We start from the raw sequence: 57,671 nt of genomic DNA, 5'->3' as shown, positions 1-57,671 counted from the left end.
TTTTACCTGCAGTTAGCTCTTGTAGAGCTACACTATAGAATTTGGCTTGTGCTTGTTCAAAACAATTGAATGTCATTCAGGTAAACCTCGAATTACGAACGAAAATCACTAGATCTATAACGAAAACTTCGTTTAGGCTTATTCCGGCTAGAAGGCATGTAATAGTTGCATCTTGGGGTACACATATTAATCAATATCTCGTGCCACTCGAAAATTAAGCAATCCACCCATAATAGGAGATAAATACAATCTATCCATAACTGTGATTCCTTTATATTCTGATTCAAACCCACACTCAATAGCAGCGTCAAAGTCAGACATAAGGAAATTTGCTCCCACGCCGCTCAAATAAGGTTTACCGCAAAACTTGGAATACTCAGGAGTAAGACTTAAATGATCAATGACGGAATCAAATGATACAGAAGAGTCCTGCGACCATTGTTCAATTAAGCATTTAGCTTTCACTGTCCGATCATGGTGTTTTTGGCAAACCCGAGTATCAAACTTTGTCAGCTTCGCAAATTCACCTGTCGTTAAAAGCCTATAAGAATAACCTGTGTTTTTACTTAACCAATTTATATAGATTTCAGCCTCAGAGAACGCAACATTAACTGGAGTAGCGAAATCTGTACGGTTTTTAAATAATGAACTTAGTTTCTCAGCACTAGAGCGAAAGTGTTCATGTTGAAACATTTGATTCATTTGAGTAGAACTAACTTTGGGAGAACAAACTCCGCCATCAACACATAATTGCCAATCATCAATTGTAATCTCCGTTTTTGAAACTTCGATCATTTTAATAGATTTATCATTAAAATCGCATGCCTTTCCTGAATAACATTCAGGGTGAGCTATAGGAGATGGTAATTTAACAACATCCATAAATGAACTTCGTGAAAATTCAGATTGCACAAGACGAAAGCCAAAACTAAAGTGAGCACCTTTCATACCACCACGAGAAGCTGAACGCAGATGTTCAGCTTGATAATTCCATGCACCACCACGATAAACACGACGATTACAATCTCCAGTTATCCAAGAGCTACCATCACCTACAGGAGTGTTGCGGTAAGAATCATTCCAGCAATCTTGAGTCCATTCCCATACATTGCCATGCATATCATATAAACCAAATGAATTTGGACTATAACTTTTTACAGGCAAGGTACCTTTGAATTCACCATTCTGGTTTTTATCATCGCAATTAGAGTCTTTTCCACCATCATACCTAGCTTTACTACACTCGATGCTATTACCCCAACTGTACTTTGAATCTGTGCCAGCTCTAGCTGCGTATTCCCATTCGGCTTCACTCGGCAGTCTAAATTTTTGACCTGTTTGTTTATTTAACCAAGGTATAAAACTTTCAGTGATGTCCTCCCAACTAATGTTAATGACTGGACGCTCCCCTTTGCCCCAGCCCCTATCCCCTCTAAATTTAATTTTACCATTGTCTGCACACATATTGGCATTAATGCACTGCTGATATAAATTCCAAGTAACTTCATTTTCCATCATATAGAACGCTTTTAACTTCACTTTATGAACTGGAAGCTCATTATCTTTGCACCCCTTACCGCTTACACATCCCATCATAAATGTACCTGCGTGAATGTATTTCATAGTAAAACTAGTATTTCCGACGGGGTAGGTTTTATCTTGAGGAGTAGAGCGTGAATTAGTAAGGAGATTAGTTAGTTCAATTCTTGGCGGCTCATTGTCTATCGCTTCCAGCTGAATGGTTAAGGCTGAATTAGGCCAGTTGATTGTCTGAGTTTTTGTGTGATAACCCTCTGCTTTAATCGTTAACTCATAGCGCCCTTCTGCTAGCGGTTGGTCTTTGGAAATTGTTACAACTCTCTTTTCAACTTGATAGGTGACTTTTGAAGACTCAGGAAAGACTTTCACATTAAAGTCATAATATCTTGGCGTAATATATAGCTCATCGTCTTTGAGTATTTCGTTGGCTGGACTGTATAACTGATAAGCTTGCTCTTTAGCTGTTTCTGCTGTGCACCTAAAGTGTAAATTTCCTTGAGCTTGCTGTTGTTGATTTTTTTTAAAATCACATGACGCATCGGTTAACACTAATCGGTAATCGCCAGGCTCAAACGCCTCTTTTTGCCTAAACCAAACACTACCTTCAATGTTACGAGTAAGAGAGGCTTTTACCTCAGGGCCGTTATTAGAAAACGGAGACCAATAGGTTACCCCTGTGATGATGGCGATGAGCAAGACTAACATCAGAGTGGTTGATAGCAGTTTCGATTCTGATGCGTCTTTCCACTGTTTTTGCCAGTAAGGTTGTGTCGACTTTTGATTGTTGTTTAACAGCCTTAATTGCTCAGTGGTTTGCTTTGCGGTTTGATTAAACGTTTTGCATTGCTCAATAAATTGCTGATATTCAGTAATAAGCGCTTTGATGCGCTGCTCTGATTCTAATCGTTCGGTGATACTGGCAATTAAGTGCGCTTTATTAGTGATTAAGCCAGTTTCTGGGCTCAGTTGCTTTTGTGCATCTGTTACTTGTTGTTTGAGTCGGGTAACAAACTGATGAAGTTCAGTCAGTATCTTATTTTGTTTTTCATTGACGTTTTTAGCTTCTGAGAACTTTTCCGTGAGTATCTCAACGCCTTTACTTAGCAAGTTAATAATGTCTTCCGACTGAGTTATTTCAACACTAAGTTCTTCATCTGGCCATTGGCTATGTTGCTCAATTTGACCAATCATCTGCTCGCCTATACCAGCCAATAAGTCATTAAATGCTTCTACTTCGTCGTCAACCTGTGATTTGAGTTTGAGATAGTCCGACTGTTTAACCTTCGGTGGGGTTGTCAGGCTAGGGATGGACGTACTTTCACCTTGTTTAAGCTGGTTAAGCGTGTGCCTAAGCCCTCTAATGTGTGACTCTGCTGTGCTGTCTTGCCCTTGAAGCGTCTTAATGTGCTTTGTAATGTTGGCTTCTATGCTGTCATAGCTGAGCAAGGTGTTAAGTTTATCTTGCCCAATCAGCCCGGCTGTTTTTAATACCTGGAGTTGTGTGTTCGGTGCCAGTAGTGATTGCTGTAATTGCTGATAGTCTTTAATCGTTTGTTGTATACCTGTTTGATATTCAAACCAGCCATCAATGTTTTGTTGTAGTGGTCTTAATTCATCTCGCGCTTGAATGTCTTGTATAAACGCTTGCTTAAGTGCACTGAAAAAAATGGTGAAGTCGTTATGGCGTGCGTTTTTATCGTCGCTAATCGCTTTAGTCAGCACTTGTGATAACGTTGAGGGTAAATTCTCGTTAAATTCTTCAATAAGCTCAGCCGAAGGACCATGACTTGGCGAGCGACCCGTCAGTAAAAAGTAAAATACACAGGCTAAGGAGAATTGGTCAGTACGCGTGTCCGCTTCAGATTCCTCTATAATCTCTGGGGCGCGATATTTTACAGTACCTTCGCCCAAGCGGCTTGGCGTTTCAGCCTTTAAATCCGAGGCAAAACCAAAGTCGATAATATGCACGCCTCCGCGCAGGTCTTGCATTAAGTTATTCGGGGAGATATCTCGGTGAACTATGTCTGTAAGGGTTAATTCATCAAAGGCCTGAGCAATGGCCGGTAATAACGCATGGGTTTTATCAAAGCGGTCTGATTGTGCCCACGCTTTACTTAGATGCGTAAAGCTGTCTCCTGTTATATACGGCAGTACAATAAACGCTTTGTTGGGGATGGTTTCCTGTAATTTTTTACCCGTTCGTTCATCAACACCAGGAATAAAACAGGTGTCTGCCGGCACCGCACAATGTACTGACGGTAAGCTTTTACTGAGGGGATAGCGGTGCTGAATCGTTTCTAATATCTGAAACTCATTGTCATGATAGGTTAATAAATGTGGGCGGTTTCGGGTAAACTTCATCACAAAGCGATGATGCTGCAATAAGTCTTCTTTATTTTTTTGACTGTTCTTTAAGCGTGCCTGCAATAGCCCTTCATCAATCGCTAACCACACCTCACTGCCATCATCACTTTTTGACAGCGCTCGCTCCAAAATAAAGTAATAGTCATCGGTGATTAACTTTATATCTTTATCATTCCCTTTAAATGAGCTACCGACCACGATATATCCCTTTATTTTTATTATTTATTAAGCACCGCTTTAACGACTGGTTTAGCTAACGCTTTGAACAACTTATTACAAAATGTAACAGCAAATCAGATTAGCAAAGCCAATAACCCCGCGCAAGCTGATATTAATGAAAAACACACGACTATTTTGTTTTCCGCCCAACCTCGTTTTTCAAAATGATGATGAATGGGTGCTCGTAAGAAAACACGTCGCCCTTTGCACTTAAAAACCGATACTTGAATAATAACGGATAGTGCCTCTATCACGAACACTATACCTATTAAAGCTAGTATGAATGGTGAACTAGACATTAAGCTCAACATTGCAATAAAGCCGCCAAGCGCCAAACTCCCAGTGTCACCCATAAATAATATTGCTGGGTGACGATTAAATATTAAAAACCCTAAGCAACTCCCTAATACACAGGCTGTTATAACTATTAAACTCGAAAGCTCACTTTTAGCTAAATGATCAAACCAATGGCTATTGCTCACGCCTAGCATAGACATTAGAAATATAATTAACACAATGATGCAGATGCTTGTTGCTAGACCATCAATACCGTCTGTTAAGTTAACCGAATTACTGGTTCCCACAAGAATTAAAAGAGCAAATAAAGCGGAAAACAAAGTATTTACTTGGTACATAGGAACAATCAACATTGTTATTACACTGGCCAAAAAAAGTAGCCCCATTTTTGTTGATTTTCTTAACCCATATCCTTTACGTATTTTAAGGGCGTCGTCTATCAAACCTACGAAACTAAATAAAACAACGCTAATCACTAAATCAACAATTATAGAAGAGTGCTCATAACCAATAATCAGGCTCATTATTGACACAACACTAACAATTAATACACCACCTGATGTATAAGTACCCGCTTTATGAGCATGTAAATCAGCATTGTCCGTTTTTAACGTTTCACGCCAGCTTAACTTGGCAAGTAACTTGATAAATAACGGGCAAAGCACTACATAAATTACAAAGCTAATGAGTATTATCAATAGCGCTAAAAGAAAACTACTTTGCTCAGCCAACATAAATCAACCCTTTATTACAAATATGAGTATGTTTTATGCTGGGAAAAGTAAAAGGTTAAACCACTTAAGAATAATACTGCCTTAACGTGTGATCATATAGTACATATTCAGCTCACCACCTTTTAGCCAAAATTTTAGCTGCTGTGCATTAAAAGGGAGGTCGATTACTTGATGAATGTTTTTTTCACCTTTAACGTGAATGCCAAGTTGGTTAGTAGTTAATTCAGACAAAACTACAGATAATCTTTTGCTTTTCCCTAAGTTTGAAAGTGGTAATTGCTGTCCTACATCTTTGATAGCTAGACTTGTTACCCCTTCTTCATTTCGAATAAACTGAATAGAGACAATATGTTTTTTTTCATGATCTGAAAGTATGATGGAAAAACGTGGCTGTTTGCTTTCAGATTTCTTTCCAAAGTCAAACAGCATGCTAACCTCGTTAGTATTACTATTTAATGGCTGAGTTATTGAAGATATGTCGTCATTATTAGCTTCTGCAATAAAAAATGAAGATGTAGTTTCTTCGCCATAAGCCAAGTTAATAAACAAAGCAAAAATAAAGGGGATGGCTCTTAATATATTGATTATATTACTCATATATATTCCGTATTAATGTTAGTTAAATGCTATAACGTATGTCGGTATCAATACCCAAAGCCAGCACTTCCAATTGACTGTCTCTAAAGATTAGCTTGTAATGACAATATCGATCTTCAGGGTTAATAACATCCTGACTTACGTGTTCTTGAAGCCAGTTTGAATTTAAAACTTGATAACACTCACCTACTTTCTCGTGCTCTGTTAATGTTTTGGCCATTTGCCACTTATAAGCAACATAATCACCTAACAAAATTTGTAGGAAAGGGTATAAGTTTTCATCTCTAAATATGACACGTATATCTGCACCATCAAGCTCTATATTAGGTTCACCTGCACTCTCAAAATTACATGGCAATTGAAATTGGATTAATTGTTCCATTTTTGATCTCTAGTTTTTATTAAGTTCGTTACAGTGTCGTGGTAGCGCTTAAGCACATTCAGCTAAATTAAAGTATCGCTTTATAACACCAATTCTCATATAGCCACACATTACATCGCTACTACCATCATCATGATGAGAATATCGACATAAAGCTGCCATAGACCGGTTTTACTTTTTAGGTACTGTTTTGAGTTAGCCATTTTTTACCTCCGATGCAGGCATCCAATGTAGATAGATAGTGGCCATCGCGTACGCGGTCATCCCCAAAAAACTTGGTCCGCACATAACCCATCGCACATATTCATCGTCTCCGCCTTTATTCATCAATGCCCATAAACTCGACATAATGCCAAAAACCGGTGCAATATCAGCCGCAAAGGCAACCCCTCTCAACCTAAATTCTGGTGTGACATAATTCACCTTAGCGCAATAGCCACCAAACCTATGCAGGCTAGTCACTAACCATTGATAGATTAAGTAGGACAAAATAATGACCAACGGATAACTTAAATAAAAGGTGAGTAACTTTGCCGTGACATAGCGACCATCACTTTTGGATTTAAGAAATCTCGGTACGAGTTCGTGTTCAATACCAAACTGTAACGAAAACATTTCTTTTTGAAAGATATACTCCTGAGAGACCCAGGAAAACAATGCAAATAACAAATATGCAGTTAGTGCAAATGCTATAATGATTGCCAACCAAGGGTTACCCTTACTTGCTCGACTTGAACTAGCGATATTCGCCACATTGATACTTTGCTTACCTTGTAACGGACTTTCTTTTCCAAACAACCTCATAGGTACTCCTAAATTTTGATTACCACCCACTGCTGGTTTTGGCCCCGCCGAGCTATTTCCGATACCTTTTGAAAAAGCAGATTGATTACTTTGATTATTTCTTAGCTTGTTTCCAGTCTGCGGATTTAGCCACGCAAATAACGTTAAAATCATTTCAACTCCACTAAATTAGTTTCCAGTGAGATATGTACTGGGATTTTCGTAATAACAACGAAAATAAGTTTAGGACTCTATCTTCTCGATATGACCCACTAACTTATAGCCTGCTTTATTTAACCCCTTTTCAAAACCATCATTAAATGCCTTTTCAAACGCATTATTCGCAGTGTCCTTGATTGCACCCTCCATAAGTGATGATACGTATTCGTTTGACTCTCGAACCATCAGCTCAAATGCAGCTTGATTTTTTTCTATTGTTGTTCCTGTTGTTTTAAGCTCTTCTAATTGAGGTTTATTCATACTGTTTACTTTTGCTAAAGCTGCTTTCATTGCTGCAAATTCACGATTGCCTTCCTTTAAAGTATTAAGAAGTTTTTGAGAAAACATATTTTGTTATTCCTTAAATTTAATTGATTGGGTTCAGAATTATTTATGCTGGGAAAATTACACTTCCGAATTTATGATGTATAAAAAATTATACCTTTTCGATATGGCCCACTAATTTATAACCAGCTTTACTTAGCGCTTCTTCGAATGCAGAATTTGCTGTTTCTTCAACCATATCCCGCATTTGTTTTTTTATGTTTTCTCGAAATCCAATAAGATTATGCTCGGCTTGGGCAAGTCTCTTCTCATTATCATTTCCGACTAAAATCAGGTTTTCTAATTGTTCACTATTCAAACGTTTCACTTTTTTCAAAAGTAAAACAAAGGTCTCATTATGTTGTTGAGCAACTTCTTTTAGTTTTGCACGTAAATTCATAATTTTTCCCTTTGCGTTTCATTATTTATATTCAACAAGGTTTATGCTGGGATTTTCAAGAAATGAACTAACAGAGGTAATAAGCGAAAAAATAAAATAATGATAAGACGAATGGTTAACTGCACATTTGAAAAACACCGAAACAAGGAATATAAAAATCCCAGCATGTTACTGGCTGTGAAATTTATTTTAATCTTTTGGAGAAAAACACAATGGGTATTTTATCATTTTATAAACAGAAAGCATCTATAGATATAGATGTAATAAGCACACAGTCTACTTGCCTACTTACAACTTACTATGGCCCATATTTTGCCAATCTTGAAATAGCATCCAAATACCATGAAGCTTTTGCAGATGTGATATTCGACAAAATGTTCATCACAAAAGAAGACCATGATGCCAAAGACAGTCATTTAATCGTTGACCAAAAAAACACTTACATAAGAGAATCTATCGTTGATGGCGTTTTCCACCTAGAATTAATGATGCCCACATCATGTAACAGCAAAAATAGAGAAAGAATAGAGAAAGAATACTTACCAAACTTCAAGGATGTATTGCTAAAACAACTAAACAAAGCACAAGAAGAAATACAAGATGTTAAATTCTCTATCGCAGATGATGATTTTATTGAAGATGGCAATATCGCGATAAAGTTTGGAAGTAATTCACGTTCAGGCACCAAAACAATAATGAGAGTTCTTAGTGCTGAGGTTGAAATTGCAGATATTACTATCGCAGATTCTGATAAAGAAAGACCTGATATTTATATTGATAGATTTGTTCTAGAAAAAGCAAACATTCCTGTCGCTAGTGCCGAAATTGGTAGTGATTATATATTAATATCACCACCAAACATTCAATTTAACGGTGAAGAAAATTATTGTCCTATTGTTACAGTACCAAGCGGATGGAGTTTCACTTGGGATAAAGATCGTATAACTGTATATTTTAATAATTCTGGCATTAAAGAAGAGTTCAGCTTGACTATAGAAGTTGACCTAAAATTACTAGTCGAGAACAGTAAGCATGACATCAAAAACTCTTACTCTAGTGACGATAAAGTGATTCACAGTGAACAACCAATAGATCACATTCAAGAAGCTACACAACAAGCACACTACCAGAGTGAGTTCTCACCTCTTAAGACTATTTCCAATCAAGTTGATGAAAAGCATACTTGTTTTGATGATGAATTTGCTCCTCTTATGACTAAACGTATTCAAGAACCTTCAACTTGTAATATTAAATTATCATCTTTGGTCATTTTTGGTGACTATTTGAATCTATATGGTTTAGATGAGACGTGTGCAAAAGACTTACAAAAAGTTGATTGCAATCATGATGGTTTAAATCGGCTAGGTGTAAGTAAATTGGCTTTAATTAAAGAAGGGCCAGAAGTATGTGTCAAATCTAACAAAACTGTAAGTTTTGGACGTAATAACAAAGAGTTAAATAAAATTGAAAGCTATAAAGGGTTCGATCTCACTGGAAAACATGAACCGATTGCTCCGTACGGCTTTAGTCGAGAGCATTTACAGGTATTATTATCCAAAGATGGTGTTGTCGAAGTAACTCCAATTCCGGATAAGCCCTCATGTTATTTAATTGAGAAGACTGCTGTTACAGAGATCACAGAAAAAGTCAAAACAAAGTCAGGGACATTGATCTTGATAGGCTGCTTTATTTTCAAACTAACCGTTAAAAATGATTAAGAGTGAGGGAAATAAATGCCAAATCCCAATTTAACGTCCCAAGTTTCTATTAACTTTTACGAATTGTTTTCAGATAAATCGTCTGACGCCTTAACAAGTTTATTAATGGAAAAACTTAAAATCCTAAAGCCCTATACGAAAGTGATCGTTATACTTCCAAGAGGCATCTGGCATAAATACGTTTTGCGAAAAAATAACAGTATTAATATTAAAGAAAAATTTAATTACTTGGTAATACCAAGACTGAGGCTTTTCTTTGGCCAGGCTAATATTGAGTTAATGTTTAGTCATTATAATCAAGATGATGATGCAAACATTATCTGGGGAGAAGGGTATAGCTGCTCAGGAAAGTATAGTCTTTTCATTCAAAACCAAAAAGTTGCTAGCTTTGATAATTATTGTATTGTCGATTCACAACTTATTAGTGGTTTTGGAATTTGTCATTCGACAAAATTTGAACTCCTTGTTAAAGATGGTGAAATTGAATTGCTAAAAGGTCATGACGACTACTCAGTAAATGGCTTATCATTAATTGCAAGCGAATCAACTAACTCTTTACACTTTAGTTTACGAAAGGACACATAATGCAGTTAACTGTTCAAATACCAAACGGCAACATAGCGCTTGATAAAGCGGTAGACTTTCCGATTAAGTGCCTATTAACTTGCTCTGAAGCTATTAACGATATTTCTGTGCAATTAAAAAATGAGTTAGGTGAAGTTAATCAACTTACGCCGCCAAGTTTTCCAAGTAATGAACTGACCTTTTTAGGCCAAATACATAAGCCTAGTGGAAAAAGCGCTTTAATTAATGAAATTGTAATAAAAACCCCTAATATTATTTATACATCATACCTAACACTTAATTGGCAAGAAAATTCTTTAATTATTGAAGCTGATACTATAGTCGGTGGTTCAATTAAAGGGACTGCCCACATAAAGGCCAGGACATATGTTTACGATAAAATAGAGTTAACCGAAGAAAACCAGCACACTTTTTATCAAACAGAGCCTTTACCATTAAAAGAGCACACGCCCGAAATATTGGTTGATAAACCATTGTATCTGCGAATGAAAGCCGGTGAAAACGAACAAACCATTCAAGCATTTAGAAGCAAAGTTTCTTTTGGACGAGGTGATAAAAACCCTATACGAGACCCCGACGTTAGATTGTTTCAATCACTCTTTGAACGCTACAGTGAAGGAGAGATAATTGATCGTGACTTTACTACATTAGTCGAATCTAAGGTCGTCTCTCGCAGTATTTTTGAATTAAGGTTTAACAATAAAAACCAGTTGGTATACAACCATCTTGCACAAACTACGGTACCTGTATTACCAAAAGTTAACGAACAACTTTTTAACAGCATAGATAGTTATCAATATACAAATGATTTTGGCTATGAATCTCACTCCATAACATTAGATTATGTCGCTGAACTGAAAGATGGAACGAAGATCGCCAAATTATTTTTTGAAGACACCAAATTGGGCTTTTCTATAAAATATATAGAAGGCGCTTATGCATTAGTCTACAGTGAACAATTACCGCACATCGGCCATGTTTATTTATTTAACCCAAACTATGCCCATATAGATAGGGCAAAAGTGCCACTAGAGCACAATACCAACATTCGATTACAAAGTAACAATAAACAATGGTTTATTGGGCCTCAAAAAGACATGCAACTGATAAACGCAAAACCAGGCAGCTTAATAAGTCTATAGTAAGAACTATTGAAGCGTATTTGTTCGACTAGATCTGAGCAGCTGACTAACCATGCCAGAAATTAGAAAACGGCCTTGAATCGATTTATGATTGAATTCGAAGACCATATATCAGGCTATATTTAATAGTGGTACTTACACAGATATTGTTACAGGGTCATTTAACTCCATTCTAATCTAGCAAGGTTATCATCAAAATGTGAACCACTAGAACACGTTTAGATTGCTACCGGTTTATACCCCCATAAACTAATCGTTGTGTCTTTTTCATGCTTTTTATTTTGAACAGGTAAATTTACTTGCTTAATACTAGCGACAAGATCTGGTGTAATATCTCTATGTTCTATAGGTGTTTGTAACTTTTCAAGCAGCTCGCTTGGCAATAAATTTTTATCAAAAAGCCAAAAACCCAAACCAAAACTTAGTTTAATTCTTACGTGAGCTCCATTGTTGAATACTAAGCCTATTTCTCTGTCATGTATTTTATTTTTTATTGAAACTGAACAGTGCCCATTTGGCTTTGACAATTGCTCTAATAACTTATTTCTTCCAAATGGTTGTGCCATATTCGCCATTGTTTGTTTTTTAAAACCAAAGATGAGGTGAGTCTCAGAATATGCTTTATTGAAGCAACTAAACTGTTTAAGCCTTTTTAATGTTTGATGCAATAAAATAATTTCATCAATAGAATAACAATAATTCTCTTCGTAGCGCACATAATGCAATGTTTCATTATTCAATAAATATTCTAATTCACTAGAAGTACTCGTTAATTTTTCCCAAAAATATTCACCAAATTCATCGCTCTGACAAATAACATCATTTGTATTTTCAATTGTAATAATCTCAGAGAAACGTTGAAGTATTTCAGAAGATTTAAACTCAGCTTGTTCTTCTTTCTCTGATGACTTGTCAGAATTATCTGTATCTTGATTTTCATTTTGTTGTTTCAGTGATGCAAAGTGTGCTGTAGATTTTTTATGAAGTGCAAGTGCATGGTCAATATTTATTACGGCTCTTTTATTTGTAACCCCATCTAGTTTGGTACCTTCTTCTTCTAATTCAACTGCCCCTTTTATTTCAACCACGGCGACTTCGGTCTTTCCCTGAATTTGAGCAACCTCAGCTTTAGTTCCTATTTTGATTTCCCCTTCTTTAACCAACCATTCCTCTTCTAGTGCTTCTAGTTCTGCTTTAGCCTCTTCTTTTCGAATGACTGTTCTCTTTTTGATCTCTTTTAACTCAAGCTTTAAACTATTATCAGATTTTACCAACGCTGTTTCAGTGGTTTTATTGTCTACATGCTGCTCAGTTAAGTTTTCTTCGGTTGATTGGTACGTGAGTATGTCTCGCTGGTGAGTCGCTTTCATTTTATCCTCTCTGAGGCGTTTAAGCACTAAGTCGACTTCTACCTCTGCGCTCATTGTCACTGATATGATATCAATGCCTTTATCGCCCAGAATATTTTGGCATCTTGCATGAATGTCGGTTTGGCACCGCGCAAAGTCGATAGATTCAGCATTGAGTGCAGCAAGGACATTTTTCAGTCGCTCCTTTGCTGAACCCTCAATGCTATCTGCCACTTCATCAAGTAATATGCTTTCTCTGCCTTGATTTTGCGTAATAAAGAACTCAGGTTGCAAAACCTTAATTTCTACTGTTGTTTTAACTCGGTATTTTTCACCATTAAAAGGTACAAACCATTCAAATTTAATTGGCAGCGACAGCGTATTCAAATAGTAAACAAAACCGTTTTCTTCTTTACCAAAAAACCACTTTCGCCAATTATTTTTAGCCGCAATTTCTTCAAGCTCTTCTACTATTTCCCAGCCATTACCATCATTTTTATTACTATACAGGTTAAAGCCAGGGAAAGGAGTAATTCTCTTGCGTTCGGATATTTTGTAGCGCTTTAATAAAACCAAATTTTTATCCCCTGGAGAAGCGATGCTTTCAAGCTGTTCTTCACTTTTAATGTTAGGTGACATACCGCACATGCGACAACTATCTCCACTGAAATAATTTTCGCAATCTTCACAAAAACTCGACTGGCTCATCTACTTTCCTTGAATGTTAAAATTAACAATAAAATCTGGCTTAAAGTTAGGGTTAAGTCTTGCTGGCTCTTCTACTATATTCCCGTTTGAATTTTTACGTTTATGGGCAATATAACCACGTGGATTACACAGAATTCGCGTATCGACAACGGTTTTATCTATTGATTGATGAATATGCCCATGAACCCATGCTAAAGGTTTCAATTTTGAGATAACTGAGCTTAAGTCACTTTGATATGCACTTGGTAAATCCAGAGACAGCTCATGATGTTCAACTGGCGCATGGTGGGTAATAACTACGCAGTTCTTAGCACTTGAATTTTCGAGCTGTTCAGTAATATAAAGTAAATCACTGTAGTGTTCATCGTAGACATTTTGGGGTGTTATTTTGTAATGTTTTTCATCTGGTGGTGGCTTGGGTGGCGCAATAACATCATAATCTGACATTTTGATTTTTGCTTTTGCCATCTCGTCTTTATTTTTATTATCAAAGTCGGTCCACAAAGTAGCACCAATAAAGGTGATTCCTTGATATTCAAAAGCACTTCTATCTAAAAGATGAATATTACTATAAGCAGGCGCCTCTAATCTTTGAGATAAGCTCTCTTTAAGGTTTCCAAAATTAGATGAATAATAATATTCATGGTTACCATTCACAAATAATATAGGTTTATTATAGCTATTTAGCTCTTCTAAGTAGTCTAATAAACGACAATAAAGCTCAGGAACAAACTTATTCGTTTCATGATGTCTATCGCCTGCTGTAGAAATATCTCCTGCTAATATAATTAAATCAAAACTAGTTGCTGGTGGTCTCAAAGGCAGTGACCCCCCTGGCTTTCTAACTCCGGCCCATGGCTCATACTCCAAATGCAAATCAGACATAATTAGCGCTCTAACACCGCCTTTAGAAACTATATTATTGTTCACAACTCATTCCTTGTAGTTTTATTATTCGCTCGCAAACATCTTGCGCATTCAGTCGTATGGAATCATCTAAGATTAACATATCTTTAATCAGTTGAAATATTGAAATCAAAGCAGCTTTTTCAATAGGCAAAAACGAGCGAGAAAGTATGCCAGCTAATAAGTTATCTAACTCAGCAAAACTTAATACAAACGGCGAAGACCAATTTTCAGGTGGAAGCTGCTCTCGCTGATATGTCAGAATATATTTCTCCTCATTATTACCCAACCTAATACCATTAAAAAGCAATAAATTACAATAAAACATTTGATAAAAACAAATACCGAGTGCCAACACTTCTGTTTTAAAATTAATTTTATTCTCGATCATTTCGGGGCTTCGATAAGTAACATATTCAATGTTTTCTGTGGGAGTAATTTGTTTATTAAGCAAGCCAAAGTCAATAAAAGATAATCCGTTACTGGTGAATAACAAATTATCTAACTTAATATCACCATGATACAAACTTTGATCATGAAGCCAAGACAGCGCTTGTGTTAGATTTAACATACTGACCAATAATAAGTTTACCGGTAACATTGACGTTAAATGACTTTTATTTGTCCCTCTTGGGTAAACTATTATCCATTTGTCTTGAAATGTTCCAAAATCTATCGGCAAACAAATACCTTGGGGTGGCTTAAGTGCTTTTAATTCTTTTGTATTGTTTAACTCTTGTAGCCAATCTTTTTCAGAGTCAAAAACCTTTAATGCCACTAGTTGATTATCTAATGAAATAGCAGAGTAAACATCGCCAAAGCTTCCTCCCCCTAACCTTTCCCAATTATTTATCTGAGGTGAAAGCCAATATTCAAATGTATTGAGTCGCACTTTACTATTATTAACAGAGCCTTTGTCACCTAATGCGCTAAAGGCAACTATGCTATAACTTCGCTGCGAAAAAAATATGCTGTCTAATGCGTTTTCAGTGCTGCCATCAACACATTGCAATAGCTTTCCTTGCTCCTTACCGGTAAGTTGCATAACCAACCTCGCACCTTCATTATTTTTGGATTTCATTACCTTGTAATCATTGTTTCGACCTTTAATAATCATTTTTCGCGCTCCAGGTAAATACTTGATACAAAACCAGACTGACCATCAACTGTTGCGTTCAACCAATTATTGTCGTTTGAATTTAAATCAACCATCACAGTCTTACCAATAGGCAATAAAACAATCGAGTCACAGTACGTGGTTTTGCACGTTCTAAGGTTTAGGGCTTTGACTTTAACTTGCATCGCAACCCAATTTTCAGGCTTAGATATTGATATTTCGTTAGGAGCCTTTTCTGCTGGCACGATATCATGATGCTTTAATAAATAGTGTCCACCTAGGTATATTAAGTAAGCTATAACAAGCAATGCGATAATTTGTATAACACCTATTTGCTTGCGCCACTTAAATGGTAAGAGTTGAAAGCCAACAAATACCAACATTAACGATGCAAACAAACCACCCCACTGCAAAACGGTTGTTGGTAATAAAAATGATTGAAATAAACTCATGACATAACCCTTACTTGTTGTTTTTGCAGCATTGTAAATGTGACTATGGTTGGTATAACAAACGTTAATAAATGGCTGTTAGCAATGCTAAGAAACGCCAAGGGTTGCCCCATCAACGGTATAACACCTAAATTTGAGCCAATATTTATAATGATATGAGCTAATAATGCTGCACTCATTAAGGTACAAAAAATGGCAAGTTGAATAACTTCTTGCTTCACAATTAATAAACCTGTGAATTTAATTGATAGTAAAATCACTTGGCAGGATGTTAAAAATAAATAACTTGCCAACCCAACAAACATACCAACAAAAAATGTACTAAATAACCAGCCTGTACGCACAATCAGGTGGGTTAATGATAAATCATCTTGAATGGCTGGCACTGCAACTCGTTTATTCCAATTAGAGATCCCTGACAATTGCTCTGTTACTTGAACACGCTTTGCTTCGTTGATTTGGTAGGCGTTAATATAGTTTTGCTCTGGATACTTTAATGACTTCCAGCGATCGACCGCTGGCAACAAAGACAGCTGATAAGTATCCATCGACAACTCATCAATTTGTTTGGCAACCCAATAATGGGTTGTGAATATGGCGGCACATGCAATAACAATTATAAAATAGCCGAATTGTCGCGATTGGGCCTTTTCTCTCGTCAGAAAAATAATGACTAAAACAACTGTAATAGCCAGTAACATGGCAGATAATATAATCACTGGTGAAAAGTCTTTAATGCTCGCTAAAAATAGCAACGCAAAGATAATAAATACCAATCCTGCTACAAATAATTTTATCAACTGAGGAAGTAACCCTTTACCATGGTATAAAGATAAACTGCCGATAAAAATTGCTGCCACTAACGCCATTACCAGTTTAATCATCTCTGTAGGGTTAACAAAATTAGGGATGCCCGTTTCACTGCCAGAGAAAAATTGGTTAAGCAACAACAGGCAGTAAACTAAAACTAAGCCATATTTAACCACTAGCCAAAACCAATGATTATTTTTTATCACCGCTAATATCTGTTGAAAACAGTCTATGTTCAGCCCTTTGACCAGCCCAACAACAAAACAAAATACACTTAAAATTACAATTTGCTGTTGCGCTTTAATCAGTAGGGTATCTATCGGGGCATTGACCCCTAAAAGTAATTGACTAAAAACACCAACCAAAACAACAAATGCCAAAGCATAATGCCACCATCGCTCTAGCAACAAACTCATTGCAACCACAAGTAGACCAACCTGCCACTCAAGAGGAAGAGCCATCATGTCAAGTTGATGTAATGAGATAATACAGAGACCTAAAATACTGAAAAAATATAGGTTTAAGCCGGTTGGCTGATAACGATTAAAGCGGAACACCTTTTTCCAATACAACGCAGCTATAAGCATACAAGCAGAAAAGAGCAAGAGTGCTTGGGAAATACCGTTAAATTTTGGAGATTGCCCTAATACAGCGGTCCATTTTTCTGTCGTTAATTCTGGCGAAGTTAGGCGTTGTGGCTTTTTGCTTTCAACCTCAACTAAATACTGCGCTTCATTATCAACATTTCGTGTTATTTTATATTCCGTTCGCCCCGCAATAAACTCGCCTGAAGTATTAATTGCGTATGACGACAAACTCTTCCACTCACCACCTAGTTCTTTTATAAACAAAGATTCAGGGGTAGATGAGTGTAAAACAAAGTGTTGTTTTATTAAGCTAATGGTTCCATTGATGTATGGTGATTCAGATATAGCTAAGCGCGTTTTACACAGAACATCGCCACCAATAGCCAGTTGAGACAAGGCATTAGGTTTTAATTTCAATAACCAGGTAATTAATGATTGCTCCAAGCTGCCTGACAAATAAGGTAAATCTCGACAATATTCAAACGAAAGGGCTTCAGGCTCTACTTGAGCTAAACCATTAATATTGTAAACAAATGATTTTTCGCCGTAAGCTATTTCAAGACCATTCATCACAGGTTTCAATTTAAGAAGTGAATCACCAAAGAGCAACTCCGTGGCATTGTTAATCACTATGCCGCTCGCATTAACTGTTTTACCTTGAAATTTTACCAACAACTTCCGAGTAGAGGATACGTCCTTTAATTTAATTTCTTCGCCTTTGTCTTCTATTCTAATATGTTTAGTAGACATTTGAGGGGAGTGAAGCTCTTTTTCTCCAACTACTTGCGCCTTTGCACCAAGCACTACTTGCTCTAATTGATATACCTGCGGTAGCTGATAAAAAACAAAGCCAAACGCTACTATAGCCAATAAAAAAAAGGCAATTCGATAAGGTAAAAAATTATTTTGCATTTTTATTTCCAAATATAACTAACTGTCTAGTCTTAATGCTGGGAAAATACTTCGCTCTTTAGTAGCTCAGCGATTAATCGGCCACATAAATCCCCCCCAGTGCCTGTTACTTGGCCTATTTGACAGGTGATCACCACAGGATTTTGTCTATTTACATAGGCTGTCATCCATGCATTATTATGTTTTCTACTTATCTCGCCCGTGCCTGATTTTGCATAGATATCAAAAGGCAGTTCCTTCAGTGCTTTATAGTTTTTGCCTGCTAATAACATGGCTTCTTGTACAAGCTCAAATGATTTTTGTTTAACGTTGATCGGATTGGTTGACACTTTTGCCTGCCTACCATCAACTGACTTAAGTAGCGACAGCGGCACTAGACGTTGCTTTGCTATAGCTAAAGTAAATTGTGCAACTTGCAAAGCCGTAACGCGGTTTTGCTCACCAACGGCAGCCCGCCAGAATTGTGATTCCACGTTATAGTGCCTTAACTTACTCGCAGGAACATTTAGTACTGAATTGAGAGCAGCATCACCTAATAATCCTGCATCAAGCCTTAACGGCTTATAAAAGCCGAATTGACTGATAAATTGTCTTAATGGTGAGGTATTAGCATATCCGTCATTGCCAAAGGCGCTTTGCCAATAAAAAGGCTCTTTAGCAACTTTATTAACCATAAAAGCAAAATACGTATTTAAGGAGTCTCTAATCGCTTCTTTTAAGCCATAAGCGCTACTTGAATGCTTTAAATTGCCTTCTCTATCATAGGTACGATTATAAATTGTTTGTTTTTCTCCATTAAAAATAAAATTGCTAAGCCCGTTAGCCACACAAGACTCCTGTTGAGTAGGAAAACAACCGAGCTCAGGGTTCATCAACGTTTCACCTTGAGCTTTTTTCCACCCCTCAAAGGTTAGCCCCTTTACCATGGGATGATTACCTCCTAGTTTTTCAGCAATAAGCAAAGCAGATAAGAGTTTAAATACACTACCTGAGACGAACCTTTGTGAGTCATCATGATAAGCCGCTAAAAACGTTAAGGGAGAATGAATCGGCTTTGTGGCCTGAATATAACCGGCACGTTGATAATTCGTTTCATTGCTTGCTTGAGGGGTTTGAGCAAGTACTAGTAGCTCGCCATTAGCATTTGCCACAGAAACTGTCGCAAATGATGGTTTCTCATCCATTGCATTGATATATTCATTCAACTTTTGGCTGACTACATTTTGCATCGCCTTATCTATGGTCAACATAATATTGTTACCCATAGACCGATTAATACGACCAGCATAAGGAGCAAGTAGGTGGGGGATATCTTTAGTCTCGAGCTTTTTACCATTACGATCTACCACGCTAAACTTTTCTTCACCGCCATTATCAGTAGTATCGTTAAACGCATGTAAACTTGGCTTCTCACCAAGCTTTATGGTCCTTTTTTTCAATATAGGCGAAAGAGCTTGTCGCACGCCATTAGCTTTAATGCTAACTTTCGAGCTTGTAGGTTTTAAATAATAAAGGGTTACATCACCTGCTTGCTGACAAAGGCCTTTAATACACTGGTCGCTAGTTTCTAAAAAAGTAGCGCCGGTAATAGTGACATCTCGCCCTAACACGTAGAGATAAAAGGCCTTACCTGGCGCATTAAAAGAAAAGCTCACTTGCTCTTTAAGCACTTTATGCCAAATCAAAGATTGATGGTTACTATCACGGTAAAACAAATCTTGATAATTAGAGATGTCACCTAACGACAGTTTGACGGGTTGAACACCTGAAAACGCTTTAACATTAACATCAGCAGGTAACGCTACCGCAGCGATTGACTTAGCAATCTCTTCAGTCGCCAAAGCTCTATTTCGCAACACCTCACCGGCAGGTGTATGATAAAAAGCTGCTAAAACCTTTTGGCAATGCGCTGACTTTTCAGCGTTAAATTGGCCCGATGTTAGTTTTTCAGTATAAAAATAGCGAGAGGCGAATTGCCAACGGTCCCCATCAAGTTTCATTAATCCGCATTGCTGCATATATTGATTTAGGCTTTGAATACCATATTTCATTTGATTTTGGGCCGGATAAAGACCTTCTTTTACATTACCTTTTATCCAGTTATTGTTATCGTTGAGCCAGTAATGCATGATATTGGCATGGAGTGAGTGTTTATAAACGCGAATGCTCAGAATGCCAAGAGTGCAACCCAGTTTATTTGTTTTTTTGTCAATTTGTTGTAGCACTAACGTGAATTTGTCATTTGAAACAAAGGCAAATTCAGTAAAGTCATCACGCTGTGTATCTGTGATTACCTTTACTTGCTCTATGGCTTTTATAGAGAATCCATATTCACTGCTAATAATAACGCCAGGAAGGTCTTCGTCACTGCCACTTTTATCAAGAATAGGGCCATGCAGATAGTCATGTATTTGGCTTTTAAATTTTTTCTCATTATGAAGTAAAGATTGAATCTGTGAAAAGTCTAGACCGACAAAAAGCGGCTTAGGTGCAATATTAGGAGGCAACAAAAAGCGACGCTGCTCGCATATATCTATTTTATACTCTTGCTGAAATTGCCCACCCAGCGTAATCAGCCGTGCATCATCAAACCAAAGCTCGTTATGCCCTGATTGATATTGAAGGGGTAAAGTATGATTTTGATTAATTTTTTGAAGGCTTGCGGGCAGCTCAATATGTGTCAGTAACGTGGTATTAGCTGTTGGTTTTCCTGCCCAAAACCAAGTCGCTGCCGTAAGTGTGATCACTAACGTAAAAAGGGGAACAAATAAGCGCAACATAGAACTTCCTCATGTTTTATTTTATGAGGGGTATGATGCTGGGATTTTAAGTTAGGTGGTTGTTTGTATCACCCATAAAAAGACCTATATTGATTGCTCATGAGGTCAATCTTTCATAAAACAAATTTAATAGAGTTTACTCAAAATAAATGACTGAGAATTACGAACTTTTTCAGGGATATTTTTTTCTATATATGTTTTAGCTTTATTTTTCCAAAATTTAGCTTTATCAGGGTCCCTAACCCTTTCATTATCACTATATTCTAATAACTTAGCTAAATTTATCTGGCATTTACTTACCCCTGCTTCAGCGCCTATCTCAAACACTCTTCTTGCTAACGCTTCATTTGCAGACGTCAAGCCAATTCCAGTGGCATGATATATTCCAAGAAGATTACAATATTTCACAGGATCAATCCCATTTACTTTTTGGGCAGCAATGAAACCTTTACGCAATCCCCCAACCTTGGCCCATTTAGATCCAGACAATCCTTCAAATAAATAATGTCTAGCGAGATCAGCCATAGCAGGTACATTTTCTTTATCAGAGGCCTTTTCTAACCAATTTATAGCTAACTCTTTATTTATAGCTGTTCCATCGCCATAGCCATAAGCTTGGCTTAGACTATACATGGCCCCTTTATCACCTTGTTTAGCTGCTTTCTCAAATAATTCAAAGGCCATTTCTAAGTTTTTATTCACCCCTCGTCCTGAGCGATACATTAATGCTAAATTATTCTGCGCGCCTTTGTTATTTTTTTCTGTTGCTTTTGTATACCATTCAGCAGCCAATTTTTCATTTTTTACTACGCCTTTGCCTTTATCGTATATCCAACCTAAATTAAATTGTGCAGTACCATCACCTTGTAATGCAGATTTTCTAAACCATTCATACGATTTACTTAGGTTTTTTTCTACACCTTGTCCATTCCTATATTTATAACCAAGTTTACGTTGAGCTACCGCGTCATCATTATCGGCTGATTTTTGAAGCCAATTAAACGCAACAGATTCGTCTTTTTCTACTCCAAATCCTTTTTCATACATGGTGGCTAGGTTGGTTTGTGCAGAAGTGTTGCCTTGTTCAGCAGATTTTAGATACCATTCAATAGCTAATTTATAATCCTGATTGACCCCTTGACCGTATTGATATTTGTAACCTAAAGTATTTTGAGAGCGAGCGTTTCCTTGCTCTGCAGATTTTCTGTACCAGTCAATAGCTAAATTATCATTCTGCAATACACCTCGACCTTTTAGATACATGTACCCTAAATTATTTTGTGCAGAAGCATTACCTTGTTCTGCTGATTTACGAAACCATTCAGCGGCTAACACATCATCTTGCTTTACTCCACGGACTTGTTCATACATTATACCTAAATTGTTTTGCGCGATGGCATTCCCTTGATTGGCTGCTTTACGAAACCATTCAACGGCTAACACATCATCTTGATTTACTCCAAGACCAGTTTTATACATGAAACCTAAACTATTTTGAGCATCTGCAACACCTTGTTCAGCAGCCTTTCGATACAATTTTGCAGCTACTTTATAATCTTGCTTGACTCCATAACCATCTCGATACATGTTGGCTAAATGGTACTGCGCAGAAATATCCCCTTGACCACTAGATTTTTTAAACCATGCTAACGCTTTAGCAAAATCCTGCTTAACTCCTTGACCATTCTTATACATGAAACCTAAAAAATTTTGCGCTGTAGCATTTCCCTTTTCAGAGGCCAGATTGAGATAATTAAGCGCTTTTTCGTAATCTTTTTTAACATCTTTACCATAGTAAAACGTGAAACCTATCATGTAAAAGTCGACAACAAATGTATTTAAAGTCGTCTCTGACCGCCCATTGATATCTATTACCTTAAACGTAGCACTGTATCTCCCTTCTTCTATACCAGCAAGGTCGTATGACCAATCAACTGACGCATCAATTTGACTTTCTAGCTGCCAAGTTTTTGCAGAGCTTTCAACCTCCTTATCGCCCCGCATCACTTTAACATTTAACTGTTTAAGGCCTTTATTATCTTTAGCTTTAATCGTTAAGGATAAAGTATCACCTGCTTGCTTGATATCCGTTAGCTCAATCGTCGGCGGCTCATTGTCAATAGCCTCTAACTCAATCGATAATACTTGGCCTCGCCATTCAATTACCTCAACTTTATCGTGATAGTCTTTAGCCGTTATTTTAAGCTGGTATTTACCTTCAGGAACATCTTCTCCAACCTTAAATTCCTCCTGGGACTTACTCTCTTTATCGCTTGTCGATAAGGTGGTTTTAGCGTCTGCCGGTTTTGTTGTAATAGCAAATTTATGCACAGGCGGGGTAACGGTAATAAAGCCTGTTTTTACTGTTTGGTGATTGGACGCTATTAAGGTATAGGCATGCTTACCTTGCTTAGTTCCCTTACAGATAAAGTACGTAGTCGTCGCACTAGAGCGGTAAGCATTGTAATTACACTTGACTGCATCATCTTGAATGTAGAGGCTATATGCCCCTTTCGGTGCTTCTTCGGTCAATGGTAACTGGATAACACCCGACCTGTTTTGCGTTAAGAATATCTCACTTTCACCCTTTTGCTTAAAAGGCGACCAATACACCACCCCGGCAATAATGCTGATAAGCACCAATAACATAACGCTGGTTGATAGCAGTTTTGATTCAGATGCTTCACGCCATGCTTTTTGCCAATAGCCTTGAGTCGATTGTTGATTATTGTTTATTAAGGTTAATTGCTCAGTCGCTTGCTTGGCTTTTTGGTTAAACGCTTGGCACTGTGAGAGGAAATGTTGGTATTCGCTGATAAGTGTTTTAATACGAGATTCAGACTGTAAGCGCTCGGTGATACTGGCAATTAAATGGGCTTTATTGGTCAGTAGGCCATCGTTGCTTGGTTTAAGCTTAGCTTTTGCCTGTAAGTCTGCTTGATTAAGTTCACTGATAAACTGGTTTAACTGGGTCAGCACCTTGTTTTGTTGCTCATTGGCTTTTTTGGCTTTTGAGAATTGCTCGGTAAAGGTGTTTTTTTGCTGGGTGAGCTCTGCTGAAATTTGCTCAAGGCTTTCTACTTCAGTATTAAGCGCTTCATCTGGCCATTTGCTGTGTTGCTCTATTTGCCCAATCATCTGCTCGCTAACATCAATCAACAAGTCATTGAAAACGCTTAACTCATCATCAACCTGTGATTTAAGCTTAAGGTAGTCTGACTGTTTAACTGGGGCTGGCTCATTAATGGAGGGGGCTGTCGTGCTTTCACCTAGCTTGAGTTGCTTGAGCGTTTGCTTAAACTGTTTAATGTGTTTATCTGCTGCTGCGTCTTGCTCGGTTAAGTGGGTTATTTGTGCGGTGATTTTTGCTTCAATGTGGTCATAACTGAGCAAAGTATTGAGTTTGTCTTGGCCTATCAGCCCTGCGCTTTTTAAACTATTAAGTTGTGTGCCTGGTGCTTGCAGTGACGCTTGCAGTGCTTGATAGTCTGCGATGGTTTGTTTTATACCCGTTTGGTATTCAAACCAGTTATCAATGTTTTGTTGTAGTGGTCTTAATTCATCTCGCGCTTGAATGTCTTGTATAAACGCTTGCTTAAGTGCACTGAAAAAAATGGTGAAGTCGTTATGGCGTGCGTTTTTATCGTCGCTAATCGCTTTAGTCAGCACTTGTGATAACGTTGAGGGTAAATTCTCGTTAAATTCTTCAATAAGCTCAGCCGAAGGACCATGACTTGGCGAGCGACCCGTCAGTAAAAAGTAAAATACACAGGCTAAGGAGAATTGGTCAGTACGCGTGTCCGCTTCAGATTCCTCTATAATCTCTGGGGCGCGATATTTTACAGTACCTTCGCCCAAGCGGCTTGGCGTTTCAGCCTTTAAATCCGAGGCAAAACCAAAGTCGATAATATGCACGCCTCCGCGCAGGTCTTGCATTAAGTTATTCGGGGAGATATCTCGGTGAACTATGTCTGTAAGGGTTAATTCATCAAAGGCCTGAGCAATGGCCGGTAATAACGCATGGGTTTTATCAAAGCGGTCTGATTGTGCCCACGCTTTACTTAGATGCGTAAAGCTGTCTCCTGTTATATACGGCAGTACAATAAACGCTTTGTTGGGGATGGTTTCCTGTAATTTTTTACCCGTTCGTTCATCAACACCAGGAATAAAACAGGTGTCTGCCGGCACCGCACAATGTACTGACGGTAAGCTTTTACTGAGGGGATAGCGGTGCTGAATCGTTTCTAATATCTGAAACTCATTGTCATGATAGGTTAATAAATGTGGGCGGTTTCGGGTAAACTTCATCACAAAGCGATGATGCTGCAATAAGTCTTCTTTATTTTTTTGACTGTTCTTTAAGCGTGCCTGCAATAGCCCTTCATCAATCGCTAACCACACCTCACTGCCATCATCACTTTTTGACAGCGCTCGCTCCAAAATAAAGTAATAGTCATCGGTGATTAACTTTATATCTTTATCATTCCCTTTAAATGAGCTACCGACCACGATATATCCCTTTATTTTTATTATTTATTAAGCACCGCTTTAACGACTGGTTTAGCTAACGCTTTGAACAACTTATTACAAAATGTAACAGCAAATCAGATTAGCAAAGCCAATAACCCCGCGCAAGCTGATATTAATGAAAAACACACGACTATTTTATTTTCTAATAAGTTACCTTACCAATTTAACCTTAAACTTAAGCTATTTATGGGGTCAGAAAATACTTTACTCTTTTAAAATCCCAGCATTATTAAAACTAAAGCCAAATATAAAAAACAGGTAAATATGATGTATAAATCAGCAATCAACATAGAATTTCACAACTTAATTGAAACAGCTCTCGTAGACTTTTTAAAAATGTTAAAAGCGTCATTATCACTAAATATTAAAGAAAAATTTCGTGTTCTGTCTGTTCTACATAAGCTCTCTCAAAAAGAAGTAACCGAACTAATCGATATCTTGGAAATAGAAGCTCAGAGATACAAAAACTTATCACATGGACACCTTAAAGATATTCAATTATTACAACAAAACGCTCATTTAACTTGGGAGCAGCTTTGCCTCAAATTACCACTTCCACAAATAGTGATTACGCATTAAATAACTAAAATTTTAAACTAAAGGAATTCAAAATGAATAGTCATGAATTTAAATATGCCCCCCAGATTACCTATTTCTATGATGGGTACATCTACCCATTTATTGGAAACGCAACACTGAAAGACTTAATAGAAATGAAAGATAAAATGAAAGACTCACCTAATTTCAGTTATTACAATAAAGATGCCAGAAATACTCACTTTGCACATCAAGAATGTGTTTTTGAATGTATTAGAATTTTATTCTCTAACCCGGATCCATCCTATGCGATTGCAAAACTTGAAGAAAAATATAAACAATTTACTACTTAATCTTTAGTAACTAAGATCTACGCTGACAGGCTCTCACTTTCTAATACTGCTGTTAGTTTCAAATAAAACTATTGCTGTTTAAAGCTTTGTATAACGTTAATTATTTCGAGTGTTTTTTCATCAGTTATTCCTAATAAATAACTGTCGTAATCTTGTCGTTGAGCTTTACGTTTTTCTTTCATTAATTTCAGGGCTCTGTCGGGAAACGGTTCAGAAAATAAGATTCGAATACATTGCTCTATACTAGCCAGTTGTTGCTTATATATTTGCATGTCTTTTCTCCTCAATAAAATAGGATTTTGATAGTTCAACCACCTTATTCGCATATTAATAAGTTCTTTAAGCTTTTGCTTTTTTATTACAGGAGAAATAGACCCTTGATAGTAATATTCGATTTGAGGTAAATAGGACTCTACGGCCCCTTTTTTAACATTTTTCATTAGAGGGATAACAACTCTTCAAAATGCCAAAATTCGATAGGGAACACTTCAATTTGTTCCGACGAATAAAGTTTTTGGTCCGTGTAGTAGTTTTCTTCGGGCAAATAAAACAACCAAAGGGTATTTATATCTTTTACTGGCTGGTTAAGGCTCGTTAGTAAACTTGTACTTGATGACACGCTTTCTTTTAATGACTTGATGAGATTGTATTTTTTATCAGTATCACCGACTGGATGTAACTTTCTTGCCTGCTTTATCGGCTGAATTAAGATTTGTTGTTCTTTACTGTCTACACATGTTTTAGGAGTAACTTGTCCAGTACAAATAACTGGGCGTTCTACGCGAGGTAATAAACCTAAAGCCATTTGTAAAGCCGTTACTAATGCAAACTCCCAGCTTTTGTGTTTTTTAGCAGGTCTCTCTCCGCATTCAATAAAAATCTGTCCACTAAGGAGCATTCGAAGATCAGTATTTTGATTAATCAGTTTTCGTATTTCATTCGAGAAATTTGGCGTTAACCCAAAAATAGACAATTGACTTTTTGCTGCCGGCACATGTGATACTTTAATAAAACTGAGTTGTTCTGCTTTTCCACTTGCATTGTCGACTAAAGGAAAATAAACGCATGATTCATACCTTTCTTGCGGTATAAAAGCTTGTACTTGCTTTAGTGGTTGGTCAGAAAAAATGGCTTGATAATGACTGATTTGATTCGCATTATCTAACCGATAAACAAGGCTAGAACGTGTTACGTTACCATTGTCAGCTTGTTTATTTGATGGTGCAACTTGTGTAGGTGTAAGCTCGACAAGCCCTTTAGAGAAATTAAAGCCCGCTTCTAATGCACTATGTTCTTCTAATTCTATGTGGTTAGAAAAGTGCAAATCAGCTAGCAATAAAGCCAAGTTAAAAGCGTAAATATTTGGTAACAACACTTCTGGCTGATCAGTACAATGCCCAAAAGGCGCTAAGAGTAGTTGAAACTCACAACGGTGAGCATGAAATACTGATCTTAACTTAGCTACGGTTGCTTTAGTATATTGTGCTAACTGCTTTGCTAAAGGATAGGATATGGTTTCTTCCAAAACGATTGGCGCATGTTCAGCTGCTATATTGAAGTTTGATGAAAAAGTTAATGTTAACCAATCATTTCCTTCACAGTTTGGCACCTCAATACTAATATGTTCAACCATTTCTAATATTCACTCCATGTTCTTTTTTTTATCGCCTCAAACTGAACAAGCCACTGAGGTAAACGATTAGCTTCATTATCAAAACCTACCAGTAATCGATTATAAAGTTTGATTTCTTCTTCAAGAAGATTTTCAACCTTAACTTCTGATATTGCACGTCTTAATCGCCCCAGCAAAACAAGGAATTCAGCACTTTGTCGAATATCTTCTTGTTTTTCATAAGCCGTAATACGACTAATGAGTTTAGGTATTATGTTGCTAATAGGTTTCGAGTTACTTTTTCGGTTGAGTATATATATATCGCATTCACCTTCATTTAATTGTACATTTCCTTTTTCTAACACACTAATCAACCACGCTTTATAGTCAGATTTCGTCATAAATGGGTACAATAACACTTGCTTAACACCGGTGGTAAATGCTCTGTCTATATCTTTTTTAACGGTATGCCCTGCCCAAGTAAGCTTTATCACTAATGATTCACAATAAGGAATAACTAAATCAATCGCTTGTTCTTTGTTTGTATCGATAGGCTTACTAAAAAAACCTCGAAACCAAGGTTTTATTTTACTAATCATGATTGATCTCAATATAAAATCTGCATTTTTCATCAACTTCATTAGGTGCAGGGCAATATTTTTCCCATGGGCTTTCATGTTGATATTCTGACTCTTCTTTCATCATTATAATAGAAGCTAATTCTGTAACCTCTGCTTGAGTATTTGTATCCGATGTTAAATATAATTTAATTTTCGGACTTTCTTTTTGTTCAAAAAGATCATCCATAAAGGCAGAAGATTCTTCGCTTTCATCGAATTTCCATCTAACAAGGTAGTAACCTGCTTTATTCTTTTCCTGATGAATGTCTATCTTAAAGGCATCCTTTTTTACTAATGTTTGCGTTCCATCTTTATCAATATTGTAATGGTCAACACGGTACTCTTTAACGCTCAGACCTCCAGTACTTGCTGCTAAATGGGTCAGTTGAAACTGATAGCTTTCGTTATGAGCCTTGTTGTCTTGCTCATTTTGCAATTTATCTGCTTCGTATATAGTAGCGATCATTCTGGCACTTTCAGACTCCCTGATAATTTTTTTATATTCATTTGATTGTTCATCGTTTTTTTGCTCAAACAATAAATCATGCTTATAAGCAAACAAAGCCTTTGCCGTTTTGGATACTTTAATTGTATTCATTATTTTAAGTCCTGTAATTTATGTATTTCATCAAACAGTGCTGGGATTTTATTTAGGCGTGTGAATACATCATTTTTTAAGCTTGAAAAACCCTGTAACGGATATTCTTTTTCCAAAGTTTTTAATGCTATATCGACATCGTTAAGAGTAATATCTGCGACGGGTAACTCGTGATCATTCGCATAGGTATCAATTGCCAGTTCACATATTAACTTTACTCCCTCAATTATTTCAGCAGAACAATTAATACTGAGTAAATAATGTTCATAAGAATGAAAAGCGAAAATGCAAGCCAAATTGTTTTTATAATTGGCAAGCATTCTCTTGTCGCTTGAAAAAGAAAAAAGTAATTCTTTGACCTTATTAACAATAGGATAATCTTGCGTTAGTATCTCTAATGTCGAACTTGTTTTTTGACCCGATTCAGCAGATGAGTATTCTATTTTTTCATTCATTTGATTTGTTGCTCTATCTTTTTCTTGTTGATCAACAAACCAATGGTGGTAACGGGCCTTCATATCACAGAAGAAAAAAATAAAAGGTAATACTCTTTTACTTATTGACCTACTCTTTCCAACGCGGGTATATAGCTTCCTAGCTTGTTTACTATTTTCTTCCTCCTTGACCAATCTTGCTTTAGCCCTTTTAATAGCATCAAGCGTGAGCTCCGAACGATTAAGTACTTCAATATTTACTATCTGACTAAAGTATTTTTCATATTCACTTCGCGAGTTTCCCGCATTAGCAGCTTCTTGTTCAATAATCACGTAATTAGCTTCAACATAAGCAGAAGTATTTTGCGAGGCTTTATCTAAGATATGTTGAAACTCCTCGGATTGAATCACACCAAGTTTTTTTAGATGAAGCTGAATAGATTGCCCTTTTTTACATGACTCAATTAGTGAGTAAAATAAATCCTCTAACTTACCCTGATAAACTAATTTTAGTGCATCAAACCAATTGCATTGACAAACTTCTTTTACCCAGTTAGTTCCCAACCAAAGCATTGCAGCTTGACTGTAAATCCTAAAGCGATCTCCTTGTTGAAATGACTTTTCTATCCTTTTAGAAAGCAATTCATTTTGGAATATCCATGTTTTAAACTCTGCAAAATTTTTAGGTTCAATAGATAGGTTATTAAACATTTCATCTAAACTTTCTTCCTTCACATTACTCATTAAGAATACAAATTCAAATTTAGGCATAATAGTTAAAATGATATTTAACAATCCGTCTAGTTCATGAATTAATTCTAATGCCCCCCTATTAACACCAGGTTTATGAGAACCGGGCTTCGGCGGTCGAATAACTTTCTCTGGCATGTTTTCAAAATACTTAATGTAGTGATACCAATACTGATGGCTGTCATAATCATTTCGTAAATGCGCTAAATTTTTGGGGCTAAACTCACCGTTTTTTTGTCGCAAGCTTGTTAAGTTTTTTATTGTTTTTTCATACGGGTACCCCTCAAGCATCTCGGGTGAATTTAAATTTCCCGAAAGCCATGTAATAATATTTTTTGCCAGCTCAACCTGCTCTGATTGTATTGATATTTCACTTACACTTTGGGAGCTATTTAAAAAACGTACGTTGGTTCCAATATTATTGAAAACTTCTTCTAGCCAAGTATAAAAAGGAATACTAGGGTCTTGAGTTGCGCGATTAAATGCAAAATTCAACAAGCTGCGAATAGCAACCCAATCAGGCCTAATAGTTGTGTGTTCAACAATAAGAAATGCTCTATTCAGATAGCTGTTTTGAAACTCAATTGAACGCCCTAGATTAGTATCTGTCATACTTAATTCCTTTTCTTACTAAATTTTTTATATTTCCAATAGCCACACTTGACCGTAATGATGGAAAAAACCCGCTTGTTGTTGATTTTCTCCCATATAAACATCTATATGTCCAGCGCCTTTTATTGCACTACCACTATCACTGGCTATTAAAAGACGAAATTCGCGACTTCCTACCTTTCCATTCTTGTTTATTATGGGAAATTCCACCAATAGAACAGAGCCATGAGGAATAACGTCAGGATCAACGGCAGCAGTTATATTATTAATAACTGGTACACCTGAGCTAGTAATTGGTGGTGACTTTACTTCGCGAAAAAAAACGTAGCTGGGGTTTATATTTAGAACGCTAGATAACAGCTCTGGATGTTGTTCAAAAAAATTACGTATCGCCTGCAAACTTATATCTTTTTTACTAACATGGCCGCTTGAGACTAAATATTTTCCAAGTGATTCATATTTTTTCCCATTTTTACCCGAGAATGCCAAAGTCATATATTCATTAGTATCTATAAAATGCGCAAACGTCGAGCCTTGTACTTGGGCAAAATAGTTATTAAGCAATGAGTCGCTGTAGCCTATTTCTAACCCTAACCCTTGCAAGCCTTTAAAATCATCAATTTCTGAACGTGTTAATGCTTGATCATTAGGCCACTTACTAGGTTTAGTGTATAGCGGATACTTGTATGTGCTGTCTGGCTTTCTTTTTAACTGGAGCATTGGCGTAAAATAACCTGTTAATAGTACATTTCCACACCCATCTTCTCCTCTTAGTCGTTTAAATTTCAGACCGGACAAAAATATAGCTTTCTCATCTGTGCCAGTTTGCTCAGACATTTTTTCCAAGACAGCTTTTTGCTTTCTTATAAACTCTTTCTGTTCTTCAGTTATTATAGGGGTTAATAGTTTACGTTCAGTTGCAGATAATTGGTTGTATAACGCTTTATCCATTTCTTTTTCAGGTATTAAACTAATACTTGGTAATTCTTCTTGTTTAAAAGTGCCGTCAAAACACTCTAGATTTTTTTGCCAACCATTCCCTTCAAAATCATATCCTTTGATGATTTCTTTGGTATTATTATTAGCGCTTGCCAAGCAGGTGATAGAAAATATCCCCGCTACAAAAGTACTTGTTGATAATAATTTCTTCATTTACTTTTCCTTAAACTTATTTGTTTTTAGTCAAACAAACCTATGCTGGGATAACGAATTACGTTAGCTGTTAGACTCACTTACCAAGTCTGTTTTATGATAGGACTCACGCTTAATGTGCGAGACACAGAGCGCTTTTGAAACAAATAGAAAAAGACAACTAGCAATTATTGATACAATTAGTACATCATGAATGCTGCCCCATGTACTAAGAGTAATCGCGACTATAATTCCGGTATATTTCCCAAACATAAGCAACCTTACGACTGCAGCTTGCTCTTTTTGTGGTGCAATGACTTTAGGTAGCAACATGGTCACTGGTATTAGCATTGCTGATGACAATCCTAAAAAAAATGCTGAAAGTACTAATATTATCCAGTGCAAACTAAAGATAAGTAGGATAAAACCTAATAACGATGTAATCGCCCCCGCAAATAAAAGCTTCGAAGTACCATAACGATCAACAAGTGTTCCACAAGGTTTAGAACAAAAAGCCTGAGCCATAAAAAACACCAATGATACTACCGCTACATACAATGTGTTTTCATACGTTTGACTGGTAATAAAGGGAATAAAAGAAATGGCCAAGCCGTACAAAAAGTAACTCTTTGCACTTACAATAGCGGCAATTATATAACGCCTTTGCTTGACAATATCACTCAGTTTATCAACCTTCTTTGAAGGCAAGAAACTATCTGTTATTTTAATGAAGTATAGAAGCGATATTGAAGCAAGGCATGTAAACACAAACACGACATATTCAAAAGAATAAGCTTTTAATGCTAGGCCAAAAAGAACTATACCAGCAAAACAGCCACTCCAAAGATACATGTTAAATGTACCTGCATTTTTCCCTAAAGATTCACTAGCAGAGTTATCAAGAAACACTGAGTTTTGTGCATTCCAAATTAACGCACAACCAAACCCCATGATACCGAATGAAGTATACAATAAAAATTCTGCTTGCTGACAACTGGCAAAGCCCGCACAAAGATAACAAATTGACGACAATACTATTGATCTTTTTTCTCCTATTGTGCCAATAATTTTATGCACAAAAATATTTGTAATAAATACTGATAAATAGAGTGTAAGTAGCAATTTAAAGCCCAGCTCTGGCTTCCCTATCATGCCAAAATGAACCGTTATAAATTGTTGTAAGCTACCAGCTAAAAGAAATAAAAAGGCAAAGCCCATATTGAGCTGTTTTAAATTCTTTTCTTTGGTTAAATTATTATTAATCTTGTTCATCATAAAATTCCTGCCTGCCATCATTTGTTTTCCTTAACATGACATATGCTGGGATTTTCAATATGCTCTTCCTAACGTCCCCTAATTGATCTCAACATTTTCCACTGAGAACTATTAAAAATCCCAGCATAAACCTTTTTGATATTTCACAAAGAGGAAAAACAATGGAATTAAGTAAACATGCCGAGGTAAGAATGAGTCAAAGAGGTATCACCAATGAAATGGTCAACTTGATAATCAGATTTGGCAATGCACAATTTCATGAGGGTTGTAAAATAGTATCGCTGAACAAAAAAGCACTAAAAAATTTACAAGTACAGAATATTTCGCAAAAGATAATAGACAAAATAAAAGCACTCTACGTTGTTTACCGCTCAAAAAAACAACTCATTGTAACAACAGCCTTTCGTAAGAAAAGATTGAAAAAAGACCGAAAGAGCTTTCAACAATTGATGCGTAAAAAAGAAAAATGGCGAAGATCTTTAATGCAAGAAAGAAAACTGTAAACCGAGCCTTTGTACCTCAAGCAAATTATTATAGGGAATAAGTATGCCTTCAATAAAGGTTAAAGCTATTAACTTATAAATAATAGCATCATCAACACTTACAGTTTTGGTGTTCAGTTTACTTTCATCTTACCTGGCATTTGTTATATTTATATTCTTTTCTATGGCCTTAAGTGATTCTTCTTTAGTCATGAACACTCGTATTTTTATAATTTCACCGTCTTTTCTTGAGCATTCACAAACCATCAGACCTAGGGTATCCATTGAAGTGGTTTCCCCGTTCATAAAACTGCCATGGGATTTTTTCTTTCGAGTTAATCGTTTGTCATCTGCTCTTAGCTTTATCATTTGCAGAGCTAAATCAAAACTCACATCACAGGTTTTGGCAAGCGGCGTTTTTCAAGGCGGTAAATCCGAGTGTAATAAACTTTATTTTTCCTGAGTATTTTTTTTCATATTCGCTATTCTTTTATTTTATTCATGTCGTAACAGTTAACTATTCATCGCCCTGAAAACTGACTAATTTTTCATCCAATACATTATCTTCAATATGAAAAAGTTCAGGGCAGGGCTGCTGAAGACTTATGGCGTTTATTAATAACTGCCCCAACCTTAATTCAGGGTACTTAAGTAGTACATTGGTAATACTTTCTAGCAAGTGTTGTTTAGTCTCATCAAGGTGGTTATCAACCAATACTGAATCTCTTGATGACTCATCATCAACTTCAGTATTGATAGGTATGTTTGATAACATACCACTCGCTGTTTTTTCTTCATCAAAAGTAAATTTAGATTTAAAATTTAACCTATGAGGCATAAAATCATCATCGGCTAATGGCACCTCTTCAAAATAACTGTCCCAATCTTTTTTTCTCATAAGAGCAAATAAGATCGGCAAGTTGATGAAGTTCATTGCCCTCAGCTGAGTGGTATTGAGCATCCCAAAGTTGTTCTACACGTTTCAAAGAAGCTTGAAGTTCTTTTTGATTAGATATTTTATTGGAGGATAAAATCTCACGAGAAATAATTCTAATATCACTATTTTTCTTTAGTTCATGAGCTTCTTATTTTGATTTCGTGATAGCTTGAAAAATATTTTGATATGCTAACGTATTTTCATTAGAGCTAGAGATTCTATCATCTAAAGGGTCACCTATTTTTAAAGTGTTACCACACATATCAGCAAAACAATGTTGGCATAAATCAGTTTCAACTTGCTTTCCATCACCATGAATCGAGCTATAGCCGCAATGATGGACTATTGAAATAAATTCATGAAACTCATAGTCACCGTCAGCACTTGTTTGTAAGCCACAACCATCACAAATCAGTATCGTCACCTCTTGCGTAGTGACCGTTTTAAATTTTTGCATCACAGCTCCAATTGACTACTATTTTCAAATAGTAGTTGTTCTAATCAGTATTAACAGAAATAAAGCCACTACTAGTAATACATTGAATTAAAATAACTAACCCCGCCATTTGAAATAGGCCAATTTCTGGCAATGAAAAAATATCGGGTATGATCCAATTCCAGATAAAATACGCAGGAATAACGGAAATCACTAAATTCAAAAACTTAACTGGTAGAGTGAGTAAAATCACTTCATATAATTTCATTTCAAATCTCTAACTTTGATTGTGAACTTCGAAAATAATAGCATTTGTCGGCCACCTTCAACTCATAACACCGCATCAAAATAATCACCTCAATTCACTCAACCTCAAAGCGATTGACTCTTGCTGAAATCGACCAAAAATATTCACCACTTTTTCATAAGAACTCGTTAAAAAGTGTTCTTCAACAGCGCTGCTAGCTCCATCATAGTCAGGTTGTTCAATAACAGCATCAAATTTACTCAGTTTTAATGTTGCTTTAGCGCTAACGTTTGATCCCTTGTCGAATATAACAGAGCCTAATGCCTCACTACCAACATCGTCTTCAACACTAGCCTTAATCTTTTCAAACTTAACTACATCAGCCTCAAATGGCACATCCTGCTTAACTCGATCAGCATACTCAAGCAGCTTAGGCTCAGCTGGCATATACAGAACCGCTTCTTGATTCTTTGAATCAGTCATTCTGAGTATTCGACCCAATATCTGTCTAAAATGCATTTCTGTTTTAATATTGGTGAGGTGGCAACAAACCTGCAGTCTTGGGATATTAGTTCCTTCACTGATCATTCCTACGGAAATTATCCATTTAGTTTGTGCATGTCTAAATTGTTGGATAATACTAGTTGGCTCATTCTCTCTATAAGTAACCACAACGGTATCTTCGTTAAAATAGGTTTTCATTAATGTTGAAATCTGTCTTGCATGATCCACTGATGAGGCAACAATTAACCCTGCGGCGTCAATGTTTTTAACTCTAATTGAACTTAGTTTTTTCTGTGCCGACGAAATTATGTATTTAATGACCTTTTCATTCTCAATAATTTCCTGATAGGGAATGATTGATTGCGATAATAAACACTTAAAGCTAGTAAATGTTTTCGTTTCATCGTCATCAAACACTGAAATGTTATTATTATCCACCGCAATTATCTGCGGTACACGGCAAACATCATCTTGAATTGCTTGTGCAAGCCCATAAACGTAATCACATGATATTTTATTACTAGGGTGCATATAGTTTGAAAGAACAATAGGTGCAGAATCTGAGCGCCAAGGTGTTCCTGTTAACGCCAATGTATATTTCGCTTTATCTTGAATGTTTAGTATTATCTGCTCTCCCCATGCATTCGCATTATCAACATTTGAACCCGCACAGTGATGTATTTCATCAAAAATCACAAACACTCGGAACCTTTCAAATAGCTGCCAAAAATGTTCATCTAGATACTGCAAACTTTGGTAGGTAAGAGAATGTCCTTTTGCCCCCAGTAAACCATCGAATCGTTCATTAATTCTCAACTGCAAACTTTGACTGAAATCTTGAGAAACAATCGAAGAGGGTGAAAAACAAATGATTAGATCAACTAAGTTGTTTTTTAATAACTGATCGGCCAATTCAGAGGCCATTAAAGTTTTACCTGCGCCTGGTGTTGCTAGGGCTAAGAAGTGACTATTGCCATTTAAGTATTGTTTTATAGCTGTATTGATACAGTTATCTTGCCATTGTCTTAATTTCATATTTACTCTGTTGGTTTACCTTGATTAAGCAAGCCTTCAATGGCTCTGATCTTCCCTAATATTTTCGTAGTATTGTCTCTAGCTTTATTGTATTTCGGCTGTAGCTCATCAACTAACTGAGGGAACTCTGAATAAAGCTCTTTGTAAGCTTCAGATTCCCCTATATTTAAGAGGAATTCAGCTTTATAGTGGTTCAACTTACCAAGTAATTGCTCTTGTTTTTCATCGACGCACTTAGTTGAAATAGTCACTTCTGGTTTAATCTTCGAGTTTATTTCTTCTACATTAAAGAGTTCTGTCTTACTGAAGCTAGTTAATCCTTTTTTATTAGATACTAATTTCTTTAACCAACCTTTTTTAACAAGTTTTAATAGTTCAGCATATATCTTTCGTCGAACGGAAGATGAGTTCAAAGAAGGGTCATTTTTTAGGGCCAAATAAGCTGACCGGACATCGCTCGTTGTGAAATGATCAAAGTTTTTCGCGACAATAATTTGAGCGACAAAGGGGTCAAATTTCAAAATTAATCCTGATCAAATAAAAACAACAATGGGTATTATAGGGCGTGGTGCTTTAGTGCTCAACATGAAAATCTAATCATTTTACTTAAAGGAATAATAAGTGAGTGATTTAGTCAAAGAGTTTGGTGAAATGTTACGCTTGAAACGCAAGGCTAAGGGATATTCTCAAGAGGCTTTTGCCGCGTATGTTGGTATAGAAAGAGGTAATTACGGTAAAATTGAAAGAGGTACTGTTAATATTAAATTAGAAACACTATACAAATTAGCTAATGCGTTAAATTGTGAATTTGAAGATTTAATGCCTTCAAGACTTAAATACAAAATAAATATTGATTAGATTCATATCCCACTAAAATCAAAACAGATTCTTAACGAAAAGCGATATTGAATTAAATAATAGTAAACCCTATCTCCTCAAGTTTAACTTTATCCATAGGTTTTAACTTTTTTACTGCCCAAATTAGGTATTCTTTTGGTCTTGATGATGCAACATAAGCAAACCTGGCATCCTCACTATTGGGATTTTTTATCCAATTTGACCAATGAGAGTCATTTCCAGCACGTGCTGATGAAATCAAAATAGTAACATCATGAGTCTCGCCTTTAGCTCCATGAATAGTTGATTTTTTGAATGATAGTGTGGATTTAGTTACCGCACCCAATGAGCTAGCTACTTCTTGCTTAGCCAAACCTGAGGGAGATGTTAAATTTACCTCGTTCAGTGGGGCTAATATATTAGCAACAGCGTCGGAACAAAACCGTTGATTTGGAAGATCTCGAATCAACGTTTTCGCACTTTTTGTCCAAGTTGACCAAGTAACTCCTATATTATGCAGTTCTTTGTTATGTAAATACTTTAACGACTCACACAAGAACTTACGCCACGTGAGGTTTGAGTATATTGATTGGGGGCAATTGAAGCTGTTTGGTTTAAAACTTTCTTTAAGGTGATGACGAATAAATTCGGAAAAATATTGTAAAGAATGACTTAACCCTTCCATATCATCAGGGTTATAGCTCTTAACAGCGAGAGCCAATTTTTGGATATTATTTAATTCAGCTAGAGAAGTTTGAAATTTTCTAAGTATTGAATGCCCACGTGATAGAACAACATTATTGCCAAACCCGTCACATTTTTCCTCGAAAGTACTAATTAACTCCGTAGGACAGCTAGTATATTGAAGAACCAAGCACCTTGATTCTAACCAAGAAACATTTCCGATAATATTTCCTCGACCTGTTAGTTTAGCGCAAAGATCAACGATATTCTGGCAACTTCGAAAATTTCTTGTTAGCGGTAAACTAGTAAAATTATTATCTACAACGAACTGTTTTACCTTAGCAGGATCAACATCTCGAAAACTATAAATAGCTTGATGAAGATCACCAACAAAATGTAATTTTGCTCCTTTGTCAGCTAGGGCTTTAAGAATAGTTAACTGCTCTACAGATAAGTCTTGGCATTCATCTATGATGAAAAGCGGGTAGCGCTTTACAAGTAGCTTAACAAAATGATCATATTTTGCGTCTGTTAGAGCTTCAAGGGCTAAACATTCGATATCTCTGTATGTTGCCCAGCCTCCTTTTAACATTTTATTCTTTGTTTCTATAAGATTATCAATTTCCCAATCTTTGAGCACAATGGAATTTAACGCTCTATTTAATGCTGGCTCTCCTGTTTCAAAAATTACACTGTCATTTATTAGATCGAAAGAGTAATGATGAGCACTTACTTGTCCTCGCTTTGCATAGCTATATTTCGTTTTATAGCCTATGTGTGAGCTGGGCTCGATGATACGAATTGATGAATCACCGTCTTCGCCAATATACCCCGTGAGCTCTATTGAGATTGGGGATACAATGTTTTTATAGATGAAACTATCAAACGTGCCTAAGAAGTGAGGGAACATACTTCGACCATGAGGAAGGTACTTTGATATTCTGATTTTAAGCTCGTCAGTGGCACTATTAGCAAAAGATAGGGTGACTAAACCACCAGGACTTCCTTTCCAATTTGAGATTTCTTTACTGACTTTGGCCGCAACAACTTCAGTTTTACCACTACCAGGACAGGCTTCTAAGAATGTATGCACGGCTATACTTGAGTTTACGTAATGAAGTTGCTCTTGGGTAAACTCAACGGTCATTACTCTTCCTCTGCAACTTCTAGCGATGAAGCCCACAAAATTGCATTTTTAATGTACTCAGGAACAGTAAAAATAAAGCCTTCACTCTGAATTTTATCGGTCATAACCTGAGCGAACATTCCTTTGCCTATATTGTCATCATCAATTCGCTTAAGAATTTTATGAGCAGCTTCGGCAACTTCCTTTGGTGACTTTTCAGTCCAATCAATTTTCGACATTGCGGTAAACTCTTTAATGACGGGGCTTTCATTTTCTTTAGGCTTAGGCCATAGGGAAGCAATTATTCCAGACATTAATGCAGCATTATTGCCTTCCATCGCTAAGTCGTACTCCAATGTCTTGTACTTGCTTACAAACAATCGAGCATCAGTTGATTTACTAATTGAATCAACAAGTTTGAGAGCATGATTAGTCCCATTTTTCATGTTGCCTTCGTAAGGAATAAAATCTTCACTGACTTCTTTTGTTTCTCCTGCATTTTCGGGATCAGGAATTTCTTTCTTTATTTTTTTGGGAGGATCTAAATCGGTCAATCCTGCACACCTTACTGGAATATTCTGACCAACATCTTTTTCTTTGGGATCATCAGTAGTTTTGATGTTGCAATAAAGTTGCATAAAGTGCTTAAAGTAGATTCCATTAAGGTTAATTGTTGATATACCAAGGTCTTCGAGGCTTTTGTATCCGTCCTTCTGATCTTTTAAAACTATTTTGGCCAAAGTAGGGATTATCATTTGCTCCGCAATCCCTTCAACCAAAATTACACCACTCGCAAATAACAAATTAGATTTTGTGACATCTAGCCAGCGGTTGATGAATTGACTACTAGTGGAATGAAGCCCGCATGTTCGTAATGGTGTTGCAACAGGGGCTTGTGACTTAGACAAATGAATGATTGACTCAAGTTCGACAGAAGAAGCTAAAACAGTTGAATGTGTAGTGACAATTACCTGAACATTTTTGTTTTCTTCTGCTACTGATTTTAAGTGATTTAAAAGCCTAATTTGTAGTTGTGGATGTAAATGTGCTTCAGGCTCTTCAATTAATAGTAATTTAAAAAGGGGTTGCTCATCATCTTCATCATCAAGTGTTAGCTCTGCAAGGATTGAAGCGATATAGAGTAGATTGTTATAACCTAAACTATTTTGACTAAGACCGCGAAATAACTCCTGACTATCAGCAGATAAATCAGGAAAAAATAATAACGTTAGGCTTTCAGCAATTTTAGTAAAATCACTTTCTGCAAACTGAATACTTGTTTTTTGTCCAAAATGATAACCAATTGCTTTAGTCAAGTTTGCAGTGATGAGTTCATTTGCTTTTTTGATACTTAAATTATCGTCAGTAGCTAAAGATGTGTTGAAGTCTTTCAGTTTTTCCTCAAGAGGGTGTAGCGTGTCGTCTTCTCTACATTGCTTTAATTGTTTACGGTTTAGCGCTTTAAGTAACTTAGATAACCTAGATTGACGGCCATTCGAAAGCTTTGACTCTGCATCCCTTAATGGTGGTAAATAAATGCATTGAATAAGATCAATCAATTCAGGGTCAAACTGTGAGCTCTTCGAATTCCCTCCCCAAATGATTTTTTTGAATCGACCTCGTATTTCCTTATTTTCAGCTTGTAAGGTCAATAATGCTGTATTGGAAGCTCCAACCCACGGAAGAAAGGCCACTTTATCCTCTACATCAAGTCCATCAAACTCAGCACATATTGAAAAAGATAAAGCGGCTTTTCCCCCAGTGATGAACGGGCTGAAAAAGTCATCGCTGGATATGCTATATCTCCCAGACTCAGAATCTTGAAATAATTGACGAATAGAACTGATGATAGCCGTTTTACCAGCCCCATTTTCACCCACTATCACGTTTAGCCCATCCGTGAACTCAATCTCGAAGCTACTATGAAAGCATCTAAAGCCTTGTGCTTTTAGTTTGCGTAAATACATACACACCTCAGTCCATTATATTATTATATTGGGCAAACTATGATGGTTGCCTAATTAGTGATTATTCCTTCACTGCTATTATTACAAAATACAATGAACTACATAAGACCCTATATCATAAACTCTATTGTTACTTTTTATCACGCCTGTTTTTTTAGTTAGCAACATTGCTCTAGTTTTCAAGAATTAAAGAGTTAATATTTTCTGTTTGGCTCTAGCCGACCATGACTGGTTTATCTCTTCTTCACTCAAATTTTTCTTATCGGGATGGTCTAGAAAACAGTCTGAAACAGTAAGTTCTTTGATGTTTTTGCGATCCCACTGCATCGCTTTTTGTTTTCTTTCAGTATTACTCGACATTAAATCGTTTAAGATTTGTTTATAGGTTGATGCTTCTGAACGATAAAAAAGAGTTGATAACGTTTCTTTTGTTTGTAATTCAATTTCAATTGCGTAAATCGTAAAGCCTTCACTTAATTGTATTTCCGCATAACAAAATTGCCGAGGCTTCCCAGCAATTAAATGTGCTGAGCGGCAATTTACTTTTGGTACATTTCCCTTCTCAACAAAAAGCTTCCAACCACTTTCTTCCGCCAATGTTTCTAGCATGATTTCAAATAATTGTAGTTTTGCTGAAGGTTTAATTGGCTCAGGCTTATCAAGTTTATCAATATCAGCTCTGGGACGTTTTCCTGTGTTTTTTCCTTGTTTTATACCAACACTATCATCCTCTTGGTTTTCAACTAATTCAGGCTCAGTGCCCTTAGGAAGAACTCTTACATTTCGAGGACTTCTGCGTAGCTCAAGATACGTATCAAAATGAAAGCCCGCTTTATTTATATTAATGGTGTAGCGCTTTCCTTTAGATCTAGGAGAGGATGAGGTGTCTATTTCTTTAGGATTAGTAGCAGGCTCAGAATATTTTCTCTTCTTTTTATTTTGATCTTCATTCTTATCATCTTCAAGATTGATATAATCTTCGGGATGCTCAAATTCAATTTCATGTAGCTCAGGTGTGGGAACACCAGCAATTGATCTGATTTCATTCACATATCGATGATTCCCTTCACCTTTACTCTGTAAACCAGTATACCCACTCCAAGTGATTGAACTGTTTTCAATATTAGGTGGTGTAAAATTGAACGTCCATCGCCTTGAATTTTGAGTTTGTTTGCTCTCACTATTGATTAAACCGAAAATCGAACCAAAACTTTTCTTAGCTGAATCATCAAACATTAACCAAGCAAAAAATTTACGATACTCTAGGCTATTTATAAAGTTTAACGGTACATGACTACCAAAAATTATTTTTCCTACCCAATCATTCATTTCTGCTTTAGCTAATTGATAAGTGTTTCCCTCAAGAGCTAGTGTTCTAACAATTTCTGCAGATTGAAAAAGTAACATTCTTGCAAACTCGCACAAAGGCAACCACATAGTGTATTCTTCAAGTTGTATTTTATATATCAATTGATGTTCAATTTGACCTTCAAACTCTTTCAATAGTTGCTTTTTCTGCAAACTTTGTGGCATTTCTGCATAAGTAACAATCTCCCAATTATCCTGGTTTGGCAAAACAAAGGCACTTGTAAAGCCTGTTTTATGATTAACAGTATCAGTTAATGGGTATGTTTTACCGACGGTTAAGGCTGGTAATAAATCAATAGGTAAAGATTTTCTAAAATAGCTACCACTAGGTTCTTTGAAATAACATACAACTTGCCAATCTCCACCAGGGTTTTGAAACCAATCACCTATGAGCATCAATTTTGAACCATCAGGTATTTGAGTAATACTAACCATTATGCTGCCACCACCGCTTTATGAATTAATTTGAAAATGTAATGTTCAATATCTTCTGTGACGTACTCTTTACGAATTGATGCTAAACGTAGTAAGCGCCATTGTTGTATTGGTAGATTTAATGCCTCTAATGCCTGATGGGCAATACGTAATCGAAACTTTCTGTAATCTACTTTATTTTCTTGATTGAGCTCCAACCATTTCGCTGTTCTTGGTAAATCGGTTAAATGTTTTTCAACTGAATTTGGGGTAGGTAGCTTTTTAATTAAGTACGTTTTGCTGATTCTGGGACGTTTTTTGAGGGTAGTTATTTCAGTTATATACTCTTGAAGTAATAAGATATTTTCTTCATCCCACGCTTTATAATCTCTTTTGTATCGATTCAAATTAATACGTTTAGCGTCAGGTGAGTTTTTCTTTAACCAGTCTCTATCGTGCCTATATAACCATGCATATAGGCTTCCACCATTATCTGTATTCCTTAAACATTTAATCCCTAACTCGATATTTGTATTACATAAATCAAGCCAGGCACATCTTTGTTCGCTTATATTTTTATTCGTTTTTTGTAGAGCTACAAACTTTCTATCTTTCTTATTACTACTTTTGGTTGGGAATGCATTAACCATTGTAAAAATTTCTTCTAACGATTTATCAAATAGAAAAGAGCTCCAAACCATTATGTGTCGAATGGGATGAAAAGACTTTCTGTGCTTACGAAAAATGTCTACTAACCAGCTATTGTGATAGCTTTTGGGTAAATATTTTCTAAAACAGGTGTTTTCCCAGTCTTTAATCAAGTGATCATAAATAGCTTTATGATCGACGTAGTTACCATTCATCATGTTTAAATCTAATGCTATTTTTTTATAAAACATAGTCCATTGACAACTAGAACAAGGCTTTATCGTTTTTAAATTTAAGAGAGCATAAAAGCGGTCAATTAATTTACATTCTTGTTTACTGAGAGAAACAGCTGAAATTAGCTTATTTTTATTAATGTTCTCTGATGCGTGAAAATGATGTTTTTGAATCGAATAAAAAGGTATTTGCGAATCAATCAGTTCGCATTGATGCGTTAAACAAACGTTAATACATGGTAATTGATGTTTTCTCAGCCAATAAGTTTCTCCAAGTTTTCTTTCTTGTTCTAATGAACAAATAGGGCAATAACGAAAATATTGATTTGTTTTAATACTAGAAGCTGCAATGCCTGCTCGAGTATGAATGTTGCCACCAAAATTTGACTTCATTGATGAAACTATAAGTTGAGCTTGTTGACCCGATAGGAACGGAATATACAAATTTGCCATTGTATGCTTATCAATCAAACTAGAAGCTGAAATAGACCACACAACAGCCACTCTTTCGCTAAATGCATTAAGGTGACTTGGTAAGTCAGGTATTGCAACAGCTGTTCTTTTTCCAAAGACATCATGAATTACAGCCTTTTGATTAGCTGTTTGGCCAGTATGAATGCTATATCGTGCAATCATGCTATATAGCAATTCATCTTCATACGCTTTTGGAAAATATGCTAGCAATATTAACCTGCCAAAAACTGCTTTATGGGGTATATGTGACCATTTTCTTTTAAAGCTTCATACATTGTGCCTGACTTTGATGAATATACTTTACGAAGGTCAGACTGTGATAATTGCCCCCAATCCATCTCTTTAACTTTATTTGATGTACTCTTACTTATTTTCTTTGGCCCTTTTTTAATATTGGCTGTACTTGTTGTTGTAAATGAAGATGTTGCTTGATGAATGATGTCGATAAGTGAAACTTCGGGATTCGATGCTATACAATCTTGTACAAGTGGACGTACTATATCCTCAGTTACCCCCATTGAAATAAGTGTTGAAATGGCATTATTCACTACGTCATTTTGTAACGAATCGCCTGTCTCTATTCTTTTTGGTATTTTCAACGGCATTGCTTTTAAATGATCAAAGCCATTGAGTAATCCACTTTCAATCTTTGGTATCACAATATCTTTACAGGCCTCTAAAGCTTTCTTATCATTTGTTCTAAGAGCATCTAACATGGGCTTTACAATAGAAAACTCTTCTTCAAATACATCATTAAATAACCCCGTAGTCAGACATTCTTCATCTGGTGACTTGGCTAGTAAAATAGCTCGAGCTTGAGCAAGACAAAAAAGTTTAACTGCTATGTCTGGTATACCTTGTGATAATTCATAAAGTATATGAGTAAAAGCTTCATCAAGTTCAGTGTGCGATTCCAGCCATTGATACTGAAACAATTCCAATAAAAAATCATCCCAGCTTTCATCAAATGCCATTTTATCCCAAACAATACTACCTTCACCTGATGCTCTGCGAGCTTGTCTAAATTCATTTGAAAATAAACGGAGCGCTGTTGGTGTGCCGATTAATACAATTGAAACTTCAACGACATTAACTAATGTCACTAAGAAATTTATCATTTTTTTCTCGCCACCACTTTTAGCGAGGTTCATATGCTGGAACTCATCGACAACAATTAACCCAATAGCATGAATTAAACAGAGGTCAGCTACGTCCGCAATCATTTTGCCTATAGTGGGTCGACCTGCAGTATATTTATCTCTGTAACGAGTATTTAACCTTTTATCTAATGCAATAAAAAAACTTTCGCAAAACTCTGATAACGAGCCTTCATAAGGACAATCAATTTTTATCCATGGCACTTGCAATAATTGATATTCAGGATGGTAAATCACCTTATCGTAATTGTTTAAAATCTTATTAGTTGCTGTAGATTTCCCTGCACCTGATATACCTGAAATAGCCATCGATGATGCATTAGAGTTACTTTCGCTATGTACATATGAGGTTAAGTCTTGATTTTGAATTATCGACCTCATTTGATTTAACTTACGCTTGAATGTAGCTGTTTTTGGATTCCGCCCAAGATAACTTTTACGTATAAGTTGGGAGAATTTTTGTTCAAGTACTAAATGCGTGGTTTGAGGGACAAAAAAATCTCGAGTTAAACGACTAATAGCATGTACCCTAACATGCCCTTTTAAGTTAATTTCTTTATCGTCAAATTTAGGTCTCTTATTCAACATTTCAACAACATCATTAACACTGTTTATTGGCGACAAAGCTGCGATAAGCGGGTTATCTGCATATTCGGGTAAACCAGGATCAATATACTCTGCTGTTTTGAAATAACTTTGATCAGAACTATTCGTCATCGCTATCACTCTTTAATAGGCTTTTAAGGCTGGTAGGTAATTTATAGCTTTTGGCTGCTTTTTTCTCATTATGTAATGAAGTTACATTATCTGGTTGTAGATTATCGGTCTGATTACCATACTTATTTGCTCGCTCATTCTGTCTTTCTATACGTTTATTTTCTCTTATACCGGTCACTTTTTCTGATTTTGTTGATGGCTTATTAGTAGGCTGAAAAGCTTTAGAACGAGAAGCTATCGTTTCTAAATCATTAACTAAATTAACAGAACCAGCTCTTGATTTTAAACTGGAAGTAGCAGCCACATCGGCATTAATATCATTACGTTGCCAAACTTCCCACATGGTCAAGTCTTGATATGCTCGACTTCGAGGAGCTAAGGCAGCTGTAATAAAAGTAGAGTAATTATCATTGAGCCTAAGGTAAATCACATTAGCCGAGTATAAATCATAAGCGATAGTTACTTTTTTGGGGCCGTTGTAGTTGCCCTCAAACCAACCCCAGTCCAGAGCTTCTTTGCAAGTGTAATAGCAATTAAAAAGCTTTAAGCCTTTTTCTGTTACTGTAGCTTCGGTATGCGGTAATAAATTTACTTTTACAATGTCAGAATTAGGCCTTCTTAAACGGCCAGTACGGTATTGAATTCCCCATTCCCATAAATCAAGTGGGTTATAAGGTAAATCATTAGGTAGGTCTTTATCTGGATCGTACTCACTCAATGTGTGTTCATTATTGTAAAAAAGGACTATTTTTATCATCATTTGAGTAAACTCTTTTAAAGTATGAATACTGTCTTGACGATAATCTTTCCCATGCTTTTTTTTACCAATAGCTACTTTGGTAACGTAGCCTTCCACAAATGGCTTCATTTTAACTTGTACTGTTTTGAAGTAACGCTCTACAATGCCTTTCCAATCTGCTCTATAAGGTGGGGTATTTTCAATATCGACATGAAAAGCTTTGCTCAACACCTCAATATGGCGACCTAAAATTTCACCTCGATCGCCAATAATAGTCTCAGGTAAGCCTACCGTAGGCCACATATTCTCAGTTATTTCTATATCGAATTGTTTACAATATTCAACTTTATCAAGTACCGTATTTGACAATGCTTCCATAGCACTTACCCATGATGCATTTTCTAACCCTATATACATACCAACAATTGCTCGACTAAAGACATCAACTACAAAATACATAGTAGGCCTCCCTATTACCTTATTCCTATCATCAGCTGAGACAAGGTATACATCTGCGATTGTGGCATCAATTTGGTATCGACTACCAGGTCCAGATACTTCAGTGGTAGAAGAACTCAGGACCGGTCTATAATCCTTTTGATAGTTAATTTCACCTTTTCTCTTTCTGGTAATCTCAAGGGAAGTGTATTCTTTATTATAAAAATAACGAAATTGGCGAGCAGTAGGTACTTCAAGCAAATGTTCTGCTTTACAAGGCAAAGGAACGCCAAAGGCTATTAATACTTGGTTGTAAGCATAATCAAATTCATACTGGTTTTCATTTAATAAGCATTTTTCAATAGCTACTCTAAAAATAGCTTTAATATTGTCATCGACATTAACGCCATCTCCTGGTGTTCTCGTACGCGGAGCACCAAGCTTCTTTTCCCCTACTTTTCTGCTTTTACCTAAGCCGCCACAACGATTGTATTGGCCGTTTAGTGTGTTTTTACACATACCTAATTGCCAATACCGTCGGAACCAACGATATACTGTTTGCTTTGTGGCTCCACTTTCTTGTATTACTTGGTTTAGTAATACCCCTCTTTGTTTTCTTAAATATATATCAGGTACGTTATTAACAGCATTCTGAATAGCACTCCAAGCTCTATCTTGAATACTCTCAGATTTTGAACCTTTTTGAGGAAAGGTCATTGAAACATTAATATGTGGATCTTCGATTACTTCTAATTCATTTTTCGCCATCAGATGTTCAAATTCGTCTCTAGAAGCATATTCCGGCAATGCATTATCTCGATCTATATCAATATAAAATATTACTTCAGGGTTAGACCAAAGTACTCTTAATCTCTTTGAGTTTATTTGATGTACATCGTTAGGCATGAACATATTCATGCTCCTTATCGATCCAAAAATCTGAAGCTTTCAAATCTAATGAGTTTAGAGATTTATGGTTAATATTCATGAGATCCCAAGTGAAAGCATTTTGTGCTAATAGATGCCTTAGATAAGATAAATATGTGCCACCATCGACTTTATACTGATCATCTAGATACTTCATTACCACAGCTATTTTATCGCTTGGATGGGTAAGTATTGCCTCATTTACTGCATTAAACACATCGATCTGACTTGCTTTATTTAAATCATAACTATGCATGTGTGGTAAGAGCCACTTAATATTTTGAATAAGTATGAAAGGAACTTCATTCTCGGTGAAAAGATACCACTGGATACCCAAGCTTTCCCAGTAGCGCCGTTCTAATTCTTGTTTTTCAATAACTCGGACATCTTCTAATTCGTCACTATATTTAACTGAAATTGCTACTTGAACGACTTTGTTATTTTGCAGGGTGTCTAAAAGTAAGTCAGTAGTCATAACTTGGGTTACACCACTTACTGCAGGATGGGGAATTCCAAGGCGCTCTGAAATTTTGGCTGTTTTTTCGGGATCGAGAGGAAACTGCTCTTTAATATCGGTGACAGAAAGATTCCAATCGAAAAGTAAAAAAGTGGAAAGCTCTAAATCAGATAATAAATGCACGATACGGCCATGAGTTAGTGCCGGTCTTCTATGAACTCTGCCTTTGCTAGGCACATCTCTGACTGTAAGAAAGGGTTTATAATGTTTACCGTCACCTTGACCACGTTTTTCCACCGTTAAACGTTTTATTATGGCAGGCTTAATAAGTTCTACGATTGTTTTTGGGGCTGGTACAAGAAAGTCTTTCATTTATAGGTCCAGGCTATTCTGATGAATTCAGAATAGCCTAAACCTTAATAGTATGAAACTAATTTGTAAAGTATGATACTTTATTGGTTAGTATGGTACTTTATTGTAAAATTACAGGACAAAAATGTGGGAGAGTAATAATTATTCAACCGTAACACTTTTGGCTAAATTACGCGGTTGGTCAACATCAGTGCCTTTAATGATAGCCACGTAATAAGATAACAACTGTAATGGCAATGTATAAACGATAGGCGCTATTAAATCATCGCAATGAGGCACGTTGATCACTTTCATGGTGTCATCACTTTCAAATTTTGCATCGGCATCGGCAAAGACATACATCAAACCACCACGTGCGCGTACTTCTTCAACGTTTGATTTTAGTTTTTCAATGAGGTCATTTTGCGGTGCTACGACAATTACTGGCATTTCAGCATCAATAAGCGCTAAAGGACCATGCTTTAATTCACCGGCAGCATATGCTTCAGCATGAATATATGAAATTTCTTTTAACTTAAGCGCACCTTCCATTGCGATAGGATATTGATCACCACGGCCTAAAAATAAAGCGTGATTTTTATCAGCAAAATCTTCCGCTAAATCTTCAATAGAACTGGCTAACGCGAGCACTTCATCCAATTTATTTGGCAAGGTAAGCAGTGATTGTGCAATATCATGTTGGATATTTTCACTCATGCCATTATGTTGGCCAATAGCTAATGTCATCATCAACAAGCCAACAAGTTGCGTGGTGAATGCTTTCGTTGAAGCAACGCCAATTTCAGCGCCGGCTTTGGTCATAAAGGCTAAATCAGATTCACGCACTAATGATGAACCCGTTACATTACAAATAGTTAAACTAGCGCGATAACCTAATTCTTTTGCTAAACGCAATGCAGCTAACGTATCTGCGGTTTCACCCGATTGCGAGATAGTAACGATCATGGCATTTTTCGGCACATGCGATTTACGGTAACGAAATTCACTAGCAATTTCGATATTACAAGACACACCGGCTAACGACTCTAACCAATAACGTGCCACCATGCCTGAGTGGTAACTGGTGCCACATGCAATAATTTGCACATGTTCGATGTCTTTAAAAATGGTATCAGCACCATCGCCAAAAGTATTGATGTCTAACGTGTTACCAAGTAAACGGCCTTCTAAGGTATTTCGAATAGCAGTTGGCTGTTCATAGGTTTCTTTAAGCATGTAATGACGATATTCACCTTTGTCACCACTGTCTTGCGCGACTTCACGCTCTTTTGCTTCACGCTCTACAACATTGCCATCGATATCATAAATATTAACTGAAAAGCGGGTAATTTCTGCTACATCACCTTCTTCTAAGAAAGAAAATTTACGCGTAACAGGCAATAATGCCAACATATCTGAGGCAATAAAGTTTTCACCAACCCCGTAACCTATCACTAATGGGCTCCCTGAACGAGCGACCACAAGTCGATCTTTATCTTGGCTATCCATGACTACGGTACCGTATGCACCATCAAGCTGAAGCGCTGTTTTTTGCACGGCTTGAACGAGTGAATCTGCGGTCTTTAATTCATGATGTACAAGATGTGCAATCACCTCAGTATCTGTTTCAGAAACAAACACATAACCTAACGTTTGTAGCTTTTCTTTGAGTTCTTTATGGTTCTCAATAATGCCATTGTGTACTACCGCAATATTCTCGCTTGAAATATGAGGGTGAGCATTTACTTCACTTGGTGCACCATGCGTTGCCCAACGTGTATGCGCAATACCCGTTCCTCCACTAAGCGGTTGTGTAGTTAATGCATCAGCAAGTTCTTGTACTTTACCTAAACGACGAGATCGCTGTAACTGTTTATCATTATCAATAATAGCTACACCAGCTGAATCATAGCCTCGGTACTCTAGACGTTTAAGCCCCTCTACTAATATATCTGCCACATCACGTTGTGCTACTGCACCGACGATTCCACACATATTTATTTCCTTTTATATCTTACTTAGCACAAATTAAATTAATGCCTTGTTTTATTAGTTTATTTCTTACTTCTTCAGATAAGTCATCATCAGTAATAAGCGTGTGCACTTGCTGCCAAGGTATTTCCAGATTAGGTATTTTGCGATTAATTTTCTCAGATTCGATCATCACAATCACTTCTCGAGAAACTTCCGCCATCACTTGGCTTAAACCTAATAACTCATTAAAAGTAGTGGTACCACGCTCAATATCAATGCCGTCTGCACCAATAAATAACTGATCAAAATCATAAGATCTTAAAACACTTTCCGCGATTTTTCCTTGGAATGATTCTGACAGTGGGTCCCATGTACCACCAGTCATCAATAGCGTGGGTTCATTTTCTAAAGCCTGAATTTCAGATGCTATCGATAGTGAATTTGTCATCACTACTAAGCCAGATTTCTTACTCAACTCATTCACGAGTGCGGATGTTGTACTTCCGCTATCTAAAATAATTCTATTATGATCACGGATGAGAGTGGCTGCTTTTTTTGCGATACTAAGCTTTCGTTTTGAAAGTTTTTCACACTTTGGCTCAATTAATTCACTCGGTAATGAAACAGCACCGCCATAACGGCGAAGCAATAAGCCACTATTTTCAAGGGCAGCTAAGTCTTTTCTTATCGTAACTTCTGAGGTATCAAATTTCTTAGAAAGTTGATCAACGCTAACTTCACCCAAACTGTTTAATTCGGTAATGATAATATGGCGACGTTGCTTAGTATTTCTTTTTGTCATAACTTTCGATTTACTCAATTAAGTTTCGTTTTAAAACTTATCTATTTAAGCAAAAGTTGTGATAAAAAACAATCAGAATTTGGATTTATAGCCTAGTTACAAATTATTTGGCTATTTAAGGGCATTAATGATGATTTAATGCCCTATTTAACAGAGGGTAGTTATTTTTTTTCCGGTTTTTTCCAACCCGAAATATTACGTTGCTTACCACGAGCCACGGCTAATTCTTCGGCTTCTACATCCTTAGCAATAACAGATCCCGCACCAACGGTAGCTCCAGAACCTATAAATACAGGCGCAACAAGTGAACTATTAGAGCCAATAAAAGCATTATCATCAATTGTGGTTTGCGACTTATTTACGCCATCATAATTACAGGTGATTGTTCCCGCACCGATATTTACGTTATTACCGACGGTAGTATTACCTAAATAGGTTAAATGACCTGACTTACTACCACTCCCTAAAGTTGTTTTTTTCATTTCAACAAAATTACCAATATGGGAGTTCTCATTCATCACACTATCAGGTCGTATCCGAGCAAATGGCCCCGCAGAACAATGATCACCAATCACAGCACCTTCGATGATAGTATTGGGTTTTATTTCGGTATTTTCACCAATGGAGCAGTCTTTCAATATACAGTTAGCGCCAATTTTTGCACCATGGGCGATTACAACTTCCCCTTCAAAGATACAATTAACGTCTATTTGAACTTCTTGTCCAACCATCATAGTGCCGCGAACATCTATTCTATTGGGATCTCGAAGACTCGCTCCTGCTATCATTAAAGCTTCAGCTTTGCGTAATTGATATGCCCGCTCTAATGCCGCAAGTTGTACTCGGTTATTTGCTCCTTCAACTTCAATTTCTGTTTCAGGGTGTGCTGTTGCTATTGTTTTTCCTTCGCTATGACACGCGGCAATAACATCAGTTAAATAATATTCTCCTTGAGCATTATCATTTGATAATTGACTTAACCATCGCTTCAGGTCTCCACCATTAGCGAGCAGTATTCCGGTGTTACATTCATTAATTTTTAGCTGTTCTTCATTAGCATCTTTTTGTTCAATAATGCCAACCACAGCATTATTTTCTCGAATGATCCTTCCGTAACCAGTTGGGTTATTGAGGTTAACACTTAATAACCCCATACCATTTTCCGGTTTGACATCGATCAAACTTTCTAATGTTGTAACTTTAGTTAACGGTACATCACCGTACAAAACCAGCACGTCTTCATCATCCTTCAAGTATGATGCTGTAACGGCTACGGCATGGCCTGTACCTAATTGCTCTTTTTGCTCAACAAACGTTAAATCATCGCCAGCACTTTTTTCATTAATCGTCGCTTTTAGTATTTCGCCACCAAAACCATAAACAAGATAAATGTTTTCAGCATTTAATTTACGTGCGGCATCTATAACATGACTAACCATAGGTTTGTCTGCTATTGGGTGAAGTACTTTTGGTAAAGATGAACGCATACGGGTGCCTTTACCCGCAGCAAGAATGACAACTGACAATGACATAATTATTCCGTTTATTGTTTTTTGGTTATTCTAACGCGTTATTCTAACGATTTTCCAATAAAAACTAATACTAGCTTTCTATTTACCGTATCTGAATAAAATATAATGTATAGATTAATATTCTTTGATGAGTAATGTCATATATTGTTAGGGTAAAAAACACAAAAGTTTACAAAAATGATTGTAACTAACTAAAATATTTATGTTTTTAGATTGTAATTAATTCACCATTTTGTAACATCCTCCCGAGTCAATTAACTAAATAACAATAATGAAAATATATTTAATAGTATTATTAATGCTACTAGCCGGTTGTGGTGGTGGTGACAGCAACAAGACCAAACAAACAAAAGTTTCACAATCTAATACCATTACCATTCAAGACAGTTATATTGAAATAAAAAAAGGGACAACGTTTTCCGGAAAACTGACTGCAAAACACAACAACAACTTACCAATTAGCTTCGAATTAGTTTCAGCGCCAAATATTGGTGAATTCGAATTATCTTCTACAGGAGAGTTCACATTTTCGGTCAATAAATTTGAAAGCAAAGACCAAACAAAATTTACATTTAACGTGGTTGCAGATAGTACGCTTGAACAATCAGCTTCTGTCGAGATCACTTTATTGGCACCCGATAATATCGCACCACTTGCTGAGCAGTCTCAGATAAATATTTCCTTAGATAACGTTTACGTTGGTAATTTAATCGGTACGGATATTGATGGCGATACGTTAAGTTTCGAATTAATTGACGATGTTTTAATTGGCTCTCTTACGTTTAATAATACTACGGGTGAATTTGTTTATATTGCCCCAAGACAAACAACCGAACTTAAAACACACTTCACTTATAAAGTATTTGATGGGTTAGTTTGGTCTGAGCCTAGTGATGTTGTTATCAACCTTTTACCAAACAGTTCTGAAATTTCCCGTTTTAGTTATCAGCTGTTCGGAAATTCACAAGATGCAATGTCAGGTGTTTTTATCTTACCGGCAGCAGAATTAAACACAGATGAAGTATTTTCAGATAATATTGTTGTATTAGCTGAGCCTAGATTTGGCTCTTTTAGTTACACTAACCAACAATTTACTTATCAACCCAACACAACCAGCATTGAAGAATTAAATGTCAGTGATGATAGAGTTATCGTTTCAATAATCGATAGCCTTGGTAATACTCACTTAATCAAATATGAATTCAAATTTGCCGATCATGCTATTGTATATAACGGCAACCTAACCGAACCGTTAGCACCCAGCTGGCAATCAGACTCCGATTTCCCTGAATTACTTAATGATATATTTAGTGGTCAAGACCCTTTCTCTTCAGACTTTGTACATAACGAAGAAAAGTTTAATAATGCCATCAAAGCATTAGACGCTTTGGCACTTAGAGATAATATCACCGACGAAAGGTTATATAACTTAACCTATTACATTCGAGCTCATATCTATTACTTTGGCAGTGAAAAATTAACCGATAGCCAATTAAATAACCTTAATACCGCTGGCCTGAGGTTGACTCAAATGTCTGGTTTTTATGGTTTATCAGAATCAGCAACCAAAATCCACACAGGTTATACCGATACCGTTTATTCACTGAGTAGGTTTGACCATAAACATGAGCTACTTACAAAGTTTTTTGACATCAACTTAGCCCTAATCAACTTATATAGCAGATTTGATGGTCAAGGTGATACTTACAATTTACAAACTGGAATTTACAATGTTTTCGATCTAATAGATCGTACTGCCTATGCCTTTAAGTTCAGTGAAAATAGAGACTTCGTAGCACGTTACTATAACGAATCACTTTTAACAGCACTGACTAATTTCTCCCAAAGTAACCTAGTGCCCATCAATGGCGACTACTACCTTTTATACAATATATATTCATTAGGATATGAGTTTTGGCTCGATGACGATGCAGAATGGCAAACCATGTTAGAGCAAAGCATGGTTTCACTTACCAGAGCAGTCATTGAACATGCCAGTGCAGAAGATAGCAAAAATATACAAATTGCTTTCTACGGTTATTATTTATCGGATGCTGTTGGTTATCATAACCCAGATTTAGCTATCAATCTTTGTGGGAATGAATACCAAGATATTTGCTATATAGTTTCGGAACAAGAAATACTTCCAAAGGTAACAAGTTGTAATGATTTTGCTGAGCTGCGTTTTGACGATTTAACGATAGATCAGCAAGATAGCCTATGCCAATCATTAATAACTACTTCCGATACATTTCATCAGGTACTGGCAACAAATTACGTTTCAGTAGAAGATGACTTTAATGATGCTGTATACGCCAGTATATTCAACTCCTCGCAAGATTATGGGGCATATGGTTATTCTCTTTATCAAATTCCAACAGATAACGGTGGGTTCTATCTCGAGGGTACTCCTTCTCAAGAAGATAATATTGCGCGATTATTTGTTTATCAACAAGGCGAAGAGGATGCGTGGTGGGTATGGAACTGGGAACATGAGTTCACGCATTATCTAGATGGTCGCTATGTCAAATATGGTGAGTTTGGTCACTTATCTCTCGATGAAACTACCTGGTGGTCAGAGGGCCTAGCTGAATATATAGCTTGGGTAGATGAATTTCCTCGAGGTAACTATGTTCTTACCTCTACTCCGGAAGATAAATGGCCTACTATCGAAGAGATTAGTACGGTAAATTACAATTCAAGTAGTGATTTGATTTATATCTGGAGTTACACACTGCATCGATTTTTAGTTGAAAATCACCAAGAATTACATCAAGGATTTAAACAATGCCTAATTTCTGGCGATATAGACTGTTATCGAGAGAAAACTACGACTATGTATTCTCTAGAAGCTTCTTATAAAGCTTGGTTACAAAATCTTGCTCAATCACTAAATAGCAGAGCCAAACGTTTAATATATTCAGCTAAACACTACGCAGAAGACTCAAAACATTATCGTATGCATAGTCAAAGTCAGTTAAAGGCGCGTAATAAATAACTTAGCTTATTGTCAACAATAGCCACTGTGTATTGCATATTGTGTTTAAAAATTAAGAACGACTTTTAACTATATAAAAGTCGTTTTTTAAATCACTAAACCTTAATAAGTACGCATTAGAAGGATTGTATATTTTGCTTGTCACTTATCTTACATGTAATTATGCAACAGATCGTACTCATTAAAATAACTATAGCTCCTCAGAGCTCGCTGACAGAAATACCAATTAATGGTGATGATCGTTAGCTAATTGATTACCTTGCGCATCATAAAAACCACTACCAGCGTGGTCAATAAAGCCCAAACGTATCATTTTCCTTAAAAAGGGATCCGATTCATTATCGCCAATATCGGCATAATCCGTCATTTTATAATGCTCTGTTCTTTTAAAGACGCTTTCTATCTTGTCTGTTGAAAATATCGTTTTATTTAATTGCCAAACGGTTATCGTTTCTTTTTCGTTAGTAATAACTTTTTGTGCAAGTTGCAACTCCGGCTGCCACCAAAGTTCTATCGTTTGCTCTTTGCTTTCAAATTTATAATATTCAATTCGGCTACAATCCTGACCTTTGGTTGATATTAAGGTCATGTTAGCCAATTGAGCTTCTGTCACTAATTGAAATTTCGACTGCCAGTGATGTTTATTTGAAGCAACAGGTTCAAACTCAATACCTTTTTGGTAGTGATCAAAATAGCTTACTTTACGGACACTGTTATTTTTTAAGGTATGCCATTGATTCGTAGTTTGTTTCAATTGGTTGATATGTAAAACATCTTGACCTTTTCGCCATAACTCAAAGTTACTTTTTAT

At 36.4% G+C, this 57,671-nt stretch carries 46 protein-coding genes (2 of these 46 cut by a window edge); 8 read left to right on the top strand and 38 right to left on the bottom strand.

Annotation, left to right across the window (positions count from 1 at the left end; all coding sequences use genetic code 11):
- The 8 genes from RM573_RS12055 to RM573_RS12020 all read right to left on the bottom strand — a co-directional run.
- Positions 1–76, bottom strand: partial view of a DUF1810 domain-containing protein gene (locus RM573_RS12055; protein ID WP_311582200.1) — the 5' end (the start) only. 350 nt of this gene lie to the left of the window's left edge; 76 of the gene's 426 nt are visible here — the first part of the coding sequence; the start codon lies at positions 74–76; its stop codon lies off the left edge, out of view.
- 110 nt (positions 77–186) lie between these two features.
- On the bottom strand, positions 187–4,101 hold the full coding sequence (locus RM573_RS12050; protein ID WP_311582198.1) for an SUMF1/EgtB/PvdO family nonheme iron enzyme: 3,915 nt from the start codon (positions 4,099–4,101) through the stop codon (positions 187–189).
- 95 nt (positions 4,102–4,196) lie between these two features.
- On the bottom strand, positions 4,197–5,153 hold the full coding sequence (mraY, locus tag RM573_RS12045) for a phospho-N-acetylmuramoyl-pentapeptide-transferase (RefSeq protein ID WP_311582196.1): 957 nt from the start codon (positions 5,151–5,153) through the stop codon (positions 4,197–4,199).
- A gap of 81 nt (positions 5,154–5,234) precedes the next feature.
- Entirely contained in the window at positions 5,235–5,750 is a 516-nt protein-coding gene (locus RM573_RS12040; protein WP_311582193.1) for a hypothetical protein, read from the bottom strand.
- A gap of 22 nt (positions 5,751–5,772) precedes the next feature.
- Positions 5,773–6,132 (bottom strand): hypothetical protein, encoded by a 360-nt coding sequence (locus RM573_RS12035; RefSeq protein WP_311582188.1) that lies wholly within the window; start codon positions 6,130–6,132, stop codon positions 5,773–5,775.
- Positions 6,133–6,327: 195 nt separating this feature from the next.
- Positions 6,328–7,089 (bottom strand): hypothetical protein, encoded by a 762-nt coding sequence (locus tag RM573_RS12030; RefSeq protein WP_311582185.1) that lies wholly within the window; start codon positions 7,087–7,089, stop codon positions 6,328–6,330.
- A 69-nt stretch (positions 7,090–7,158) separates the two neighbouring features.
- The gene (locus RM573_RS12025) at positions 7,159–7,482 is read right to left on the bottom strand and encodes a hypothetical protein (protein WP_311582181.1); all 324 of its coding nucleotides are present in this window, start codon (positions 7,480–7,482) and stop codon (positions 7,159–7,161) included.
- 88 nt (positions 7,483–7,570) lie between these two features.
- Entirely contained in the window at positions 7,571–7,858 is a 288-nt protein-coding gene (locus RM573_RS12020) for a hypothetical protein (RefSeq protein WP_311582177.1), read from the bottom strand.
- Between the two features lie 212 nt (positions 7,859–8,070).
- On the opposite strand from RM573_RS12020, the gene RM573_RS12015 reads away from it, so the two are divergent.
- From RM573_RS12015 to RM573_RS12005, 3 genes are read left to right on the top strand one after another with little or no spacing between them, the layout of a single operon-like run.
- Positions 8,071–9,576 carry a hypothetical protein gene (locus tag RM573_RS12015; RefSeq protein WP_311582174.1) on the top strand — a complete coding sequence of 502 codons (1,506 nt, stop codon included), beginning with the start codon at positions 8,071–8,073 and terminating at the stop codon, positions 9,574–9,576.
- Positions 9,577–9,591: 15 nt separating this feature from the next.
- Positions 9,592–10,161, top strand: coding sequence for a hypothetical protein (locus tag RM573_RS12010; protein WP_311582170.1), 570 nt, complete (start codon positions 9,592–9,594; stop codon positions 10,159–10,161).
- A complete protein-coding gene (locus RM573_RS12005; protein ID WP_311582167.1) occupies positions 10,161–11,303 on the top strand; it encodes a hypothetical protein in 1,143 nt (380 codons plus the stop codon). Before RM573_RS12010 ends, RM573_RS12005 begins: the two co-directional genes overlap by 1 nt.
- 218 nt (positions 11,304–11,521) lie before the next feature.
- Here the strand turns inward: RM573_RS12005 and RM573_RS12000 are convergent, their stop codons facing one another.
- The 7 genes from RM573_RS12000 to RM573_RS11970 all read right to left on the bottom strand — a co-directional run bounded on the left by RM573_RS12000 (position 11,522) and on the right by RM573_RS11970 (position 25,433).
- Entirely contained in the window at positions 11,522–13,360 is a 1,839-nt protein-coding gene (locus tag RM573_RS12000; RefSeq protein WP_311582164.1) for a hypothetical protein, read from the bottom strand.
- Positions 13,361–14,290, bottom strand: coding sequence for a metallophosphoesterase (locus RM573_RS11995; protein ID WP_311582161.1), 930 nt, complete (start codon positions 14,288–14,290; stop codon positions 13,361–13,363).
- The gene (locus RM573_RS11990; RefSeq protein ID WP_311582158.1) at positions 14,280–15,383 is read right to left on the bottom strand and encodes a protein kinase family protein; all 1,104 of its coding nucleotides are present in this window, start codon (positions 15,381–15,383) and stop codon (positions 14,280–14,282) included. The genes RM573_RS11995 and RM573_RS11990 overlap by 11 nt, the downstream gene beginning before the upstream one ends.
- Positions 15,380–15,835 carry an SH3 domain-containing protein gene (locus tag RM573_RS11985; RefSeq protein ID WP_311582155.1) on the bottom strand — a complete coding sequence of 152 codons (456 nt, stop codon included), beginning with the start codon at positions 15,833–15,835 and terminating at the stop codon, positions 15,380–15,382. The genes RM573_RS11990 and RM573_RS11985 overlap by 4 nt, the downstream gene beginning before the upstream one ends.
- The gene (locus tag RM573_RS11980) at positions 15,832–18,144 is read right to left on the bottom strand and encodes a hypothetical protein (protein ID WP_311582152.1); all 2,313 of its coding nucleotides are present in this window, start codon (positions 18,142–18,144) and stop codon (positions 15,832–15,834) included. The genes RM573_RS11985 and RM573_RS11980 overlap by 4 nt, the downstream gene beginning before the upstream one ends.
- A 32-nt stretch (positions 18,145–18,176) precedes the next feature.
- Positions 18,177–20,924 (bottom strand): penicillin-binding transpeptidase domain-containing protein, encoded by a 2,748-nt coding sequence (locus tag RM573_RS11975; RefSeq protein ID WP_311582149.1) that lies wholly within the window; start codon positions 20,922–20,924, stop codon positions 18,177–18,179.
- A 126-nt stretch (positions 20,925–21,050) separates the two neighbouring features.
- Positions 21,051–25,433, bottom strand: coding sequence for a protein kinase domain-containing protein (locus RM573_RS11970; RefSeq protein WP_311582146.1), 4,383 nt, complete (start codon positions 25,431–25,433; stop codon positions 21,051–21,053).
- Positions 25,434–25,721: 288 nt separating this feature from the next.
- Between RM573_RS11970 and RM573_RS11965 the strand changes: the two genes are divergently transcribed.
- A complete protein-coding gene (locus RM573_RS11965; RefSeq protein ID WP_311582143.1) occupies positions 25,722–26,033 on the top strand; it encodes a hypothetical protein in 312 nt (103 codons plus the stop codon).
- Positions 26,034–26,065: 32 nt separating this feature from the next.
- Positions 26,066–26,344: a hypothetical protein gene (locus tag RM573_RS11960; protein ID WP_311582138.1), complete on the top strand. Its 279-nt coding sequence runs from the start codon at positions 26,066–26,068 to the stop codon at positions 26,342–26,344.
- Positions 26,345–26,412: 68 nt separating this feature from the next.
- Here RM573_RS11960 and RM573_RS11955 read toward each other — a convergent pair whose 3' ends face one another.
- From RM573_RS11955 to RM573_RS11925, 7 genes are all read right to left on the bottom strand, one after another.
- Positions 26,413–26,616 (bottom strand): hypothetical protein, encoded by a 204-nt coding sequence (locus RM573_RS11955; protein ID WP_311582134.1) that lies wholly within the window; start codon positions 26,614–26,616, stop codon positions 26,413–26,415.
- 167 nt (positions 26,617–26,783) lie between these two features.
- Positions 26,784–27,977, bottom strand: coding sequence for a hypothetical protein (locus tag RM573_RS11950; protein WP_311582131.1), 1,194 nt, complete (start codon positions 27,975–27,977; stop codon positions 26,784–26,786).
- Between the two features lie 2 nt (positions 27,978–27,979).
- Complete coding sequence (locus RM573_RS11945) at positions 27,980–28,555, bottom strand: hypothetical protein (RefSeq protein WP_311582128.1); 576 nt, start codon at positions 28,553–28,555, stop codon at positions 27,980–27,982.
- A complete protein-coding gene (locus RM573_RS11940) occupies positions 28,548–29,174 on the bottom strand; it encodes a hypothetical protein (RefSeq protein WP_311582124.1) in 627 nt (208 codons plus the stop codon). Before RM573_RS11940 ends, RM573_RS11945 begins: the two co-directional genes overlap by 8 nt.
- Positions 29,174–30,970 carry a hypothetical protein gene (locus tag RM573_RS11935; protein WP_311582121.1) on the bottom strand — a complete coding sequence of 599 codons (1,797 nt, stop codon included), beginning with the start codon at positions 30,968–30,970 and terminating at the stop codon, positions 29,174–29,176. Before RM573_RS11935 ends, RM573_RS11940 begins: the two co-directional genes overlap by 1 nt.
- Positions 30,971–30,997: 27 nt before the next feature.
- Positions 30,998–32,122, bottom strand: a complete 1,125-nt coding sequence (mltA, locus tag RM573_RS11930) for a murein transglycosylase A (RefSeq protein WP_311582117.1) — start codon at positions 32,120–32,122, stop codon at positions 30,998–31,000.
- Between the two features lie 63 nt (positions 32,123–32,185).
- Complete coding sequence (locus RM573_RS11925) at positions 32,186–33,397, bottom strand: MFS transporter (protein WP_311582113.1); 1,212 nt, start codon at positions 33,395–33,397, stop codon at positions 32,186–32,188.
- A 140-nt stretch (positions 33,398–33,537) separates the two neighbouring features.
- Between RM573_RS11925 and RM573_RS11920 the strand changes: the two genes are divergently transcribed.
- Positions 33,538–33,879 (top strand): DUF4258 domain-containing protein, encoded by a 342-nt coding sequence (locus RM573_RS11920; protein ID WP_311582110.1) that lies wholly within the window; start codon positions 33,538–33,540, stop codon positions 33,877–33,879.
- A gap of 496 nt (positions 33,880–34,375) precedes the next feature.
- On the opposite strand, the gene RM573_RS11915 is transcribed toward RM573_RS11920, so the two are convergent.
- From RM573_RS11915 to RM573_RS11895, 5 genes are all read right to left on the bottom strand, one after another.
- Positions 34,376–34,792, bottom strand: coding sequence for a hypothetical protein (locus tag RM573_RS11915; protein WP_311582107.1), 417 nt, complete (start codon positions 34,790–34,792; stop codon positions 34,376–34,378).
- A gap of 151 nt (positions 34,793–34,943) precedes the next feature.
- Positions 34,944–35,252 (bottom strand): hypothetical protein, encoded by a 309-nt coding sequence (locus tag RM573_RS11910; RefSeq protein ID WP_311582104.1) that lies wholly within the window; start codon positions 35,250–35,252, stop codon positions 34,944–34,946.
- A gap of 40 nt (positions 35,253–35,292) precedes the next feature.
- Complete coding sequence (locus RM573_RS11905) at positions 35,293–35,499, bottom strand: hypothetical protein (protein WP_311582100.1); 207 nt, start codon at positions 35,497–35,499, stop codon at positions 35,293–35,295.
- An 84-nt stretch (positions 35,500–35,583) separates the two neighbouring features.
- A complete protein-coding gene (locus RM573_RS11900; protein WP_311582096.1) occupies positions 35,584–37,017 on the bottom strand; it encodes a DEAD/DEAH box helicase in 1,434 nt (477 codons plus the stop codon).
- 2 nt (positions 37,018–37,019) lie between these two features.
- On the bottom strand, positions 37,020–37,538 hold the full coding sequence (locus RM573_RS11895) for a hypothetical protein (protein ID WP_311582093.1): 519 nt from the start codon (positions 37,536–37,538) through the stop codon (positions 37,020–37,022).
- 100 nt (positions 37,539–37,638) lie between these two features.
- Here RM573_RS11895 and RM573_RS11890 point away from each other — a divergent pair, with 100 nt between their 5' ends.
- On the top strand, positions 37,639–37,875 hold the full coding sequence (locus tag RM573_RS11890; RefSeq protein ID WP_311582090.1) for a helix-turn-helix domain-containing protein: 237 nt from the start codon (positions 37,639–37,641) through the stop codon (positions 37,873–37,875).
- 52 nt (positions 37,876–37,927) lie between these two features.
- Here the strand turns inward: RM573_RS11890 and RM573_RS11885 are convergent, their stop codons facing one another.
- The 10 genes from RM573_RS11885 to glmU form a co-directional block, all read right to left on the bottom strand.
- The gene (locus tag RM573_RS11885) at positions 37,928–39,685 is read right to left on the bottom strand and encodes a UvrD-helicase domain-containing protein (RefSeq protein WP_311582086.1); all 1,758 of its coding nucleotides are present in this window, start codon (positions 39,683–39,685) and stop codon (positions 37,928–37,930) included.
- The gene (locus RM573_RS11880) at positions 39,685–41,631 is read right to left on the bottom strand and encodes an ATP-dependent nuclease (RefSeq protein ID WP_311582083.1); all 1,947 of its coding nucleotides are present in this window, start codon (positions 41,629–41,631) and stop codon (positions 39,685–39,687) included. Before RM573_RS11880 ends, RM573_RS11885 begins: the two co-directional genes overlap by 1 nt.
- 186 nt (positions 41,632–41,817) lie before the next feature.
- Complete coding sequence (locus RM573_RS11875) at positions 41,818–43,434, bottom strand: hypothetical protein (protein WP_311582080.1); 1,617 nt, start codon at positions 43,432–43,434, stop codon at positions 41,818–41,820.
- Positions 43,434–44,978: a TnsD family Tn7-like transposition protein gene (locus RM573_RS11870; RefSeq protein ID WP_311582077.1), complete on the bottom strand. Its 1,545-nt coding sequence runs from the start codon at positions 44,976–44,978 to the stop codon at positions 43,434–43,436. Before RM573_RS11870 ends, RM573_RS11875 begins: the two co-directional genes overlap by 1 nt.
- A 2-nt stretch (positions 44,979–44,980) precedes the next feature.
- The gene (locus RM573_RS11865) at positions 44,981–46,642 is read right to left on the bottom strand and encodes an ATP-binding protein (protein ID WP_311582074.1); all 1,662 of its coding nucleotides are present in this window, start codon (positions 46,640–46,642) and stop codon (positions 44,981–44,983) included.
- Complete coding sequence (locus RM573_RS11860) at positions 46,632–48,725, bottom strand: TnsB C-terminal domain-containing protein (RefSeq protein WP_311582071.1); 2,094 nt, start codon at positions 48,723–48,725, stop codon at positions 46,632–46,634. The genes RM573_RS11865 and RM573_RS11860 overlap by 11 nt, the downstream gene beginning before the upstream one ends.
- Positions 48,718–49,575, bottom strand: coding sequence for a TnsA endonuclease N-terminal domain-containing protein (locus RM573_RS11855; RefSeq protein ID WP_311582068.1), 858 nt, complete (start codon positions 49,573–49,575; stop codon positions 48,718–48,720). Before RM573_RS11855 ends, RM573_RS11860 begins: the two co-directional genes overlap by 8 nt.
- Positions 49,576–49,716: 141 nt before the next feature.
- Positions 49,717–51,549, bottom strand: coding sequence for a glutamine--fructose-6-phosphate transaminase (isomerizing) (gene glmS, locus RM573_RS11850; RefSeq protein ID WP_311582065.1), 1,833 nt, complete (start codon positions 51,547–51,549; stop codon positions 49,717–49,719).
- 19 nt (positions 51,550–51,568) lie between these two features.
- The gene (locus tag RM573_RS11845; RefSeq protein ID WP_311582062.1) at positions 51,569–52,330 is read right to left on the bottom strand and encodes a DeoR/GlpR family DNA-binding transcription regulator; all 762 of its coding nucleotides are present in this window, start codon (positions 52,328–52,330) and stop codon (positions 51,569–51,571) included.
- Positions 52,331–52,491: 161 nt separating this feature from the next.
- Positions 52,492–53,862: a bifunctional UDP-N-acetylglucosamine diphosphorylase/glucosamine-1-phosphate N-acetyltransferase GlmU gene (gene glmU / locus RM573_RS11840; protein ID WP_311582059.1), complete on the bottom strand. Its 1,371-nt coding sequence runs from the start codon at positions 53,860–53,862 to the stop codon at positions 52,492–52,494.
- A gap of 271 nt (positions 53,863–54,133) precedes the next feature.
- On the opposite strand from glmU, the gene RM573_RS11835 reads away from it, so the two are divergent.
- A complete protein-coding gene (locus tag RM573_RS11835) occupies positions 54,134–56,860 on the top strand; it encodes a collagenase (RefSeq protein WP_311582055.1) in 2,727 nt (908 codons plus the stop codon).
- A 226-nt stretch (positions 56,861–57,086) separates the two neighbouring features.
- Here RM573_RS11835 and RM573_RS11830 read toward each other — a convergent pair whose 3' ends face one another.
- On the bottom strand, positions 57,087–57,671 hold the 3' portion of the coding sequence (locus tag RM573_RS11830; RefSeq protein WP_311582052.1) for a hypothetical protein. 150 nt of this gene lie beyond the right edge of the window; the window shows 585 of its 735 coding nt (coding positions 151–735); the start codon falls outside the window, past its right edge; its stop codon occupies positions 57,087–57,089.

Origin of the sequence: Thalassotalea castellviae (assembly GCF_031846185.1) — a bacterium.
In the GTDB taxonomy this organism is placed as follows: domain Bacteria; phylum Pseudomonadota; class Gammaproteobacteria; order Enterobacterales; family Alteromonadaceae; genus Thalassotalea_H; species Thalassotalea_H castellviae.
Note: the sequence above shows the minus strand (reverse complement) of the source record. Positions and strands in the feature narration are given on the sequence as shown.

What these genes read in the sequence shown, in the direction of transcription:
- mraY (WP_311582196.1), bottom strand. Translation starts at nt 5,153, where the DNA reads ATGTTGGCTGAGCAAAGTAGTTTTCTTTTAGCGCTATTGATAATACTC.
- RM573_RS12040 (WP_311582193.1), bottom strand. Translation starts at nt 5,750, where the DNA reads ATGAGTAATATAATCAATATATTAAGAGCCATCCCCTTTATTTTTGCT.
- RM573_RS12035 (WP_311582188.1), bottom strand. Translation starts at nt 6,132, where the DNA reads ATGGAACAATTAATCCAATTTCAATTGCCATGTAATTTTGAGAGTGCA.
- RM573_RS12030 (WP_311582185.1), bottom strand. Translation starts at nt 7,089, where the DNA reads ATGATTTTAACGTTATTTGCGTGGCTAAATCCGCAGACTGGAAACAAG.
- RM573_RS12025 (WP_311582181.1), bottom strand. Translation starts at nt 7,482, where the DNA reads ATGTTTTCTCAAAAACTTCTTAATACTTTAAAGGAAGGCAATCGTGAA.
- RM573_RS12020 (WP_311582177.1), bottom strand. Translation starts at nt 7,858, where the DNA reads ATGAATTTACGTGCAAAACTAAAAGAAGTTGCTCAACAACATAATGAG.
- RM573_RS12015 (WP_311582174.1), top strand. Translation starts at nt 8,071, where the DNA reads ATGGGTATTTTATCATTTTATAAACAGAAAGCATCTATAGATATAGAT.
- RM573_RS12010 (WP_311582170.1), top strand. Translation starts at nt 9,592, where the DNA reads ATGCCAAATCCCAATTTAACGTCCCAAGTTTCTATTAACTTTTACGAA.
- RM573_RS12005 (WP_311582167.1), top strand. Translation starts at nt 10,161, where the DNA reads ATGCAGTTAACTGTTCAAATACCAAACGGCAACATAGCGCTTGATAAA.
- RM573_RS12000 (WP_311582164.1), bottom strand. Translation starts at nt 13,360, where the DNA reads ATGAGCCAGTCGAGTTTTTGTGAAGATTGCGAAAATTATTTCAGTGGA.
- RM573_RS11990 (WP_311582158.1), bottom strand. Translation starts at nt 15,383, where the DNA reads ATGATTATTAAAGGTCGAAACAATGATTACAAGGTAATGAAATCCAAA.
- RM573_RS11985 (WP_311582155.1), bottom strand. Translation starts at nt 15,835, where the DNA reads ATGAGTTTATTTCAATCATTTTTATTACCAACAACCGTTTTGCAGTGG.
- RM573_RS11980 (WP_311582152.1), bottom strand. Translation starts at nt 18,144, where the DNA reads ATGCAAAATAATTTTTTACCTTATCGAATTGCCTTTTTTTTATTGGCT.
- RM573_RS11975 (WP_311582149.1), bottom strand. Translation starts at nt 20,924, where the DNA reads ATGTTGCGCTTATTTGTTCCCCTTTTTACGTTAGTGATCACACTTACG.
- RM573_RS11965 (WP_311582143.1), top strand. Translation starts at nt 25,722, where the DNA reads ATGTATAAATCAGCAATCAACATAGAATTTCACAACTTAATTGAAACA.
- RM573_RS11960 (WP_311582138.1), top strand. Translation starts at nt 26,066, where the DNA reads ATGAATAGTCATGAATTTAAATATGCCCCCCAGATTACCTATTTCTAT.
- RM573_RS11955 (WP_311582134.1), bottom strand. Translation starts at nt 26,616, where the DNA reads ATGCAAATATATAAGCAACAACTGGCTAGTATAGAGCAATGTATTCGA.
- RM573_RS11950 (WP_311582131.1), bottom strand. Translation starts at nt 27,977, where the DNA reads ATGGTTGAACATATTAGTATTGAGGTGCCAAACTGTGAAGGAAATGAT.
- RM573_RS11945 (WP_311582128.1), bottom strand. Translation starts at nt 28,555, where the DNA reads ATGATTAGTAAAATAAAACCTTGGTTTCGAGGTTTTTTTAGTAAGCCT.
- RM573_RS11940 (WP_311582124.1), bottom strand. Translation starts at nt 29,174, where the DNA reads ATGAATACAATTAAAGTATCCAAAACGGCAAAGGCTTTGTTTGCTTAT.
- RM573_RS11935 (WP_311582121.1), bottom strand. Translation starts at nt 30,970, where the DNA reads ATGACAGATACTAATCTAGGGCGTTCAATTGAGTTTCAAAACAGCTAT.
- mltA (WP_311582117.1), bottom strand. Translation starts at nt 32,122, where the DNA reads ATGAAGAAATTATTATCAACAAGTACTTTTGTAGCGGGGATATTTTCT.
- RM573_RS11925 (WP_311582113.1), bottom strand. Translation starts at nt 33,397, where the DNA reads ATGATGGCAGGCAGGAATTTTATGATGAACAAGATTAATAATAATTTA.
- RM573_RS11920 (WP_311582110.1), top strand. Translation starts at nt 33,538, where the DNA reads ATGGAATTAAGTAAACATGCCGAGGTAAGAATGAGTCAAAGAGGTATC.
- RM573_RS11915 (WP_311582107.1), bottom strand. Translation starts at nt 34,792, where the DNA reads ATGAACTTCATCAACTTGCCGATCTTATTTGCTCTTATGAGAAAAAAA.
- RM573_RS11910 (WP_311582104.1), bottom strand. Translation starts at nt 35,252, where the DNA reads ATGCAAAAATTTAAAACGGTCACTACGCAAGAGGTGACGATACTGATT.
- RM573_RS11905 (WP_311582100.1), bottom strand. Translation starts at nt 35,499, where the DNA reads ATGAAATTATATGAAGTGATTTTACTCACTCTACCAGTTAAGTTTTTG.
- RM573_RS11900 (WP_311582096.1), bottom strand. Translation starts at nt 37,017, where the DNA reads ATGAAATTAAGACAATGGCAAGATAACTGTATCAATACAGCTATAAAA.
- RM573_RS11885 (WP_311582086.1), bottom strand. Translation starts at nt 39,685, where the DNA reads ATGACCGTTGAGTTTACCCAAGAGCAACTTCATTACGTAAACTCAAGT.
- RM573_RS11880 (WP_311582083.1), bottom strand. Translation starts at nt 41,631, where the DNA reads ATGTATTTACGCAAACTAAAAGCACAAGGCTTTAGATGCTTTCATAGT.
- RM573_RS11875 (WP_311582080.1), bottom strand. Translation starts at nt 43,434, where the DNA reads ATGGTTAGTATTACTCAAATACCTGATGGTTCAAAATTGATGCTCATA.
- RM573_RS11865 (WP_311582074.1), bottom strand. Translation starts at nt 46,642, where the DNA reads ATGACGAATAGTTCTGATCAAAGTTATTTCAAAACAGCAGAGTATATT.
- RM573_RS11860 (WP_311582071.1), bottom strand. Translation starts at nt 48,725, where the DNA reads ATGCCTAACGATGTACATCAAATAAACTCAAAGAGATTAAGAGTACTT.
- RM573_RS11855 (WP_311582068.1), bottom strand. Translation starts at nt 49,575, where the DNA reads ATGAAAGACTTTCTTGTACCAGCCCCAAAAACAATCGTAGAACTTATT.
- glmS (WP_311582065.1), bottom strand. Translation starts at nt 51,549, where the DNA reads ATGTGTGGAATCGTCGGTGCAGTAGCACAACGTGATGTGGCAGATATA.
- RM573_RS11845 (WP_311582062.1), bottom strand. Translation starts at nt 52,330, where the DNA reads ATGACAAAAAGAAATACTAAGCAACGTCGCCATATTATCATTACCGAA.
- glmU (WP_311582059.1), bottom strand. Translation starts at nt 53,862, where the DNA reads ATGTCATTGTCAGTTGTCATTCTTGCTGCGGGTAAAGGCACCCGTATG.
- RM573_RS11835 (WP_311582055.1), top strand. Translation starts at nt 54,134, where the DNA reads ATGAAAATATATTTAATAGTATTATTAATGCTACTAGCCGGTTGTGGT.